This is a genomic window from Brevibacillus panacihumi W25, assembly GCF_000503775.1.
Lineage (GTDB): Bacteria > Bacillota > Bacilli > Brevibacillales > Brevibacillaceae > Brevibacillus > Brevibacillus panacihumi_A.
Genome location: NZ_KI629786.1, coordinates 762,947 through 816,633 on the forward strand (window position 1 = coordinate 762,947; position 53,687 = coordinate 816,633).

A 53,687-nucleotide genomic window follows, 5' to 3' on the forward strand; every position below is an offset into this window, starting at 1 on the left:
CCATCGGGATCTCGATGCTGAAGGCGGCAGAGGGAGGCAAGCAGTGGAATGTGATCATGGCGGGCAACATGATCCTTGTCTTCCCGATCCTGATCGTATTCTTCTTCGCCCAACGGCATATTATCAACGCGTTTGTATACCAGTCCAAGTAAGGACGTGAGCCGTTCCTTGACTCACGATGACATAGAGATGGTGAATTGAAGGAGGAGATGGATTATGAAAAAGGTAAAGGCTTCCCTATTGGCATGTGTATTCGGTTTGACCGCAGTTCTGGCAGGTTGCAGCGGGGGGAATCAGCAGACAGGCGGAAATAATCAGAGTCCCGCAAATACACCGGCGCCAGCGCCGACTGAAGCGAGTGCCCCGGCAGGCAACAAGCCTGTCGAGATTGACTTCTGGTACGCGCTTGGCGGACGCAATGGCGAGATTATCCAGGAAATGACAAAAAAGTTCAACGAGTCACAAAAGGATATTGTGGTAAAGGCGTCTTATCAAGGCAGCTATTACGAGAACCACTCCAAAGTGCTGGCAGCGGTATCCGCAGGCAATCAACCTGACGTGACCATGGTAGAGGTAGCATCGATCGGTGCATTTGCTGACGCGAAGGTACTGGAGGACCTCGGTCCATACGCCAACGGAGCAGAGAAAAAGTATATTCCGGGATTGCTTGGCAACTCGTACTGGAAGGATAAATTGTACGCGATCCCGTTCAACCGCTCTACCCCGCTGCTTTACCTGAACCGGGATATGCTGAAGGCTGCCGGACTCGACCCGGAAGGCCCGAAAACCTGGGAGGAACTGCGTGAATTCTCCAAGGCTCTGACCAAAAAAGAAGGCGACAAAACAGCGACTTACGGCTTTTCGACCGCAATCGATATCTGGTTCTACGAGGCTCTGGTATTCCAAAGCGGCGGAAGCATTTTGACAGAGGACAACAAGGCTCTGGCGATCAACAGTGAAGCGGGCAAAGCCCCCATCGAATTCTGGACCAGCATGATGAAGGAAGGCATCATGAAGGCACCTCCTGGCGAAAAGTACAATGCATGGGACGTAGCCAAGCAGGATTTCCTGAACGGACAGGTAGGAATGATCTTTACTTCTACGGGTGACTTGCGCGGATTGAAGGAAAATGCGAAATTTGATGTTGGGGCTGCGTTCATGCCTGCAAACAAGAGCTATGGAGCGCCGACTGGCGGAGCCAACCTCGTCATTTTGGCGAAATCTTCGGATGAAGAAAAGAAAGCGGCGTGGGAGTTTGTCAACTGGATGACTGACACCGCCCAAACCGTTCCTTTCTCCCTGGAATCGGGCTACATGCCTGTGACGACGGAAGCTGTCGAGTCCGCCGAGATGAAAGCTGCGTATGAAAAAGAACCAAATTTCCAGGTAGCAGTCAAGCAATTGGAGTATGCTTCCCCGCGCCCAATGGTTCCTGGTTACAAGGAGCTGCAGGAAGTAATCATGACAGAAATTCAACGGGCCGTATTGGGTCAGGCCACGGTCGATGAAGCCCTGCAAAAAGCGGATGAAAAAGGACAAAAGCTGTTGAAAAAATAATCAGGTCACGAAGGAGCGATCCAGATGAATATTTGCATGGCACATCGAGGATGGTCAGGAAAAGCGCCAGAAAATACGATGACGGCGATTCGTCTCGCTTTGGCAGAACCCGCCATTCGCGGGATTGAAATCGACGTGCAGCTCTCGCGTGATGGCGTTCCCGTCTTGATCCACGATTTTACGCTGGAGCGGACGACGACAGGGCGAGGTCTCGTCATGGATCATACGCTGGAGGAATTGCGTGAGCTGGATGCAGGCAGTTGGTTCAATGAAAGGTTCGCTGGCGAGCGGATTCCGACGTTGGAGGAGGTCCTGCAAGCCGTCAAGGGACGCTGCACACTGAATATCGAGCTGAAGGCGACCAGTGACATGTACCCGGGCATTGCCGAGAAAGTATTGGAGCTTTTGGAGCGGCATGAAATGAAGCAAGAGGTGTGCATCACGTCGTTTGACCATGACTTGATTCGCCAGGTGCGTGAGCTGGATGCGACTGTGGAGACCGGATTGATCGTCATGGGACGTCCTGTGCTGATGCTGGAGCAGTTGGAAGCGGCGGGTGCCAATATTTTATCGATGGGTTATCCGTACCTGACGCGGGAGCTGGCTTGCGAAGCCTTGGAAAAAGGCTACAAGGTGATCGCCTGGACCCTTGACGAACCGAGCCATATTCGCACGGTCATGTCGTGGCATCCCGATGTGCAGATTTGTACGAACCATCCGGATCGCATGCTGGAGTTTGTGTAGGAAATACAGCGGAGAGCCGTCGAACCGAGTTTTGGTCCGGCGGCTCTTTTGTTTGGGTTCGATCAGGATAGTTGCTGCAGACGAACCAAATGCTGCAGATTGGCGGTGTACTGATCGGGCAGTGACCAGGTTTCAAACTGCTTCGGCATCGGAAGCGACTCCAGGCTGTCAGCTGCTTCCCTTTCCGTTGTTTCGGTTTGCTTTGCTGTATGTAAAAGATGAGTGAAGTAGTCGTGCAAATCTAGAATCGCCTGCTGATCTGAGACGGGACCATGACCGGGAATGATGACTTGTGCAGGGTAAGAATCCATTTTGCCCAGGATGCGGAGCCACTCCGGGACGTTCCCATCCTTGATGCTGGGGTGATTGTGGGCAAAAAGAAGGTCTGCTGCAAACAAAACCTGATCGTCGGGGAGATAGAGCACAGTATCGCATGCGCTATGGCCATTTCCCATCGGGATCAAAGCTGCTGTACGCTGGCTGCCATGGAAAGTAAACAGGCCGCCAAACGTCATGGAAGCAGGCACAGGCACCAATTCGGCAAGAGCAGCATCCATAGCGAGGATATCGCCCAATTGAAGGGTAAGCTCTTCTCGCTTGCTCTCATCGCTCTCCTCTTCGATGGCCTTTTGCAAAATGGCTGGATAGCCCGGATTTGCCTTGGCAAAGGAGAGGAACTGCTGGGTGCGCTCGAGCATCAGGTTGCGTGTCGTTACCGTAGAGAGGATGGGAAGATCGGCGAATACCTGATTTCCACCGACATGATCCAGATGGAAATGGGAATTGATGACCAGGGAGATCGGCCGGCCAAAAAGATGAAGCGCTGCATCCCGCAACGATCGAGCGGCTTGGGGGGGGTACATGGTGTCGAAGAGGAGGATTTGTTCGCCCAGATCAACGAGGCCTGCGTTGGCCATCGAGCCTGTGCCGCCCTTTGCGATCGCCAATTTTCAGCCAATCAATATCAGACCATGACAGCATTTTGACAATCATTCGATTTTAATTCGCAGTATTTACCTCGATATACTCAACTTTTACACACCACTTGATGGCATTCTGCTTATCATGATAAAAAGCACAGGGCAAAGTGCCAGGGAGTGACAAAAGATCATGATGCATCCCGATACAGAGCTGCGGTACATCAATGATGTGATCGGCTACGGTGTGTTTGCGACCAGGTTCATTCCCAAAGGAACCATTGTGTGGGCGCTTGATGATCTGGACCAGGTATTGGATCCTTCCTTCGTGGAAAGACTGGACCCATTGCGCAAGCAGGATGTTCTCAAGTACTCCTTCAAAAATCAGCATGGGCAATACATTCTCTGCTGGGACAAAGCCAGATATGTGAATCACAGTTTTCATGCAACCTGTGTGGGAACGATGTACGATCTGGAGCTGGCGGCACGTGACATCCATCCGGGCGAAGAATTGACTGATGATTATGGGACACTGAATCTGGATGAGCCGTTTGCGTGTATGCCGGAGGAGGGAACGACCCGGTCATGGGTCATGCCGGATGATTTGCTTCATTATCATCAGCAGTGGGACGACAGCGCGAAGGAGGCATTTCGGCACTTTGATCGAGTCGAGCAGCCGCTTAAGCATCTGATTCGTCCCGAGCATCGGGGAAAAATCCGGGCCATTGTCGAGCAGCGGGCAGAGTTGGACTCTATTCGCCATCTCTATTGCGAGAAAGAGTGGCAAAAGTAGGAAAATCATAAAGGAGTCGGGCCCGATCAGGGTCCGATTCTGTTGAACTTATGGGACAGAATCAGTATTATGGAGTGTAAAGGTGAAGGGAAAGGTTGAGTTCATTTGGAAAACAAGGCAGCAGCATCCTCTTTTATCCGAAATATTGTGATCGATGACCTGAAAAATGGGAAGGTCAAGGAAATTATTACCCGGTTCCCGCCAGAGCCGAATGGATACCTTCATATTGGGCATGCCAAAGCGATCTGTGTGAACTTTGAATTGGCGGACGAGTTCTCGGGGAAAACCAATCTGCGTTTTGACGATACCAATCCGGCGAAGGAAGATGTCGAATTCGTAGAGGCGATCAAAGAAGATGTGAAGTGGCTCGGCTTTGAATGGGACGGGCTGTTTTTTGCTTCCAACTACTTCGAGGAGATGTACAATCGAGCGGTTCTCCTGATCAAGAAAGGAAAAGCCTACGTAGATGATCTTTCCGCAGAAGAGATGCGCAAGCTGCGCGGCACGCCAATGGAGCCGGGCGTGGACAGCCCGTATCGCAACCGTTCTGTGGAAGAGAATCTGGATCTGTTCGAGCGGATGCGCAAAGGCGAGTTCAAGGACGGGGAAAAGGTGCTTCGCGCCAAGATCGACATGACTTCCCCCAACTTCAACATGCGCGATCCAGTTCTCTACCGGATTTCGCATACCCACCACCACAATACCGGTGACAAATGGTGCATCTATCCGATGTACGATTATGCCCACCCGCTGGAGGATGCGATCGAAGGCGTCACACACTCCCTCTGTTCTCTCGAATTCGAGGATCATCGTCCGCTCTATGACTGGGTCATCCGGGAATGCGAGATGGAGAGCCAGCCCAGACAGTATGAATTCGCCAGATTGAACCTGAACAACACCGTGATGAGCAAGCGGAAGCTGAAGCTTTTGGTAGAAGAAAAAGTGGTGGACGGCTGGGATGATCCGCGCATGCCTACCATCGCTGGACTGCGCAGACGCGGATATACGCCGGAAGCCATTCGCACATTTGCCCGCGAAGTCGGGGTAGCCCGCAGCAACAGTGTCGTGGATTCGAAAATGCTGGAGCACTTCATTCGCGAGGATCTCAAGCTGAAAGCTCCGCGAACCATGGCTGTCTTGAATCCGCTGAAAGTAGTCATCACCAACTATCCGGAAGGTCAAGTCGAAATGCTCGATGCCGAGATCAACCCGGAAAACGAAGAAATGGGCATGCGCCAAATTCCGTTTTCCCGCGAAATCTATATCGAACAGGACGACTTCATGGAAGATCCGCCGAAAAAATACTTCCGTCTCTTCCCGGGCAACGAGGTTCGTCTGAAGCATGCTTACTTTATTACCTGCCAGGAAGTAATCAAGGATGAAGCTGGCAACGTCGTGGAGATTCACTGCACCTATGACCCCGAGACCAAGAGCGGCAGCGGGTTTACTGGTCGCAAGGTAAAAGGGACCATCCACTGGGTAGAAGCCTCACAGGCTGTCCCGGCAGAATTCCGTCTGTACGAGCCGTTGATTCTGGATGAGGAAGAGGATCAAGAGGGGACATTCCTGGACAACATCAATCCGAATTCATTGGAAGTCCTGCATGGATTTGTCGAGCCCAACATGAAGGATGCGCAGCCGCAGGACAAGTTCCAGTTTTTCCGTCACGGATACTTCAACGTAGATCCGAAGCATACGACGAAGGAAAAATTGGTTTTCAACCGGATTGTATCGCTGAAAAGCTCTTTTGAACTTCCGAAGGCGTAATGGCCAAAAAATTGCGCTGCTGATGCAGGAACACTTCTGCACTGCGGCGCTTTTTTCATATCGATGAGCACCGTATCGTGGGGTGGCGCATCAGAAAAAAGCCGTTTCTCGAGAGCAGAGAAACAGGCTTTTTTTACTGTCGATGGAAGCTCTTTATGGGTTCTCGTAGTTTTTTAACGGCATTCCTACATATTCTCGGAAGGAGCGAATTCGATCCTTCTCGAACTCGAAGACGACTGTAAGCTCGTTGCGGAAAGGTTTGCCGTTCAACAATCCTTCGGCGCTGAATACTACCATCCCGTAGCTCTCATTCTCCAACTCGATCAGCGGAGTGAGGCGCATCTGAAAAACGGAACGCTCAAACCTGATTAATTCCTCGAACCGCTCTCTGCCTTGCTGCTTCTGATTCCACCCTTCCAGCGGGAGCGGAACGAAGAAGTGAAAATCATCCGTAACTTTATTAAGGAAATCGGCTGTATGCCCTGTTTCTAAAGCACGCTTAAAAGCATCAAACGCTTCATGGTTTGTGATCACAATAAGCCTCCTACTATCAATGTGTCATTCATCTCGCTGTATGCTCCTGAGTGCAGAGTCTTCATTTGATGAGCTTAAGCTGACTTGATATAACTCCAAGGTGAAGCGCTTCATGAATCAATGCAAAATTAAATAATTCGCCGGCTGTAGCAAATTGGAACGGACCCATTTCAAACGGTGCTTGCAGCCTCTGTTCGAGCATTTCGGGGGCCAGATCGGAAAGACTGGAAAGCTGATCACTTAACATCGCCAACAGTTCAGCCTTCGACGGAGGCGTTACCGTCCAATCCGAAGGTTTCGTTCCGGAATTGAACAACGTCTCGTATTGAGCCGGGATGGCAGATGGGGAGCCGAAGCTAAGCGAAGAGTATTTATCCAGCCAATACACCATATGACCGATGTTCCAACGAATCGTATTATGGAAGCCCTCCGGCTGGATGTCCATCTGTGACTCCGACACGTCCTGAAGTTGGCCGATCATGATCTGACGTAGCACTTTCCCTGTATGGATAATCGATTGTGACATTTTTGAATCCTCCTTCGAATTAGGTTGTTCTTTGTATACCGAAAGCTTACCTTTAAGCACCCCAACGCAACAATCACGAGATTCCGATACAATTGATCGGTTTAAGTAATGATTAAAATAGAAATTGTTGGAATCAGAGGCAGATGTCATAATGATTGAAGGAGATCGATAATCGAAAGGGGCATCGAGCGTTGGAACTTCGACAGCTTGAATACTTTACTGCAATTTGTAAGGAGATGCATTTCTCCAGGGCAGCCGAAAATCTCTGTACAACACAGTCGAATCTGAGTCAGCAGATCAAGTTTTTGGAGAACGAACTTGGGCTCCCTCTATTCGATCGTATCGGCAAGCGGATTATGTTGACAGAAGCAGGGAAAATCCTGCTCGAGCAAAGCCAAAGCATTTTTGAACACGTTGACTATGCAAAAAGGGCAATATCGGATCTAAAAAGGTTGGAAGGAGGTAAGCTGGATATCGGCATTTTGCCGGGAGACGGGGATTTGCTGTTTGACGCTTTACTTATCGATTTTCACAAGACCTATCCCAAGCTTTCGATAAGCGTTACGGAGACCATGGATGTCTACGAACAGGTCCTTAACGGCATGAGAGATCTCGGTGTTACTACGGTGCCTGTTAATCCTGATGACCGCATTTCGATTATTCCCTTGTTTCATGAGGAGTTTGCTTTGGCCATCCGACCGGATCACCCTCTTGCGAAGGCAAAGGCGGTTCCGTTCGATCAGCTTCAGCAGCTAAAGATGGTCATGTTCGGTTCTGGACATCAAATTACAAAGGTCATTGAAGCGTACTGTCATGAAAAAGGAATTGCACTTGATACTCCGATTGTAACTTCAACCTTATCAACGCTTCTGTCCTTGGTCGATCAAGGAATAGGAGCTTCTATTCTTCCTCGAATGCTGTTGGATTATATAAATCACGATAATATCGTTGCTGTAAAACTACTTAATCCCACACCTAGTCAAGACATCTGTATCATGTATCGTAGGGATAAATTTATGGGGCAGGCGGCGAAGTTATTTATTAAAGAACTGCAGTCTTTTCTTCAGAGCGTTATGAATCATTCCGGCCGCTCGTCTCGTGCAGATGGTGACGCATCCCTGTGAGAACGGCGGAGCAAATCGTGATCTTTATACAAAAATAACAGGGACAGGCGCTTATGGCCTATCCCTGTTTTTTATTAAGGCTGGCGATTTGCTTCTCGCAGAAGGTTGCTGATCTGACTGATGGTGTGGTCATCCCGCTTGTTTTCCCGCATTTGTTTTTTGACGTGTTCAAAGGCCTTGAGACCATTGCTGGAAGTAACCGTCATGACTTGTACGTCAGAGCCGTACATTCTTTCGATCTGTTTGCGGGCTTGCATCAGGTTATGATGCTCGTTGCTTGTCCCCATTGTGCCTGCTGTATTATTTTCATACTCGCCGTTGTAATCCCCGCCGCGTGAAGAACTTCCTGCGTAGCTAGAGAGAAGGTGGGACTGCGTGGCGTCCATGTGATTGACGGACGTCGTATTGGCCGTTGTAGGTGCGACAAGGATCACATCATTGACGATCAAGGTCTGCACGCCATGGATGCCTGCCGCGTTCAGCCGAGAGTCCAGATTGGTGGAAGGCCCCCCGCCATGCAGATTGGAGCTGCCGATATTGCTGTACACTGAAGTTCCCATACCGCTAAACGTAGTCCCGTGATTGTTGGTCGTCAGCTTTTTGTCGCGGTCCACGCTCGGAATCACGGTCTCCCCGTTTTGTCCCAGATGCCCGGGATGATTCATGGATTGCGTATGAGTCTGCTGTTGCGGTGTCGCCTGATTGTTGTTGTTGCACGCAGTCATCAGCAGAAGTAATCCGATACTGCCGACTGCCATGCTTTTGGACAAGTGCTTCATGATAATCCCTCCAGTGCTTTCACCTGATGTCGTCCCAAGGCCCAAGACAGGATCCAAGCTGTTTTTAAGGTCGTTGGAAATTTTTTCTCAGTATCTGTTTATCCTGAGGAAAATATGCACAGAAAGAAGATAGAGACAACTGGAGGTGGTAGTGTTGGAACAGCATGAAAAACAAGATCAGCCTGTATCACGCAGAAATTTCCTGAAGAACTCTGGATTGGTTCTGGGAGGTCTGGTGGTAGGGGGAGTAGCAGGTAGTCTGCTGCGAACCCAGCAGGGACCACAACAGCCCGGTGCAGCTACTGCTCCGGCTGCCGATTTCAACCAGGCACTCATGTACTTCACTGGTGAGCAATTCAGGGTCATCGAGGCTGCTTGCGAACGCATCTTTCCAGAGGATGAGCTTGGACCTGGTGCCAAGGCTTTAGGTGCCGCTTATTTCATCGATCACCAATTGGCAGGCGAGTGGGGCTTCAATGCCCGCGATTACATGCAGGGCCCATTCTATCCAGGGGAAGCCACTCAGGGATATCAGGGGCGATTGAAGCGGCGGGAGATTTTCGATATTGGCATTCAAGAAATGAATAACTACAGCAACAGCTTGGAAGGCAAGAAGTTCTACGAGCTTACGCCGGAGCAGCAGGATACGGTGCTCAAGGCTTTTGAAACGGACGAGGTAAAGCTCACCACGATCTCGGCCAGTGCATTTTTTGCGATGTTGCGCGCGACTACGCTGGAAGGCGTATATTCAGATCCGCTCTACGGAGGCAACAAGAATATGGATGGCTGGAGAATGAAGAGTTTTCCGGGTAACCAGATGGCGTATACCCAAATCATTGAGCAGGAGGGTCTGGCCAAAATGGAACCCTTAAGCCTGCGAGATCATCAACATGGATAAGGGGGAGCATGTATGGCAAAAAAATTGCCCAAGGTAGACGTGGTGGTCGTAGGAGTAGGCTGGGGCGGAGGGATCATCGCCTCGGAGTTGACCAAGCAAGGATTGACAGTCGTAGGGCTGGAGCGCGGCAAAGAGCGGAAAACCGAAGATTACTTCATGGTCCACGATGAGCTGCGCTACGCTTTGCGTTATGAATTGATGCAGGATTTATCCAAGGAAACCATTACGTTCCGCAGCAAGCCTAGTGTCCGTGCCCTGCCGATGCGTTCGTACGGGTCTTTTTTGCTGGGTACAGGTCTGGGAGGCTCGGGAGTACACTGGAACGGTCAGACGTTTCGCTTCCTGCCGTATGATTTCGAGATTCGCAGCAAAACGATTGAGAGGTACGGCGAGAAAAAGTTCCCGGATGGCATGACGATTCAGGATTGGGGCATTACCTACGATGAGCTGGAGCCGTATTTTGACAGGTTTGAGCAGATGGCCGGGATATCCGGGGAGGAGAATCCCCTGGGCGGCAAGCGGTCGAAGCCGTATCCCACTCCGCCGATGAAGATGCCGCCAGCGCTGAAAATGTTTGCTGAAGCGACGAAAAAAATGAATCTGCATCCGTACATGATGCCATCCGCCAATCTATCCGAGGCGTATACCAACCCGGATGGCGTTTCGCGAGCTGCTTGTCAGTACTGCGGCTTTTGCGAGCGTTTTGGATGCGAGTACGGAGCCAAGGCTGATCCCGTCGTAACGGTCATTCCCGTCGCGAAAAAGACAGGCAAGTTCGAGATCCGCACCCATTCGCATGTGCGCCGCATTTTGCATGATGGGAAGAAGGCGACAGGAGTCATGTACACCGATGTGACCACCGGCGAGGATATTGAGCAGCCTGCCGATATCGTTGTGCTGACCAGCTATGTGTTTAATAATACCCGGCTTTTGCTGATGTCCAATTTGGGGCGTCCTTACGACCCGAATACCGGTAAAGGGGTCATCGGGAAAAATTACGCCTATCAGGTCATCCGGGGCGGAGCTATCGGCTTTTATGAAGACAGGGAGTTCAATGTGTTTGCCGGAGCAGGGGCGTTGGGGATGACGATCGACGACTACAACGGCGACAATTTTGACCACTCCGATTTGAACTTTATTCACGGTGCCAATATCTCCATCTCGCAGACCGGTCAGCGGCCTATCGGCAACAACAAGGTTCCTGCCGGGGTGCCAGGTTGGGGGAAAGAATTCAAGGCGGCGTCGATCAAGTACTACACCCGCACGTTGTCCGTAGGGGCTCAAGGGGCCTGCATGCCGTTTCGACATCATTTCCTCGATCTCGATCCTACATACAAGGACGTGTTCGGGGACCCGCTGATGCGGATTACCTTCGATTTCGAGGAACAGGACAGGCAGTTGGCAGCTTATTGTGCAGATCGCTGTGGAGAGATCATCAAGGAGATGGGTGCGGCGGACAAGATCGAGGTGAACAGGAAGCTCGGACCTTACGATATCACGCCGTACCAGTCTACGCACAACACCGGAGGCGTCATTATGGGCTCCTCGCCTGATACGTCGGCGGTCAATAATTATCTGCAAATGTGGGATGCCGAGAATGTCTTCGTGGTAGGAGCATCTGCTTTTCCACATAATAGCGGCTACAACCCTACCGGAACGATGGGAGCGCTGTCGTACCGGGCTGCGGAAGGCATTTTGAAGTACAGCAAGAGCGGCGGAGGTTTGTTGGTGTAGAAAAGAAAAGCCCCTTTCGAGAGAGCCCTGCAAAATCCCCTTGTTGGAGCTTGCAACTCGAGTAACCCCATTGAATTGTGTAAAAAAGAGGGCAATAACGAAAAAATGCAGTTCAATCTCCCTCAGGAGGCGGACTGCATTTTCTCTGTTAATTTTATCATCCGTTTTACATTTACGACGAAAGTCGTAAGTATTGCCTGTATTCGCATGCGAAAGAGACCACGGTACTTAGCCTTGGTCATCCCATGATACCTTTTTAGTTCCGCATTTTTATGTTCAATAATCGGTCTGCGACAAATACGTTCCTTGAACGTATCGCTTTTCTCAAACTCGATTTGCTCTTGGTAATGTTCCGCCACAATCCGAATGGAATAGGTTTTGCTCTTCGCTCCTGGCTTGAAGCATCCTTCCTTAAGCGGGCACGCCTTGCATTTCTCGGTATCGAAATAGAAAACAAGAGAACGACTATTGCCACTTTGCTTGCTTCCTTGGACAGCTTTTCGAATACTGTGTTGTCCTGCCGGACAAATAACAAAGTCTGCACCCTTGTTGTATTCTTGTCTAAGCCCTCCGTTATGTACGATCGGGTTAAGTGGTACGACGGGTTGAATCTGCTTACTTTTCATCTCTTCCAAATTATCTTTACCCGAATATGCAGTGTCAGCAATCACTTCATGTACTTCTATACCTGCGTCCAAGGTTTGATTCAAAAGTTCTTTGAATTGTTTGCCGTCATCCGAACTTCCTTCAGTAACTTCCACAGCCGTAATGATCTCTTCTTCTGTCATGGCGATATGTTCTTTGTAGCCAAAAAAGGATTTTGTATTGCTCTTCCATCCAAAGCGTGCATCCGGATCAATGGCCGACATAATGCCTTTATTGGCAAGGAGACGCTCGTCTTCCACGATGGCCTTGGCGATTCGAACTTTCTCCGAGATGGAACCTTCATGATCCGGCAACAACAACTCAACAGTTTCCCCAAGATTAGCCAGGTACTGAAGCATGATCTTCTCGGCATCCTCTTGATCTTCTTTCCTCAACCCCGGTAACTTCGGGAGTTTCTTCTCAAGCTTGGGATGCTTTTTCACCACAACACGGAACAGGCGCTTCGCCGCATCTCGAAGTACTTCAAGTGGCTTTTGTTTTTGCGAAGCTGCCAGTGTATGGGTGGAGTCCATGATGATCGTCTTTGACTTCACAAGACCTTTTTCAATGCACTGACGCACAACTGATATGAGCACCTCATCCACGGCTCCTGCTCCTAATCGATGATTACGAAAGCGAGACAGTTGGGAGGGGTCAGGAAGGTTATCCTCCGGATTTACACCTAAAAACCACTTGTAAGCGAGGTTTACCTGCGTTTCCTGAATGATGCGTTCATCCGAAAGATTGTAGAGAACTTGTAAAAACAGCAAACGAAACAGGAGTTCTGGTTCGTTAGCAGGTCTTCCGTAATGCTCACAATAAGAGGAACGAACTAAGTCATGAATAAACGTGAAATCTACGATTTCATTGATTTTTCGTAATGGGTGATCCTCGGGAATCAGTTTGTATAATTCGGCATGGAAAGATGCCGTCATTTGTTTAGAGGGCTGTAGCAATGGTTCCAACTCTTTCGTTTTCTTTTCATTGTACAACAAAACCCAGTGCCAAAGGGGGTACTGGTTGAAAACTCTACGGTTGGGGAGGAGAAGCATGTTTCCAGGCGGAGCGATTGGCGGAGTCCAGCCTAGCGGAACAGCGAAGCCCGGGGAAACGAAAGCGCAACCTATGAATAAACTCCGGAGCTGCGCGCCGTTTTGCGCTTCCCCCGGGATCGCTGTGGAGCGGACAGTTTAACTCCCTTGCGGGACGTAGACCGTAGCGCAGATCGGAAACATGCTTCTCCCCACTACAGCTACATTCACGACACATGAATCCCCAGTACCTAAAAGCACTGGGGATTCAGTTTACAGATAGTAGGTGGACTTTTGCAGGGCTCTCTTTCGAGGGGCTTTTTTTGCATTTCAGTATGGTTGAATTGCTAGATCAACCGTGCATGGCCAAATGGCGTTTGAAGTGATCCTCCAGAACCAGACAAGTCATCGCTTCGACTACAGGAACGATTCGTGGACAAATACAAGGGTCATGCCGGCCTGTGGTGACGATTTCTTTCTCGTTTCCATGAATATCGATGGTTTTTTGGGCTACCGATATGGATGAAGTGGGTTTGACAGCAATTCTGAACACAATCTCTTGTCCGGTGCTGATGCCGCCAATGATCCCTCCTGAATGATTGCTCAGGAAACCATTTTTATCCATGCCGTCATTATGCTCGCTTCCCAATATCCTTGTGCCATCGAAACCAGTCCCGAACTCAATTCCCTTTACGGCACCAATCGACAGCATGGCTTTTGCCAGATCTGCGTCCAATTTATCAAATACAGGCTCCCCGAGACCGGGAATGGCCCCTCTAACCCTGCATTCTACGATTCCCCCACAGCTATCCCCAAGCCTTGCGAGCTCTTCTATCATTTCTACCATGGCGGGGGCTGCATCGGGATCACAAGTCCTTACCGGATTTTCCTCAATCGCACTTTCCACAAATTGATTGCTTTTGATTCCGCCCACTTCTGTCGTGTAGGCTAATACGCTTACCCCTCTATTCTCGAGCAGCTTGCGTGCCAATGCTCCTGCAGCAACTCTTCCGGCGGTCTCTCTTCCTGACGCCCGTCCACTTCCTCTGTAATCCCTGATTCCATACTTTTGCAAATAAGTGAAATCGGCGTGGCCGGGTCTAAAGGAATGTTTAATATCGTCATAGGCTTCCGGCCGCATATCCGTGTTATACAAAATCATAAAGACAGGGGTACCGGTTGTTTTGCCTTCGAAGGTGCCGGATAGGATATTTACGATGTCGTACTCTTTTCTGCTGGTCGTAATGGATGATTGACCTGGCTTTCTTCGATCCATTTGCTTTTGAATGTAATCCCGGTCGATTTCGATTCCGGGTGTTACTCCGTCTACGATGACGCCTACAGCTTCTCCGTGAGATTCCCCGAACGTAGTGATTCTAAATACTTCTCCGAATGAATTTCCCGCCATTTGCAAACTCTCCCATTTCTGCGTAGTCAATTGTTATGTTTGATTATAAGAAGTAAGCTATAATAAATGAAATCACAAATAACGAAGTGTGTCATAGAGAGGGTCTATATCAAAATGAACATCCATATGGAATGGTATCGAATTTTTTTGCGTACAGCCGAGCTGGGCAATTTGACCAAAGCGGCACAACAGCTGCATATCACCCAACCTTCCGTCAGCTACGCAATCAAGCAATTGGAGGAGATGATGGGTGTCAAATTATTTCACCGCCATTCAAAGGGTGTCAGTCTGACCTCAGAAGGATCGGCGTTATTGGAATATGTCAAGCAAGCCTTTTCGCTTCTGGAAGCTGGAGAAAAGCGAATTCAATCATTTGTGCAATTGGCTTCCGGGGAGCTGCGGATTGGAGCGAGCGGACCTGTGATCAAACATCTCCTGCTCCATCCATTGGACCGTTTCCATAGCGCGTATCCGGGGGTGCGCATCCGACTTGTGCAAGGCAGAACGTATGAAATCGCAAAACGTCTGAAAGAAGGCAAAATCGATATTGGCCTCGTTCATCTTCCGGTGTCCGATCAGGAACTCGATGTCACTCATGTCATCACCAATCATGACTGCTTTGTAGTCGGTCCTGCATACCGTGCGCTGTCAGAGAACCCGATTTCCATCCAAGCGTTAACGAAAATTCCATTGCTTCTCCTCTCTTCGGGGAGCAATACCAGGCAATTCGTCGAGCAATGGTTCGAAGCACAGGGAGTAAAGGCAGAGGTTGATATTGAACTGAACAGCTCAGACATGCTCATAGAGTTTGCCCAGCGTGGTTATGGCGCTGCGTTTGTAAACCGTTCCTTTATCCAACAGGAGCTGGAGGAGGAGCGCCTTTTTGAGCTGAAGCTGATCGAACCGATCCCTTCCCGCCATATCGGAATCGCAACACGCAGGGACATTTCTTTATCACTGGCAGCTGCCCGGTTTAACGAATTGCTGGTTTCGTCCATAGAGCACTCCAAGTAACCGCGATCTGGTATAACAAAAAACAGCAACCCTGTTAAAAAGGATTGCTGTTTTCTGCGGTTACTGCAACAAGGATCGGATATCTCCGGTATTTGGATTCACTACGAACCAGCCATAGGTGCTGGTGTAGCTGTCTCCGGACTGGAAGTTGTTCACATAGGTTTGATAGACATGGATGACGTAGTGCCCTTTCTCATCGTCGTGGGAATACTCAACGACGTGAGAGGGAGAGAGATTCCCCGCGAACTTGGCCTTCACCAGTTCGATTGCTTCCATCTTGGAGTACATCTTGCTAGTCGGCAGCTTGCCGATGTAGATGGATCGCGAACGCGCATCGTAGATCACCGGCTTGTTCAGGTTTTCGGCGACGAAGCGAATCGGGACATAGACAGTGTTCTTGTACATGATTCCTTGTACATCGCTCGCAGGCGATTTTGGCACCCCTTCAAAATAATAGGTAAAGGGCGTTTGTTTGGTCTCTGGATCGGGATAGTTAGAAGCCGCTGCGGCTATCCCGGAAAAGAGCACCGACCCGATCACGATGCCCCCCAATAAAGATTTAAAATCCCATTTCATTCTTGCAAACCTCTCCCCGTATCGAATGAGACCAGCCTGTGCTGTATTCGACTTTTCTAGCATTAGTATGACAAATTTTGCAAAATTCAGCTATCAACCGAGGGTACTAGGAAACAAAGACTAGAAAAAATAGGAAATCGCCAATCGCCGTGGGAAAAGTCCTAGAAAACGCGGGGCGCAAAGATACTTTTTTCCTGAGCGCACTATGAGTATGATGGAGAATAGGGAGAATACAAGACTAGGAGAGCAAAAGATGTCGATTTTAAAAAATGACTGGGCCCACATATTGGCCGAAGAGTTTGACAAGCCATACTATCTCAAACTGAGGGAAACATTGAAAGAAGAGTATCAGCGCTACACGGTATACCCGGATATGTACGATATTTTCAATGCCCTTCACCTGACGAGTTACGAGCAGGCAAGGGTGGTTATTCTGGGACAAGATCCCTATCACGGGCCAGGGCAGGCGCATGGCCTGAGCTTTTCCGTCAAGCCGGGGATCAAGCCGCCGCCTTCCCTGCAGAACATCTACAAGGAGCTGCAAACTGATCTGAATTGCAGCATTCCTCAGCACGGTTACCTCGTTCACTGGGCCAAACAAGGCGTGCTGCTGCTCAACACCGTCCTGACTGTGCGGGAGAGCAGCCCCAATTCGCATAAAGGTCTGGGCTGGGAAACCTTTACGGATCAGGTGATTCATCAGCTCAATGCGCGCATGACGCCACTGGTCTTTATCCTCTGGGGTAAACACGCCCAAGAGAAAGCGGCTCTGCTGGACAGAAGCAGACACCATATTATTGCCTCACCGCACCCCAGCCCATTTTCTGCGCATCGCGGCTTTTTGGGCAGCAGACCTTTTTCGCGAGCCAATCAATTCCTTCTTGCACAAGGTTTGGAGCCGATCGACTGGCAGCTTCCGGAAGACCCCAACAGCTAGGGCGACCGGTTAGTCTTTGCTCCGAATCACGAGAAGCTTCCCTGTCGCCAGCGAGATATGCCCCCTGGGCTCAATCAGGACATTGCTGATGCCCAGGGTGTCGCCGATGCGCAGGGTGGCATTCTCCAGCGGGTATTGAAAGCCCTGCAGGGTAATTCCCGTCACTTCCTGACTGAAAGGAAGCAGCGAGAGATGATCATAAGGGCCGGACTCGATCGTGACGCCATCCGTGATCAGGCGAATTTCGTTGTATGCGTCGATGATGCGGCAAGGGATATGAGCTTGCAGCCCCTTTTCCAGCAGGTGGACATTGGCGAGTGTGTGGTCAAATCGCGTCCCCAGCACGCCGATCAGCAGGATTTCCTCTGGGTGCTGCCGGATCGCCCACTGCAAGGCCATTTCGGTATCCGTCAGATCCTTGTAGACAGGGTCGCAGTCTGTCACCTGCAAACTTTTGCTTGCAATCTGTTTTTTCTCTTCTTCCGTAACGGAGTCAAAATCTCCGATGGACAGATGGGGGGAGTGTCCGTTTTCGATGAGAAACCACGCTCCCCGGTCCACACCGACCAGCACGTCATGCTCCTGGATGAGCCGGAGCGCCCATTCCCCCAGATTACCGCCTGCGAATAGTAGAATACGTCTTGATTTCATACCGAAGCCATCCTTCACTTTGATCGCTGTAAGAACGAATTTTTTTCATCTTATCATGCAAATGGTTTGCGGGACAGCGCGATAAGCACATCGTATAATGATTGAATTTTTAGATTTTATCGATTAAAATACTTTTATCAAATAGATGGGAAGGTGGTACCTTGATTACCATCAAACGGATGAGCGATTGTACGATTGCAGAAATCACCAAAGCATGGAACAGGGGCTTCGAGGGCTACTTTATTCCGGTCGAAATGACGGAGGAAAGCATCGTCCAGCGGCTCGGCGCGGAAGGCTATCACATTTCCCTCTCTGTCGTCGCCTTTGACGGTGACGAGCCGATTGGCCTGGTCGCGAGCGGCCTGCGCAGCATTGCAGGGAAAAAAATAGCCTGGAACGGCGGCACAGGAGTAGCGACGGAGTACCGACGCCAGGGAGTCGGACGCCAACTGATGGAAGCCACTCTGCAGCTCTACGAGGAAGCAGGAGCGGAGGTAGCCACTCTGGAAGCGATCAGTAAAAATGACAAGGCGATTCGCTTGTACGAGCAGCTTGGGTACGAAGTGGTGGATCGTCTGCTCTTTTGGCAGCAATCGGGCGCCATGCCCGCAGATGCATTTGGGGCGCAGCATGCAGATCAATACCGCGTGCGAACGGGTATTTCTCAAGAGGCGGCACGCCTTCCGTTTTACCAACGCGATGTCCCCTGGCAGAATCAATGGCTCAGCCTGCGCGATGCGGAAGTGATTCTCATCGACGACCAGCGAGGAGAGACTGTCGGCTACGCCATGTACAAACGGGTGTTGAACGAAGAGGGCCAGCTTGCAGCTGTTACGCTTCGACAATGTGCCGCCATGCCGGACCGTCCGGATGCGGAAAATATCTTGCGCGTGGCGCTGCAGCATTTGTATCAGCCTGAGAAAGATTGCAAACGCACTACGTTCAACCTGCCCGCTTCGGATAAGCTCTTGTTGTCTGTGCTGGAGAGCGCAGGCTTCGGTCCCTCTGAGACGGAGCAAGTCTATATGGTGAAAAAGCTAAGCCCAAAAGAAACCCACATGTAATAATGCTGCTAGGTCTGGCAATTCGTACAGGCGAATACTTTTCGGGAGGAGAGCATGCTTTTCGCGATTCTGTGTCCGCATCGCAGGCAAGGCTCTCCTTCTCTGTCGTACACCCGACAGCGCTCGTTATACCCTCCAGTTAGCCGGTCGCCGTGATAGAACGGGACCTCCATGTATCCCCCTGCTTGCATCGCCTCCCGCAAAATCGCTTGGAGGGCATGATACAGCCGAGTAGTCTCCTCCGGGGTCAGTGAGGGAATCTGTCTGGTGGGCAAAATACCTGCATGAAAACAGATTTCGTCGGCATAGCAATTGCCGATCCCGGCCAGCCAATGCTGATCGACGAGGGCCGTTTTGAGCGCGCCTCTTTTTTTGCCTAAAAGTTGAGCAAGCTGCGCAAGGGTAAAAGCAGGCGACAGCGGCTCAGGCCCCAGGTCAGCCAAACGCTCGACTGCCTGGTCACGCGTCAAAAGATGCAGGTAGCCCAGCCGCAATCCGTGGAAATAGAGGATGTTCGACCCGAAGCTGAGCGTCACCTGTGCGCTGCGCTCCAGCTTGTCAGTCTGGCTTCCCCAGTATAAAAATCCGCCAAGCATGAGATGAAGCAAGAGTACATGACCAGAATTCAACTCGAACAGCAGATGCTTTCCTCGTCTGCTGACATGCTGCAGGCGATTCCCCGTCACTGTTTGGATGAACATCTGGGGCGGGACGTTGATCGTTTTTTCCCGCTCTACCCGTGCTTCCGTGATGACCATCCCCCCGACTCTTTCCTCCAGCAATTTGCGGTACGTCTCCATTTCAGGCAGCTCCGGCATACATTTTCCTCCCGCACATGTTTGTCTGTAGGCTCCCCACGCACAGCAGGGCTCATGCCATTTTTGCGTCTTTTTTGATAGGATTACCAACCCCATAGGCAAATCGGGTAATATAGTATAAGGGTATGACCCACAGGAATTCGTACGGACAGGAGACATGGCATGCAAAAAGTAGAATTGATCGCTACGGCGACGTTTGGCTTAGAATCCGTAGTCGCCGAAGAGGTAAAAGCGCTCGGATACAATCAGGTTCAGGTAGAAAACGGAAGAGTGAACTTTACCGCAGATATTTCTGCCATCGCACGCGCCAATTTGTGGTTACGAACTGCGGATCGTGTGCGTCTAAAGATAGGGGAGTTCAAAGCGACCACTTTTGACGAGCTGTTCGAGAAGACCAAAGCGCTGCCTTGGTCGGATTGGATTACCGAGGATGCGACATTTCCGGTCGAGGGCAAGTCTGTGAAGTCGACGCTTTACAGTGTGCCGGACTGTCAGGCCATCGTTAAAAAGGCAGTGGTCGAAAGCCTGAAAAAGACGTACAAGACGGATTGGTTTGAAGAGAAGGGACCGTTGTACAAAATCGAAGTCGCCCTGCACAAGGATATGGCGACGCTGACCATCGATACCTCCGGGCCCGGCCTGCATAAGCGCGGGTATCGCGGCTTGATCGGTACGGCTCCGTTGAAGGAGACGATGGCAGCGGCAATGATCATCCTGTCTCGCTGGAAACCGGATCGGGTATTTATGGACCCGTTCTGCGGCTCGGGAACCTTGCCAATCGAAGCGGCCCTCATCGGTCAAAATATCGCACCGGGGATGAATCGCGAATTCGTCTGTGAGAGCTGGCCGGCGATTCCGAAAACGGTTTGGCGGGAAGCCCGCGCAGAAACCCATGACCTGGCGCGTTATGACCAGAAGCTGGAGATCATCGGAACGGACGTAGATGATGAGATCTTGAAGATCGCTCGCCGCAATGCGGAAGAAGCAGGGGTGGATGATCAGATCCACTTCCAGCGCATGGATGTCCGCGACATTCGCACCAAGCGCAAATACGGCTATTTGATCTGCAATCCGCCCTATGGGGAGCGTCTTGGCGAATGGAAGCAGGTGAGCAGACTGTACGGCGAGATGGGCAAAACCTTTGCGGCGATGGATACCTGGTCCTTTTACATCATCACCTCGGACGAGCAGTTCGAGGAGCATTTTGGACGTCAGGCAAGTAAAAAAAGAAAGCTGTACAACGGCAATATCAAAGTAGATTACTATCAATTTTTTGGACCAAAACCCCCTCGTCCTTCAGTGGTTGCCCCAACCGAATAAGCGAGAGAAGGGGGAAGGGGAGGAGAAAGGAAAGTGAGCAACTTGTATCGTGCAACCCGCAGCCGGATCGTGGCTGCTTGCTTGGCCGCACTGATGCTGCTGACCGTAGCAGCGCCAATCTCGGCTGAAGAGACGACAGCACCTGCACCTGCCGGGACCGAGGAGGCGCAGAATGAAACGGCTGAGACAGCGGCTGCATCGGGTGAACAGCCGATCGTCTTCAAGGATGTGGAGGACAGCTTTGCCAAAGACGCGATCACCCGGCTGGCCTCGCTTCATCTGATCAGCGGAGTGGAAGAAGAGCGATTTGAACCGCAGAAACCGATAACGCGTCAGGATGTAGCGGTCCTGCTCAGCAAGGTAATCGGTCTGCAGCCAGTCGGCGTAGAAGAAGCAAAATACGAAGACGTGGGGCTGGACAGCCCGTATGCCCCTTACGTGTATTCACTGGCGGAGCTTGAGGTGTTGAAAGGCAGACCGGACAATCAGCTCGGTGCAGCCGATCCCTTGACCCGCCAGGAGTTGGCCGTTCTTTTGACGCGCCTGATGAAAGCAGGCCAAATCCAGCCTGCTTCGGCATCCGGTTCCGCCAGCTATGAGGATATTGAGGAAGCGGCGGACTATGCCCGCGATGCGATCGTGGCCGTGACCAATCAGCGCTGGATGACGGGGGCAAGCGGTTCGTTTCGTCCTTTAGGCATCGTCACCCGTGCGGAAGCAGCCGTCATCGCGGAGCGCGTCCTGGATGCCCGCTATTTGCAGGCGGAACAAGTGAAGTTCGAAGTGAACACGGAGCGGTTGAACGTCATGGCTGGCAGCAGCGAGCGTGTGACCGTAAAAAGCCCGGACGGCAAAAAGCTTCCGTTCACGCCGATTTATGGATTTGATCGGCCGGAGCTGGGTTCAATCCAGCCGGATGGCACTTTTGTGGCTGGACCCGCGACGGGAACAGGGAATGTCACCGTGACGGTCGGACACCGCACTGTGACGATTCCGGTACAGATTACAGCCGCTGTCGTCGCGCCAAAGCCAGAAGAAGAAGAATCGAAGCCGTCCAAGAAGCCTGAGCCGTCGGCGTCGGAGCCGCAGGAATCCACCGAATCCACGCCAGTCGAAGAGACATCTCCGGTTCAGGAAGACCAGCTGCAAAACATTGCCCCTGACAGCTTTACGTCAGTGAAAACAGTGGGACCGGCGGATAACTATTTCCGTGAGGTCGAGAAGGCTTATCCGGGTCCAGTCGGTGGCTTGACTGCTGTATCTGAAGAGTGGACAGGCTACAATCGCCAGTACGGTCGCAAGGTGACCGTAGCGCTGCCAGAAGGCAAGGCGGTAGAGCGCGTCAATCTCACCTTCCAGCAACGCAAAACGTCAGGGATTACCCTGCCGAACTCGCTGGAGGTAGAGGTATCTCAGGATGGAAAGGCTTGGTCGTATGCGGGGAAAGCCGTGCACGATGTCCCGGCTTCCGAAGAAAAAATGGTGACTCGCACATTGGGAGTGTCCCTCCCACAGCTGGAAGTGCGTTATGTTCGCGTCACTTTTCCGGTGAAGGTGTTCGTCTTCGCACGCCAACTGGAGGTATGGGCCAAGGATGCAGAAGCAGGGCCTAGCGATATCGCATTGCTTCCGCCTCCCAAACAGTTCCAACCAATCGATAATCGGCAGACCAGACGGCCAGTCGAAAATATGCTGCTTGTCTACACGGGAATGCATGACGAACTGGGCACTTGGACCAAGGAAGATTTCCTGCCGATGGTGGGGTATTTGACGCAAGATGGGTATATGCGGGATCAGATGTTTGACACGGTGCTGTTATTGCCTTACCAGACCATGCCTGCTACCCGTGACAGCTGGAATGCCTATCTGAACGATTTGTTCCGCATGGACAGGCAGTTGGATGCGCTCAACAGTGCGATGCGCGAGTACAATCGCCTGCGAGGCACCCTGTACACCACTCCGACGAAGGAAAACGTGGTGCTGGCGATCCCGTATCCGAATGCTGCTCAGAAGGATTTCGGCAAGCTGCCAGGCGAGGAGACATCGCTGTCCTTCAACGCTGCGGGCATCGGGGAAGAGATGGCCTATCAGAACCGCAAAAAAGCGGTCGAGTGGTACTTCCAGGAGCTGCTCAAGCGTTGGAACAAGGAAGGCTACAGCTACTTGAATCTGGATGGCATCTACTGGTTCCATGAGCTGATCGAGGACAGTGCCCCGAAGGAGCGGGAACTGATCCGCAGCACAGCCGGCATGGTCCATGATGAGGCGCTCCGCTTCTACTGGATTCCGTACTACGGCTCCCCTGGCGTAGAAGAGTGGAAAAGCTTGTATTTCGACAGAGCGTTCCTCCAGCCTAATTACTACAGTGACAAGCCCGTAACAATCGAACGGATCCAAGGGGTGCTGGACGCCGTACAGAAGTACGGAATGGACATCGAGATCGAGGGCGATCACAAGATGTACAACGATCCGAAATTTTACCAGCTTTACTACAATCAACTGGCTGCCACCCATAAGCTGGGGATGGACAAAAACAATGTGCACGCGTATTATTTCGGCTCCAAAGCCTTCCTGCCAGCTGCCCGTAGCAAGGATGAAGCGATCCGGGCCATCTACGACGACACCTACAAGTGGATGCGCGGGCGCTTTGATCGGGATGAGTTTTTGGATACGGATGTCATGCCGTAGCAGACAAAATGAAAATGGACGCCTGAATTTTCGAGGCGTCCGTTTTTTTGTTTGACCTACATCGGCAATTTTCCTTTTCGTTCCAGCAGTCCCTTATAGTGATCTCTGTATATCCAAAGCAGATATCCTTCCAGCCCAGATACCACAATGGCCAGGGGGAGCAAGGCTGGATCCTCAAAAATGTGAAAAAGGAAGATGTTGACCACAATGGGGGCAAAGATCGCTAAAATAGCCGGCGTAAAGATATTGACGAGCAATAAAAGTCCACCTAAAAGCTCCGTAGATTTTTCCAAAACCAGCAAATACCCGGTTAACAATTCCATGGCCTTGGGGCTGGTCGGAAAAACGGGATCATACCCGAGAATGACGACCCAACCATTAAATCCGGCCAAGATAAAAATCAAAGCCAGCAGAATACGAGGCAAATGGATACGCAGCACGCCATCACACACCTCCAGGATAAGGTACGTTCAAGTGCATCGTATTCCAGTTATTCCCTTACGTCAACAGGGGTGGTAAACTCTTGCTAGGAATGGACAAAAGTAATGTACTTCCTGCCAGCTACTCGCAGCAAGGATGAAGCGATCCAGGCCATCTACGCCGACACCTACATGTGGATGCGTGGGCGCTTTGATCGGGATGAGTTTTTGGAAACGGATGACATGCCGTAGCGTAATTATGAACAATGACAACGGACGCCTGAATGTTACAGGCGTCCGTTCGTATATTTTGAAGAACTTTTTAATTACTTCCTTTTCCAGACTGAATCGAGATGTTTTCCCCACAAGTCGTTTGTTCCAATAGTTAGTCATACTTGATGTGTATTTTCTAGGAACAAAAAATGTAGAAACTCATCCATCCTATATGTTGGTAATAAAGTTCCTTTTATATACAACATGAGTTGCATTTCCAATAGATAATTCATAGATAAAGTCGTTCCATAGCTCTCCCCTATCTCAGGTATATCATCGATGCAAAAAGTCAACAACAAAATAGTTACAAAATAATTGACTTAATGTTAAAAAAAGCAATATAATGGATAATATTTACAGATGCTGATATAAAAATTTCTGGGAGGTGAAGTTATCTAAATTTAACGAAGCAAAGAAATTAGTTTTTTTCCATATTCAATATTGGAGGGATTAGATGATAATTCATCAAGGCATCTAATAAGTTCTTCTAACTCTTGCTTATTCTCATCTATAGACGAATTTTGGGAATCTTGGAAATAACTTTGTAACATATAACTATAACTTAATATGATTCGAGATTTTTCATTATTTTCTGACGTGTATGAAGTATTGTCAGAAAGAACTTGAATTTTACTTGCATGTGATAGTGCTAAATCAAATTTTGTACCCCAATCTGTATCTTTTTTTAAAGATCTGCTCAGTAACCGTAGACCCTCTTTGAAATTACTGTCGATTTCTCTTTGAAGTTTTTCGAATCGGTTTTCGATTCCATTCATTTTTATAAAAATAAATCCGTTGCTAAACACCAACAAAGTTAATAGTACAATTAAAAACTTGTTATTTGTATTCAACTCTATCACCCTATCCTTTTTACTCAATTATATACTAGGGAGTGTAAAAAATGACAAAAAAATCAAGCGTTTTTCTTTCTTTGCTTTTTGGTACCTCTTTGTTATTTAGTAATACTAGTCTTGTTACGGCATCGGAAGAAAAATTGAGTAAAGCAGAGATAAAAAAACTAAAAGAGGTTTTCAAATTTTCTGATGAACATATTGCCGATCTGATTGAGGATGGTAAAGTACAGGAGTATTTATCCATAAAAAAGCCAATAGTGAGTAAGAAAGAAGACTACTATGAAATTATAAAAAATGGTAATGAAAAAAGGGTGGAGAAGGTCACAAAAAAGGAATTTAAAGAGAAACTAGAAAAGGAAATAAAGAAAAATAAAAAGAAGATTGATGATGAAAATAATGATCCAATTTCTACTTTTGATTATGATATAGAAGACGATCATGACTATATAACGTTAGAAACATGGTTTATTTATGATGAGGTTGAAGGTGATGCACAAGCCTCAGCTCGTTTTGAGTTTGCAGATGATAGCAGTACATATGGTTTTCTTGGTGACCTATATGAGGATGTTCTTGCGATAGGTATCAGTGATAATGCTTCATTAGTATCAGGCACTGAAGAGTTTTATTTAAAATTTCGAAAGTATGGCTTTAATGGGGAATATGACTCTTATGGGCATCCAATCTATGAATGGACCTCAATGACTCGAGATGATAGTAGAGCAGATACGCGAGATTCAGGCGGCTACGCGTTTGATGTAAACTTCCCATCAATGAATTCCGAGAGGTATCAGTATATTAAGAATATAAGGGGCTATATGAAAGTTGAAGTGACTCATCGAGATTCTTCTTGGGGTGGAGAAATGTACGATGTATGGAGTCATTATCTTCATTCATGGGAAGACGTACATTTGTCTTATGGACTTTCTATTCCTCCTGGAGGTAGTATTTCGTGGGAATACGAGGATGTTTCCGAGAAAATTACAGGGCATACGCAAGAGCGTATATACGACTAGTAAAGAATCGTTAGTCTAATGTAAGGAAGCATTAGGGTAGTAGTAGAAGCAAAAGAGAGACCACCGTGTAAAGGGTAGTCTCTCTTGATTTTTTAACAATTAATTATGAAAGCATAAGAAAGGAACCACGCGTTCCAACATAATATAAGGGTCAGGAGCAAAAAACACGGGACTATAACATTTAACTAAACAATAGAAGGTTAGTAATCTTCAAGGGTCCGTTTTTTTATACTTCCGAGGGATCCTCCATAAACCACGATATATAGGAGCAGCGCTTGCAGATCAGAATCGCGGCCTCTTTATTCGCCCAATCCAGCCCGAAGAAAGTAGCCCCTCGCGAATTCAATTGGCGATAGTCTTTATTGAACGTATCATTTTGGCAACAGGGACAAGTAAGTCGAACGCCTCCCATTTGGTAGCGCATCAGGAACCACTCCTTCCTTTTGTTACCTTTTTATACGAATCACTGGCAGATAAGTTCCAGTCAGGGCTGAATCACCCCTCCTGATTCGCTGGAATCTTGCGGAACAAAACAACATACAAATACGCGCTCAACAGGGAGACACCCAGTATCAGCCCAAACACCCCGACAGGCGGCAGCCAGGCGGAAATCCCGATGGTCAGGGGAGCAATAAACCGCCCGATGGAAAATTGCAGCGAGGAAGCACCCATGTACTGCCCGCGCGCGTCCTCCGGGGAGTACTTGCTGATAAAGCTTTGTGCGACAGGGGTACGGATCAACTCGCCAAGGGTCAGGACGAACATACAGCCGAACAGAAACCAGATGTTCGTGGAAAAGGCCATCATAAACATGCCAGCGCCGTACAAGACGGATGAAATGACGAGACTGTTGCGGTCGCTCCAGTGCTGGAACCAATTGGTCACCGGGAGGGTAAACAGCACGACCAAGAGACCGTTTAGCCCCATCAGCCAGCCAAATGCACTCGTCCCTCCGACGTTAAAGGACCAGTCTCCCCAGGATACGAGAGGCTGGGACTGTACATGTTCATTGACGTACAAGGCCATGTACAGATCGAGCTGCATGAAAGCGATGGCGATGAACACGCCAGCCAGAATATAGAGGGCAAATACTTTATCGCGGAAGATGACCGCATAGCTTTTAAACTGCTCTTTGATCGAAAAGCGTTCTTTTGCTTTTTCCTCCCGCACATGGGCCGGCAAGCTTTCCTTGATCAGGAAAAAGACCGTGATCGCAAACAAGATCTCGATGATCATACAAACGAGCAGCAGCTCGAAGCGGTAATGAATGAAAAAGAAGGAGCCAAGCACAGGTCCGGCAACAACCCCGATATTCATCGCTGTGTAAAAGGTAGCAAACACGACACGCCGGTCCTCTTCTGTCGTCAAATCAGCTACCATCGCTGAGCTGGCAGGCCAGTACAGGGAGCCAGCAATTCCGATCCCGATGAAAGCGAGATAATCCACCCACGGGGACCAGGAAAAGGCAAACAGGCCAAACATGCTTGACGAGAGGATCAGCGAGGTGAGCATGGTCGGCCTGCGCCCGATCCGGTCAGACAGATAGCCGCCGAAGAGATTGGAGAACATCCCCAATAGAGGAGGAACCATGAGCAGCAGACCTGCCATGTCCTTCCCGAACGAATCGCTAAACAAGAGAGCCATAAACGGAAAATACATCCAAAAAAATGTATGAGTAATCAGTTCGCCAAATAGCCGAACCTTCAGATTCAAGTCCCAAGAACGCCAACTCATGACACCATTTCCTCCATCCTGTTTTCAAAATCTGCAGAAAGCCCGAACCTGAACCCACCAAAAAAAGCGCAAAACGGGAGAGGACGATACTCTCTTCGCTTGCGCTTTTTAACGATATCAGGTAAAAGTGGGCCTTAAAGAAAACCAGATGGAGAAGGCAAAATACAGCTACTCCCCCCTGGGTGGCGCCACAACTGATCGGAAAAAAAGACAGAAGCGGTTCAGGCATCCTGCAGTGTACAGCTATAGGTATTCGGGTTTTCGATGAGAGGGAGAGCCCCTCGATCGAGGCCCTACCTAAGCCGTGTATACTGCAGTGATCACCATAAGAACAACGCTCCTGTCTTTAAAAATTTTTATACAGTCAACTCTTGTTGATTAGAATACTCCACAAATAGGAAAATATGCAAGAAAAATTTTTTATTACTGGATACTCAGATTGCATGCACAAAGTCTTTCGATTGAAAAATGCGCGTCTATTCAGTAAAATATTTTTTAATAATCACAAATCAGGAACGTGGAGGGTGATCGTATGTTGGACCCGCGTATTGTCAAGCTTGCGGAGAATTTGCTGAGCCATTCGGTACGTCTGCAGGAAAAGGAAAGCTTGTTGATTGAGGTGCGAGGAGAGGGGCACGCCTTGGCAAAAGAGCTGGTGAAACAGGCCTACGCCAAGGGGGCTTACCCGTTCGTCCGGATCCTGGATCCGAGCATCCAAAGGGAACTGATGATGGGCACGGGCAAGGAGCGCGCAGAACATCTGGTGAGATGGGAGGAGCCGATGTTCAAGGATCTGGATACCTATATCGTCATTAACGGTCCCGTCAATGACAGCGAGATGGCAGATGTGCCTGTCGAACGTCGGCGCGAACATCAGAAAGTGATGCAGGAGCTGAATGACTACCTGATCAACAACTGTCGCTGGACTCTGCTCAACTACCCGACTGCGGCCATGGCTCAGAGCGCCAACATGTCTTCGGAAGCGTTTGAAGACTTTTATTTTGACGTTTGCTCGGTTGACTACAAGAATATGCATGAAGCCTTTTTGCCGCTGAAAGCCCTGATGGATCGAACAGACAGAGTGCGATTGGTCGGACAGGGTACCGATCTGAGCTTTTCGATCAAAGATATTCCGAATGTCATCTGCTCAGGGCTGCGCAATATTCCGGACGGCGAAATTTTCACGGCGCCTGTGCGTGATTCCGTCAACGGTACGATTACATTCAACACGGCTACCAGCTACCTCGGAACGAAGTTTGAAAATGTTCGGCTCACCTTTGCAGATGGCAAGATTATTGAAGCGACTGCCAACAACACAACGAAGCTCAACGAGATTCTGGACAGCGACGAAGGAGCGCGCTATATCGGCGAGTTTGCGATTGGCGTCCATCCGTACATTCTGCACCCGATGAATGATATTTTATTCGACGAGAAGATTGCTGGCAGCTTCCACTTCACGCCTGGCCGCGCCTATGACAACGCCGACAACGGCAACCGCAGCCAAATCCACTGGGACATGGTCAATATTCAGCGTCCCGAGTACGGCGGCGGGGAAATCTGGTTCGACGACGTTCTGATTCGCAAAGACGGTCTGTTCGTGCTGCCGGAGCTGCAAGGGCTTAATCCTGAAAACCTGAAGAAATAGGTTGTTCACCTCGAAATAAATAGGGCCTCGAGTAACCTCCGACGCGGATCGGGGGTTATTTTATTTTTTAAACAAAAATGTTTACAAATTACCAATCATCATTATATACTTAATATACAAATAAGTTTATAAAATTGTTTCGGGGGGTTATCCTATGATCCGCTTGGGATGGAAAAATAAATTGCATGCATTTGTTGCTGGCCGTTTGTTGGGAAGTGAATTCTTGGCAGAGGAAGGCCATGTCACACAATGGCTGGAGATGGGCAAAAGCGAAATTGCGCCGAACTTTGAACACGCGATTCAAGACGTCTTTTTTCTGTGAAAAACGTCTCGACGTTTTTCATAAAAGTGGATGAGACCGGTCTGGCATGTGGCTCGATCCTTTTGCTACAATGGAGTCCGAAGCATGACCGTGGTCAGCAAGTCGAGCGGTCGCATCGTACATAGCATGGAAACTGAGGGATGAGATGTGAGTCGCAAAGACTGGTTGGAATACGTCGTGACAGATGATGATGCGGGCATGAGTGTAGAGCAGATTGTCCGTCAAAAACTGAATGTGTCTGGCCGCATGCTGCAGCGGCTGACGAGAAGCAAGGGAATTCTGCTGAATCGCAAAACGCCTTTTCTGAAAAGAGAGGTCAAAGCCGGAGACAAGGTCTCGGTTCGCGTCGCAGAATACAGGACGGATACCACCCTTGCGGTAACGGAGACCAGTGTCAGCCTCCCAGTCGATATTTTATACGAAGACGACCATCTGCTCATCGCCAATAAACCGGCTGGGATGATGGTGCATCCGTTAAGACCTGGACAAAAGGATACGCTCGTTCATGCCCTGACAGCTTTGTTTCAGCAAAGACGAGAGCCAGCGGGAGTCCACCCCGTGCATCGCTTGGACAAGGACACGTCAGGTGCGATTCTGATCGCCAAAAGCAGCTATGGGCATCAACTGGCAGACCGATTGCTGCGGGAAGGCGGCATTCACCGCGAGTATCTGGCTGTCATCGAAGGCCATCTCGCATCCGACAAGGGAACGATCCAGGCGCTGATCGGCAGGGACCCTCATCATCCCACCAGACGACGGGTGAGTCGCAATGGTGACGATGCCATTACCCATTACGAAGTAGAGCAGCGTTCAAAGGAGCACACGCAGGTTCGCGTGTGGCTGGAGACGGGACGAACCCATCAAATTCGCGTCCATTTCCACCATCTGGGGCACCCGTTGGTCGGCGATACCATGTACGAGGGAAGCCGTGCCGGAATGAGACGACAAGCCTTGCATGCCTCCAGGCTGAGCTTCTCCCATCCGTTGACGGGCGAAGAAGTGCAGGTGTCAGCCCCATTGCCGAGTGACTTGAAACGCTTGGTTGAAGCTATTTTTACTTTAGAGAAAAGCCAGGATTGATCCCCTTCAATCCCGGCTTTTTGTTTTTTACCTCCATGAATAACCTATAAACAGTAGGGATTCCACAACAAGCTGGTCGAGGAAAAAGGGAGAAAAGCGAAGGCATTTGGGATCTTAACCAAGCTGGAACGGAAAAGGCGGAACACGCTCTCAGCGGCCAACCCTGATTCACTTCCATGAGACGGCTGCTTTTGGCCGCGGTTCCGCCTTTGGAGTGGAAGCGGTCAGAGATGCCCCCAGCAAAGATCCCAACCGGCCTAGAGCGTTCTCCCTTTTTCCTCCCCCGGCAGTAAAGCTGGAGGACAACCTAACAAATACAAATAAATCCCCGATTTACTCAAATAAAAAACTTTACTTAAGTTAACTTATATACTAAGATAAACACAAATACACGATGCAAGAAAAGGAGCAATCATGGCGCAAACGATTACCCTGCGGGACAAAAAGAAGGCAAGGACAAAGCTGACGCTGCTGCAGGCTGGCCTGGAACTGATCGGAGAAGGTACCTTTCGTACTGTCTTGGTAGAGGATATCTGCCAGCGAGCAGAAGTCTCCAAGGTGACCTTTTTCAAGTTTTTCCCGCAAAAAGAAGATATGCTGGTCTACTTCATGAGCGTCTGGCAAGCGGAGCGCTTCGTTGAACTGGCGGATTCCCCCAAGCGCGGATGGGCTGCCGTACGATACATTTTTTCCAAAGTAGCGGAGCAATCCCAGAAGCAGCCTGGCATCATGCTCAGCCTGATCAGCTTTTTGGCAGAACAGAGCATGCATCCCTGGATTCCCGAGCTGTCGCCTGCTGAAATGCAGCTGTTGTTTCCAGAGAGGGAGGACACGGAGGAAATCGTGCAATATTCGCTGCACGATCTTTTCAGCCGAGCGATGAAAGAAGCCCAAGAGGATGGCGAGCTGGCAGAGTGCCTTTCCGTAGAGGAAGGGGTCGTTCTGGTGTTCACCACGTTTTACGGTTCCTATTTGTCAGCACATCTCTGTCAGTCACCCGATTACATGGCTTTTTATGACATGCATATCAAACCTTTGCAGAGGTAGGTGTTTTGAATGGCAAAAGTAATTCCCGGCCGTTTTACGGCAAAAATGGATGGACCATTCGTCGTTTTTATCATCGGAATGAGAATCAACAAGCGATGGGCGGTACACAAATGGCTGCCCGTAGCCAAAGCAATGGGCGGAATGCTCAAGGAATTGTACCAGCATCCGGAGCTGGGTTTCCTCGGTACGACCTCTCACATGAATTCACGGGAAATCACACAAATCCAATATTGGCGTTCCTACGAGCATTTGGAAAATTACGCGCGAAAAGGGCAAAAACATCTGACCGCATGGAGAAATTTCAATAAAGCTGTAGGGACGGACGGTACCGTCGGAATTTTCCACGAGACGTATCTGGTGGAGCCGGGAAAATACGAGTGCCTGTACGGAAATATGCCTGTCTGGGGGCTGGCCCAAGCGGGAGAGCATGTGCCGGCATTGGGCAGAAATGAAACAGCAAGGCGCAGACTGGGCGGAGAGAATGAACCTGCAGTGCCAAGCCCGCCGCAAATGTAAAGAATGGTAAAGTTTTGCATGCAAGTATTTACATGCATGCGGATAGTGGATATACTAAATTTGGCAATCAATATGCAAGCAAGTGCTTGCATAGAGAGGGTGGGATGATTGGAGGATTCGAAAAAAAACGAGTCTACGGGTGATAAAGGGACACGACAATGCATTTTGGCAGCGGCAAGGCAGCTGATGGCGAAGAAAGGCTTCAAGGGAGCGACGACACGCAAGATTTCTGAGCTTGCCGGGGTTAACGAAGTAACGATTTTTCGCCATTTTACCAATAAGAAAGGAATCGTCGTCGAGCTTTTGTCAGAAATGCTGGATGTTCGCCAGCCTCTGCAAAACAGCCTCCAGGGTGACTTTACCCAAATCCGGGAGATGCTGATCGACTACGGTCGGACTTACTACAACCTGATGATTGATCGAAAAGAAGTGATTTTGATCTGTGTGATCGAGTCAGAAAATCACCCGGAGGTAGGCAAGTTGTTCAGCAATCTTCCGCTGTCAGCAATCGAACTGCTTAGCAACAAGCTGAAGAGTTTTCAGGAGCAAGGGCATCTGCCGCAGCAACTGAATGTCTGGTCCGCTGCGGCGATGTTTATCTCTACCTTTTTCCATGCGTTTTTGGCCGTGCATCGCATGCATATCGATCTCGGGGCGCGAATGACGGAGGAGCAGTTGTTTGAGGAGACCACAGATATTCTGCTGAATGGCATCACCAAAGGTACATAAATCAGAAGATGGGTTAGAAAAAGGAGCGGAAAGTGCCATGACGAAACGTTGGTTGGTTCCGATTGCCATGATTGGGCTTGCGGTCACGACAGCTTGCAGCAGCAACTCCGAGGAGATGATTCCGATTGCACAGGAGACGAAGCAGGTTGTCGTCGAAGCGGTGAAAACGGAACAGCTTCAGCAGGTATCGGAACTCTCAGCAACGCTGCAGCCTTGGGAGGAAGCACTGGTTTCCTTTGAAGTATCGGGACGGATCGTGGAGCTGGACCGCAGCGAAGGAGATAATGTGAAGGCGGGAGATCTGTTGGCGCGGGTCAACGATACGGATTACGAGCTGCAGGTGGCCTCGACCCATGCAGCGGTTCAGCAGAGCGCCGCGACATTGAGCAAGGTGCAGAATGGAGCGCGGGAGCAGGAGATCGCACAGGCGAAGCTTTTGGTGGACAAAGCGAACATCGCGCAGCAGCAGGCGCAGGAGGATTTTCAACGGATCGAAAAGCTGTATCAGGAGAACGCCATTTCCAAAAGCGACTTTGAAAGCATGCAAAACCGCCTGCAGCTGGCACAAAAGGATCTGGAAAACGCGCAGCATGCCTACTCGTTGATCACACAGGGAGCGAGGACAGAGGACAAAACGCTGAGTCAGGCAACCTATCAGCAAGCCGTCATCTCCCAGGAAGCAGCATCCACGACGTTGGCGAAGACCCAGCTGCACTCCTCCATCAACGGGACCATTCTCTCCAAGCTTTCCTCTGCGGGCAATCTGGTCAGCGCGGGAACACCCGTCTACCATATCGGCAATATCGATCAGTTGAAAGTCGTTCTGCCCGTACCGGACCGGGAGATCTCCGCCTGGAAGGTCGGCGAGACTGTTGCCATCGAACTGTATGGCGAGAAAAGGGACGGGAAAGTAGTCAACATCTACCCGACGACCAACAAAAGCACAGGGACGATCGGCGTGGAGGTGCAGATTGAGAACCCAAAACACGACTGGTATGCAGGCCAAGTGGTGAAAGCGACCAAATCCATCGAAGGCCAGGAAGGTATTTTCGTTCCCGTCGAGGCAGTTATCAGCAGGGGAAAAGGGGATGCACACGTGTTCGTCGACAAAGACGGCAAAGCGGTGAAAACCCAGGTGGAAATTGGCCGCATGATTCAAAATAAACTGGAGATTCGCAGCGGATTGACAGCAGGAGAGCAAGTGATCGTCAAGGGTGTCGACCGCTTGTTCGATGGGGATGCCATCGAGGTGATGGGAGGTACCAACCCGTGATCGCATACATCGTCCGCAAGCGCAAAATTACGCTGCTGTTTTTTGTCATGCTCGTGCTTGTCGGTTTCTTGAGCTTTTTTCAGCTTCCCAAGCAGGAATCGCCAGACATTATCGTCAATCTGGCAACTGTAACGACGATCTATCCAGGAGCTTCGCCGGAAAAGGTAGAACAGGCCGTAACGAAGAAGCTGGAGGAGAAAATCAATGAGATCCAAGGCCTCAACTATATTTCCTCGTCTTCTTCGTTAGGAGTCTCGTTCATTCTCGTCGAAACCAAAAGCGATGTCGATCCCAAGCAAAAATGGGATGAATTGCGGAAAAAAGTAAAGGATGCCGAAGCGGATCTGCCTGCGGACGCCAAGCAGCCTATCATCAATGACGATCTAAACCGTACCTTTGTCCAGAGCCTGGCAGTGACGGCTGAGACGACTGAGCAGTTGTACAGCCTGCGACCGTTGATGGATTCGTGGAAGAGCCAACTGCGTACCATCCCGAATGTAGCGGATGTGACCGTCACGGGGCTTCCCGATCAGGAAGTGCGGATCGAAGTGGATACGCAAAAGCTGAGCCAGTACGGGATCAACTGGAGTCAGGTAATGATGGCGATCAAGGCGGAGAACGAACGAGTGCCGCTCGGGGACTTGACTAGCGCAAACCGCACCTACCAGCTCAAATTGGCTGAGTTTACGGATATTGCGCAGTTGAATCGCATCTTGATCGCCCGTTCTCCGGTCGATGGCTCTCCCATCTATCTCGAGGATATCGGACGAGTGGAACTGACGACCGAAACAGTCCAATCCATGTCGTATTACAACGGCAAGCCCTCGCTTACGATCAGCTTGAATGCAGAGACGGGCAGCGACGTCCCTTCCCTGCAAAAACGCGTCGATGATTTGATGGCTATTTTGAAAAAATCGCTGCCGGACTACGCGCAAACACATTCGATATATAGCCAGAAAGAACGCGTCGACGAGCTGTTTGGCGATTTGACGAAAGAAATGATGATCGCGGTCGCTGCGGTGCTTGTGGTTTGCACCCTGGGTCTGAATCTGGTCACTTCCTTTGTCGTAGCGCTGGCCATCCCGATTTCGCTTGCAGTCGGCATGATGTTTTTGCCGGGAATGGGGATTACGCTCAACATGATTTCGATCGTTTCCCTGATCATCGTGCTGGGGATTCTCGTCGATGATGCGGTCGTAGTGAATGACAATATCGAACGGCGACTCTTTGTGCTCAAGGAAAAACCGCTGACAGCAGCTGTCAAAGGTGCCAATGAGGTTTCGATCTCCATTGTGACGGCTACGTTGGCTACGATTGCCTCGTTTGCTCCTCTGATGTTTTTGAATGGGAATGTCGGGCAATTCATTCGCCCCGTTCCGGCTATCATTTCCTTGACGATGCTGGCCTCGATGATCATGTCGCTAACGATCATTCCGATCTTTCGCCATTGGCGGGAGCTGCGTCGCCAAAGCCAGAGCAACAATGACCACAGCAAGCCGCCGGGACTGCTCGGCAAGCAAATTGTCATGCTGACCCGCTGGTACGCGGATCGAGTGATGCCGAGAATTTTAAAACGTCCGTTGCTCTCAGGGATGGTTGGAGTATTGATTGGAACCGCTGCATACGGCTTGATTCCTTTTACGCCCATTGAGTTGTTTCCGAAGGATGACCGCCCGCAGTTTTTGGTCAACATTCGCGTGCCGGTCGGCAGCAGCGTGGAAGAGACGGATCGTGTCGTGCGCGGTGTCTCGGACTGGATTTTGCAGCAGCCAGCCACAGAATCGGTCGCCTCCTATGCAGGGGGAAGCGCTCCGAAAATGTTTAGCGGCGATACAGATGCCGGAAGAGGAGTGACAATCGGCCAGCTTGTCGTACGCTATGACAAAAGCCAGGCGAACATCGATGAGCTGCTGAACAGTTGGACGGAAACGTTTAAAACGATGTACCCAGAAGCCAGCATTTTGCCGGAGCAATTGGAGGCTGGACCTCCTGTGGGCAAACCGGTGGTGATCCGCGTGTACGGCGAGGACATCGAGACGCTTCGCTCGATCTCCGGACAAATCAAGGATCAGGTCGCCAAGCTGAACGGCACCTATGATGTGCAGGATGACTTCGGCATCGAACGCTATTCTCTGGAATTTGTTGTCAATCAAGACTTGATGGAGCAAAAGCTGGTGAACTACAACACGCTGTCCCAGACCTTGCGTCTGGTGAGTGAGGGCTTGACTGTCAGTCAGTTTGACGATGGCACCGAGCTGATTGATATGAAGCTCTTTTTGCAAAAGGACGAAGAAGATCCGTCCCTGTTGTTCCAGCGCCTGAGCGTGGCCAATGCACGCGGCGAACTGATTCCGCTATCCCAGTTGGCAGAAGTAAAGCCAACCTTTAGCACCCAGACGATCCCGCATCGCAATCTGTCTCGCAGCGTGACGATTACAAGCGAACTGAAAGGGCGGACCGCAACAGAGGTGATGGCAGAGATTTCACCGATGCTGAAAGCAATGGAGCTGCCTGAGGGATACCGTTATGAGATTGGCGGGGAAACCTCCGAGCAGACCGACATCTTTATTGATATGGGCAAATTGTCCGTGCTGGTCGTATTCCTGATTCTGATCTTGATCGCCATGCAGTTTTACTCCCTATCTATTCCCATGCTGGTGATGAGTACCGTTTATCTAGCGGTATCCGGCAGCTTGATCGGGTTGTTTGTCACCCAGACGCCGCTTGGGTTCATGACGATGATGGGTGTGATTTCGCTCGCGGGAATCGTGGTGCGCAACGGTATCGTGTTCATCGAGTTTATTGAAGAAGCGCGTCATACGGGAGTCGAACTGAAGCAGGCTGTGATTCAGGCAGGGGAGGCTCGTCTGCGTCCGATCTTGCTCACGTCGCTCACCGCAGTGGCTGGTCTGACACCGCTGGCCATTTCCGGGGATGTTTTGTTCCAGCCTTTGGCTGTCACGATTATATCGGGTCTGTTGTTCTCGACGCTGCTGACTTTGATTGTCGTACCTTCCTTTTATACGGTACTGACCCAGCGCAAGCTCAAAAGGCTGGCGAGGAAAGTAGCGAAACGACCAGAGTTGTATGAACAGGAAGCAGAACTGCATTAACCAATGACGGAAAAGCGACAGGCGTCAAAGCATGCCTGTCGCTTGTTTTTTTGTGGATTTTCACCTGTATCTTCCTACTGAGTCGGCATTTGGTCTATACTGAAAGGACATTCTTCGGATTTTTTTGCTATGATAAAAACCAATAGAGCTAGAACAGAGAGAATGCGAGACAGGAAAGGAGTGTCCAGATGCTACAGCCCCAGCTTCTTGAAGAAGAAAAAGTGTTTAAAGACCCTGTGCACCGCTATGTGCATGTACGGGATCGGTTTATCTGGGATTTGATCAACTCCGCCGAGTTTCAACGGCTTCGCAGGATCAAGCAACTGGGCACCAGCTTTTTCACCTTTCACGGCGGCGAACACAGTCGCTTCAACCACTCGCTTGGCGTCTATGAACTCATGCGCCGAATTCTGGAGACGTTTGAAGGACGCATTCAATTGACGTATGAAGAAAAGCTGTTGTGCCTGTGCGCTGGTTTGCTGCACGATGTCGGACACGGCCCGTTTTCTCATTCCTTTGAAAAAGTATTTCGCTATCATCACGAGGATTGGACGCGTGCGATTTTGCTCGGCGATACCCAAATCAACACCATTTTGCGCCGCATCGATGAAGGATTTCCGCAAAAGCTGGCAGAGGTCATTGCGAAAACCTATGACAACAAGCTGATTGTCAGCCTGATCTCCAGCCAACTCGATGCGGACCGGATGGACTATTTGCTGAGGGACGCCTACTATACCGGGGTCAATTACGGGAATTTTGAGATTGAACGGATCTTGCGAGTCATGCGCCCGCAAGAGGATGGGATCGTGTTCAAGTTCAGCGGCATGCACGCAGTCGAGGACTACATCATGTCTCGCTACCAGATGTATTGGCAGGTCTATTTCCATCCGGTGACACGCAGTGGCGAGGTTGTGCTGCGCAAGATTTTTCAGCGCGCCAAGGAATTGTTCAGGCAAGGCTACTCGTTCCGCCAGGAGCCATTGATGCTCTTGCCTTTTTTGCAGGACAAGGTAGAGTTGGCGGATTATCTGGCGCTCGACGAGTCGGTGATCCTGTTCTACATGCAGATGTGGCGCAAGGAGAAGGATGAAATTTTAAAAGATTTATGCGCCCGTTTTTTGGACAGGAATCTGTATAAATACGTCGAATTTCATTCTAAAGGGTTTCAACTGCTGCCGGAATTAAAAGAGTTGTTCGAGCAAGCCGGGATTGATCCTGCCTATTATTTGGAAGTGGACACGACTTCGGATCTGCCCTATGATTTTTACCGTGCTGGAGAAGAAGAGGAGCGCATTCCGATCATGCTCCAGATGCCGTCTGGCGAGCTAGTTGAGCTTTCCCAGAAGTCGGAGATCGTACAGGCCATCAGTGGGAAGCGGCGCTTTGACTACAAATTATACTTTCCGATGGATAAAGTAATGGCTTTATCGGGGGACATCTCCCAAAAGATTCGAGAACGCCTGGGAGTGATGGAAAATGTTGAGGCGTCACGCCAAGATCATTCGCCTGATTGAGATCGCGGGCGAGGTGAGTGGACGAAAAAAATTGCAGAAGATGGTCTACATAGGAAAGCATCTCAACATGGATTTTGATGAACGATACGAGTTTCATATGTACGGTCCGTATTCGGAAGAGCTGACGCTGCGTGTGGATGAGCTTTGCAATATGGGCTTTTTGGACGAGCAGGTGGAGAGCAAAGGTGCAATCCACATGTATCGCTATACCCTGAATCCGTCAGGGCGTGATTTTTTGCGTTTCCAGGATGTCCAATTCGGCCGCGGAGAGCAAGTGATCAGACGAATGAACGAGGAGAATTCCCGTTTTCTCGAATTGGTATCGACGATTCTTTACTTCAATCATCTTCCTTATGAAGAGATGGTCAGGAAGATATTTACCTTTAAAAGCAAGCAGCGGTACACCGAGGAAGAAATCCAAAAGGGACAAGCCTTTGTGGAAGAGCTGAAGCTTTTGATGCAAGGAGAAATAGACACCGCTCCTTTGATGTAGCCAGGGAGTGCAGGAAAATCAAATATCTGACCACACATGACGCACAAACTCCATTGGTTTGCGGCGTCTTTTTTTGTCCCAAGCCAATCAGTGAGAATGGAGCTAGGGGATAAGGGCTTTTTTCTGGGGAAACGGTCATGACCGTTTTTATGATCTTCTGGAGGTGGAGGGTGTGGTCGGATTCAGGTGGAAATGGGTGTACGGAATTGCCATCTTCTTGGTTTGCCTCGTGGCAGGTTTGCTGCTGGTAGCCGGGGCAGCCAGTCAGGAGAAAAAAGACAGGATTGTTTACGTGTACAGCGATAGCTGCGGGTACTGCAACAGTTTCAAGCCTGTTTTTGAAAAAGTGACGGCAGACTTTCTTCAGCAGCACGATGGGTGGCAAGTGGAGAAGTTGGATATTTTCAAAGAAGACCAGCTGGCAAAAGCGCAGGAACTGGGGGCGGAAGTGACCCCTACGGTGTTTCTCGTCCGGAATGGCGAAGTCGTGGATAAATTGGAGGGTGACGTTCCGGAGAGGTCCTTGCAAAGATTTTTTTCCAGGAACATAGATGATGAGAATGAGTGAAAGGGAAGGTGCTTGCTGTGAAAAACATTCTATCGACTCTGTTGGTTGCAGCTTTCATGATGGGGGCACTCGCTGGTCCTGCACCGGTGGCAGCGGCTGATCCGTTAACAGCGAATTATTCCGCTACTCCGGAAAAAGGAGCGATTGAGTTTGCTCTTTTGAAGGGCTTTATGTGGAAGTATCCTGACAGTCAATTTCATGGAGAAGATCAAATTTCCCAGGGACAATTTGTATCCAGTCTCGTGGCGATTCGTGAAGTCAAGGAAGGGGAGCCTGTTCCGCAGTTGCCGGAAGGGCATTGGGCGAAAGCGACATATGAGCGAGCGCAGAAAGCAGGGATTTTGGCAGGCGTAGAGATCAACCCGAACAAGCTGTTGAACAAGGAAGAGACGGCTTTGCTGGTGTTTAATGCGTGGAAGCCTTATCGGTGTGTGAAGGATAAAGGATTTACCAATACGGGAGCCTTGGTTACGTGGGGATGGATGGAGCCCGCGCCCCCTGGGAACCCAAAGTTTCGGGAAGATTTACCCGTGACGAGATCACAGGCCGCAGTGATTTTGCGGAAGATGTGGCAGGATAAGTATCAGATTGAGCTAGGGGAGAAGTATGCGTTAGAGTTTCATAATAGCCTAAAAATCAAAGATGGTTATTTGATGGGGACAATTCCAAAAGGAGATAACTTGCTTTACTTACGTGTACAACTATTCAAGAAAAATTCTAGTGATATTGTAAGTTATTCAAAAGGGCAGTCATTCAAAGTAAAGATTGATGATTTTAGTCTAATGGGCTTTTTTGCAACAAATGAAGTAGATATTTCGATTGCGTCTGTATACCGTTATTCGAATCTTTATACTCTTGAACGGGTGAAAAATACACAGAAATTTTCTAGTCAAGATTAAGGTGAGCTTCCTATGGCGCTATTAAAGTCTATACAAAAATATACCCATTTTTTTACATGTGGTTTGATAATTTGCAGCATGCTGTTTTTAGATGTACCTTACTTTTCTTACGACGCCCAAGCAGCAAATCCTCACGGTATAATAGTGGCTACAGTGGGGCCACATAAAGAATTAATACCAAGAGATGGATATACTATGATTAAGATTGAAACTATTCCAGGAGAATTGGGAGCGCATATCTCTGAGGTTGAAGTGGATGGTGTGAAAGACACTGAAACAGTGTTAGGTTTTTCCGATTATTACGGAAAAACTGACCGTGGTTGGTATTTTGTCGATTTGAATGAAGCGAGACATTGGGTTAATAGATTTGGTGGAAACCCTAACTATATTTTGGGCGGGGGAGCTGCAAATGTTTACAGTAGGGAAGTATCCCCAACCCTTGGGGTTGGATTTCAAAAATATAACGCCTACAACCTAGCCGAACTAGCAGCAGCCTCCGGAGGAGCAGGCTACGAAATGGGCGACAACCTTGACCCGCGAGGTAGCGGTTTCGTTTCCGTCGGACACTTCCGCACCACCCAACGCCCCACCGGTGGCGTAAAAATCAAAGACGACCAAACAAAATTCAAAATCAACGACACGGTGAAAATCATTCCCCATGGCAAGGATTACTCCTACTACGATCGCGGCATCATCATCACCCATCTGTCCGTCATAAACAAAACAACGGGTAGGGGATACAAGTCATTGGATTCCAATCAAGAGATCCGAGATAACAGCGGCTACTTGGAAAAACCAAGCGCGACGAGCAATCCGAAGGCGTTTGAGTGGACTGGCGAATACACCTATACGCCTACCGAAGAAGGCTTGTACGAAGTCACGTTTATCATGACAGACCGCCACATGCGTTCCCGTCAAGGATCACCTACGATCAATGAATCTACCCCCTACACCGTTCAATTTATGGTTGGCGAAGAAACTCCTCCCCCACCCCCCGACCCTCCAGAAGAACCCGAACCCCCTGCAGTTTGTACGATCAATCAAAGCTCTACCAAAATGGACTTTCAAATTGTCGGCGACGATGTAAAGGACTATAACGCTGTACCAAGTGGCGGAAGCTCCATCATGGTCGAAAAAAATGCTGACATCAGCTTGTTTGCTTCCAAAAATGGAACGTTTACGATGAATGGCATCGAGATGGAGACCGGATCGGGCAACAATCGAAAACGAGGCATTGGCTATTTTGGCAGCTCCGGCTCTTACAGAATCGTGTTTCAAAGTGACGATGGAAAGGATTGTTGGGAAAAAACCTTCCAGGTCAAAGCGGAGTCAAAGGAAGAATCCTGCCCCATCATCACCATCTCGGGTACCACCTATCGCAATGGCGATACCGTGGAAGTGCTGCCGGAACGTACCGTCTATTTCCAGGCAAACTTTCGCAATAGCAAGGGCGACACGGAAACCGCCTATGTCTTATGGGACGTGACCAAACCTGATGGTAAAACCGTAACGCTGCCAGCCTATGAAGAGGAAATAGGCGGTAGAACGAAAATCGTAGAATACCCGTACTACAAATTGGAATTACCATTCCGTGGCCCACGTGAAGTTACTTTAGAAAGAGGCAAACAGTATAAAATCAAACTGAATTTCCAGGGAACCAACTGGAAGGATCGGCCCGAATGTGCGTGGGAGATTACGCTAGTCGTGAAGGATACAGCATGCACAATCACAGAGCAACATAAATTGAAGTTGAAAATCTATGGCAGTCCTCCTCATCCGTTTTCACCAGGTGGAGAAGATGCAGATGGGACTGTTTACGAACCTATTTATCTGAAACACTTTACATCGAAACCAGATGGAAGCTATGAAACAAATCTTTCTTTCTCTGCAAATGCTCCCGGCACATGGTTCTTGATCAAAAACAAGAAACGAGTGCCAGTATCAAAAGCCCTGGCAGCGAATGAAAAATTCGACTTAACCTTGCCAGACGATATTGATGTAGGGGATTGGGTTACGCTGGAGTTTGAATCGGATATTGGGTGCGTGACTCAATTCAGGTTTGAAATCATGTCAGATCGAAAATGCTTCAATTTAGAAGTGGCCATGATTCGATATGGCACTTTCGACGATTATTTGTGGAAGAAGGAAGTCTCGCGGGGAGAAACGCTCCATCTAACGCAAGAGGATTTTGACTCCAAATACCGGCCGCAATTCCTTTCACGAGGAGAAAAAACAGAGTTTACCATGCATTGGTTGGACCCAGATACCCAACAGTGGACGGCAAGACGAAACGGAAAATGGTTGTCAACGAGCAATACCTACAATTACAGCCACTTCTTCCAGTTTCCGACCGACCCGGACTCAGGTGAAGTCCTCGAAGGATTGTATAAAATCCTTTTTTGGACAGACAACGGAAGCGATGCGAATGGCCCCGTACTGGATTGTGAGGGGAGCATTTTTCTGCAAATTGGAGCAAGCCAGGGAGAAAATCTTTTGGTCGTAAAAAACAGTTTTACCATCACGCCCAAGGATCCACAGCTGCCTGGTACGGAAGCGACTATTACATTCCAAGTCAGAAATGCAGGAAAAACCATGCATGATACGAAGCTGGCTGTCCGTTGGGAAAGCTCTGACAAAGAAACGGTTTTAGATGTGAGCCAATTTAAGCCTGGGGAGACGAGAAAAATAACAGTCCCTACGCAATATCCCCAGCAGTCTGAAGATTTTATCGCCCATATCAATCCGTCCCGAAACAAGCCGGAGAATGAAAGCATCTGGACAGACAACCGTGCCACATGGCCTGTGAAGGTGCTTCGGGTAATCGAGCCGCCTGGTCCACCGGGGGGTGGGGAAGATTTTGATGGGGGCGAGATTGGACTGGAGCTCTATGACAGCGAAGGTCGCAGGCTGGAGAAACTTGGATTGCATGTGGATGGCGTGTGGGAACGGGAGCCTGCCAAAATTGAGGTCGTGATTGATCAGACGAAGATCAATGAAGGCTTCCAGCGAACACAGCAGTCCATTAACGCAAAAATCACCGAATACAAAGAGCAGCTCGAACAGTTTGCTTCCGAAGAAGGAGCAAAAAACATCGTCGTGACCGCTCAGCCGGGCTGGATTTCGGATGCGAAGAGCATGGCCGTCTATACCCCTGCGATGCTGGATCTGAAAGTAAGCGGACCAGGAGTTCCTCAGCAATGGCAGGTGAGCAGTGCCTCGCGTGGAGGGGAATACGTCTACACCGGGACAAGCATGCCGACACAGACGACGTGGAGGCAGACGCTGCAAAACCAGAAATACCTGGCGGAGATCAACGGGTTCCAGATCGTGATGGATTATGAGATTGTGTTTGACCTGAGCTTTGATCGCTGCATGCCAAATGACGAGGAAGAAGGAGAGGGAGAGGAAATCTGCGAAGCCAGCAGTCTGAGCCGAAGCATGTCGGGGCGCTACACCATAACGGTAACGGGGGGAAAACGCACATTTGAGGTGTTTGAACCCAATGCGACAGGATCGATTCATCACACGGCGGAATGGCTGGAGTATCATGCTCGGGACCGGTACCGACAAAGCCAACCAGATGATTTCTATGCGGGCGAACGAATTTTGACGCAGGTAGAACTGCAAGACAGACATCGCCACCCCGTCAGCGGAAAATATCCAGTCGTGGAGTCGGCGACCAGCTGGATCTACGAGACGGGCAAGAGACAAACATTGCTGCAATCTCGGCTTTCCCTGCTTCCCATCTCGGAAAATCAATGGCGGGGGCCTAATTACCAAGCGTCCAAGCTGGGTGCGCGCGAGGCGGGGGTCGATACGCCATTGATGGGCGACAAACAACGCGGCTTCCAAAAGGATGCGAGCTATGCAGTCTACTTCAACATTCAATTCCGTTTTGGCGTGAACAAGGGGTATCCGTACGCCAATAAACAGCAATTCTCCGGCCATGATCAGGCGGATTACCGCCTTCCGTTCCGCATTATCGCCAATGCGTGGGAGAGGCAAGGCATCCGCAATCACACGACACAGTAAATCTATTTGCACCCCCCTTCTGTCTTTTCCTACGATGACAGGGAAGAACGGTTAAGGGGGGATTTTTATGAGAAAAGCCTTCGCACGTCTATTCCAATTGCTGATGGTGCTGACCTTGGTGATCAGCGGCCTGGCTCCGACGGCATGGGCGCGGGAGGATCAGGCGGCAATCAAGGAGGCCGTGGCATGGCTAGAGGATGGCGAGGTCCGCATACAGGTTGAGTATTCCTCTGCACCGGATGAAGCGATGCTTACCATCACCCAGGGAGAATGGGAAAAAACGCGAATATTCCGGAAAACAGCCCGCCTGTCTGTGGCAGCGTCCCCAGAATCGCACGAGGCGATCCATGTGATGCTCGTCACTTCCTCGAAAAGAGGGGAGCAGCAGCATCAATGGGAAATCGAGCTGCCCAAAAAAGTAGAGACAGTAGAAAAAGGAGAAGTGCGCAAGGCTGATTGGGACAAAAAGGCTTCACGGAAGAAGAATCAACTTGAAATGATCATTGTGGAAGACAGCATTCCTCCCGAGAAGGAAGAGCCTGCCGAACAGGAACCCGATGACGAGGCAAAAGAAGATACTTCCCAATTGGAAGACTTGGCAAAGGAATTTTACGAAAAATACGCCGATGGCGAAAAGCCCACGGAAGCAGATCTGCGCAGCAGTCGAGTCGTCTTTGAGATAGAGCCGAATGACACGATGAAAAAAGCCGACTGGCTGTTTGACAAGCAAGATGCATTTGGCAAGATTGGCAAAAGCGGGGACGTAGACTATTGGAAGATCAGGGCGACTGAAAACGGGACTATGAATGTATCGCTCCGGGACATCCCGATCAAGCAGAACTATCAATTGTACGTGTTCGATGCTGACGGACGGGAGCTGGGACGATCGGAGCTTGCCGGAAATGCCGACGAAACGATAGAGGGCATCGGTGTTGAGCGAAGAGAATGGTATTACGTGATGGTAAAAGGGGAAGGAAACTCCCATAATCCACATCTATACTACCGCTTGCGAACCGATTTTCAGTCCGCGCAAGGCGATGTCAAGCCAGACGAATACGAGCCGAATAATTCCCTAGCAGATGCTTATGACATGGGAGACGAGCAGTCGCTGACAGCCAATTTGCACAGCTTGAAGGATGTGGATTTCTATCGGTTTTCGCTCAAGCGGACTTCGACTGTGATCGTCCGCTTGGGGGAAATACCAAACGGCATGGATATGGATTTGTATTTGCTGGATGAAAAGGGGAGAACCATCGGCAGATCGGAAAAATCCAAAAACGCCAATGAAGAGATCACGAGCAACATCGACGCGGGTACCTATGTGATCAAGGTAATGGCTGCCAGGAGCTCCGGTTTTACAGCCAACTCGTACAAGCTTTCCCTGGAGACTCATACCATCCCTGTCATTCTAATCCCTGGGATCGGCGGTTCCCGTCTGGAGGTAGAGGAGAATGGGATCATCTCTGAGGCATGGCTGGCTATAGGAAGAACTGTTTTGCCACCCTATAACGATCCTCAACATCGCAGAGTTCTCTCACTCATGCCAGTGGACGGGAAGAGTATCGAGGTAAAGCCACGCACAAAAGGCATTCGCGTTTTCCCGGAACGGGCCAACGAAGGTTTTTCCGCTATTGAATATTTAACGTACAACGATGCTGTCCCTACTGCACATGAGAAGTCCGAACAGTATGCCAGCATGGTAAAAGAATTGAAAAAACAAGGATATGCGCAGCATCGGACCTTGTTTGCCATGCCGTATGACTGGCGATATAGCAGTGCAGACAATGCGAAATTTTTAAAAGAAAAAATCGATGTAGCCCTGCGAAATTCAAAAGCGCAGCAAGTCCATCTGGTGGCGCACAGCATGGGAGGCCTGCTGGTGCGGGAAACCCTCTTGTCCAACCCGTCCTACCAGTCTAAAGTAAATCGGGTCATCTATATGGGAACACCGTTTTTGGGCTCTCCAAGGGCGTACCAAGCGATCCAATTCGGCTATGATTTTGGCATTGTCACCTTCCTTTCGCAGACAGGCAAGATTATCGCCGAGTACGCACCGGCTGTGTACGAATTGCTGCCCTCCAAAAAATACGTAAGCAACACACCGTTTCTCTGGAAAAACCAGAAAGAACCATACAGCTACCAGGACCTCACCAGCGTGAAACATTTGCAATTGATATATGAGCCATTGGTGCATCAAGCCAGCAAACTGCATGAAAAATGGGACAACAGACAGATCAAGGTGCCGCAGTACAGTATTGTCGGTCAGGGACATTCGACATTGCTTGGTTATTTCGTTCATCCTCAGACCAAGAATTTTGTTCCGTACTATGACAATCAAGCTGGAGATGGAACTGTTCCTTACGAAAGCGCCAACTACTCTTCAGGGGACATCAAGAAAAAATTCTACGTCAACGGAGAGCATGCCGCACTTCCTCGTATTCCACAAGTGATTCATCAAGTTATCAACCTGTTGAATGGAAATGACAAAGCCAGTGATGGGGTCCGCAGCTCTGCGGCCAAGAATTTTGACTACTTGTATTACATCATCAGCAGCGAAGACGGTTCCTTTCCCAATGTGACGATCCAGAAGGACGGCAGGGAAATGACCATCGAGCCAGAACCAAAAGAATGGTGGGATGACCTTTCGGTTGAATACCACGGCAACGTCCTCGCTATCCATGTATTGGATAAACAGCCCCTTTCTTTTCAATTGCCGGAAGGTTCGAACCAGGAGCGTCCGCCCCGCATCACGGTACGAAGATTTTCATCTGAAGACCCCAAACGCTACCGTGAGGAAGGAAGACCATTTATATTGGGACCCGATGGTTTCATCGAAGAGGAAGAGATGAGCCGTTAAAAGGAGGAACATGGGATGGTCGCAAGTATTGCCAGCGATCTCTATTATGCAGTCGTTGTACCGATTATGTCCTTATGGGGACTGTCCGGATTTTGGATGACGATCGTCATCATGGGTACAGTTTTTCTGTTCATTGGTTATCGGTTATGGGTCTCTCTGCTGTTTACACCGATCATCAGTTATTTGGTCTCTGAAATCGAAGTTCCAGATCATGACTGGGCCGCAGTCATTTACTTTCAAAAAGCGGTGATTTCTTTCTATTCGACTTTGGTCATTACCGTTTTGCTCTATTTCATTGACAAGGCGGTTCGAAAACACAACAGAAAAAAATATCGGCAGCGGTTGCGTCAGCGAAGAAGCAACCGGGCACAAGGGTAAATTGCCTCCACGTTCTTTTCCGAGTAGAATAAGGTAAGCAGATCTATTCGGGAGGGTAATGCAATGGACATTTTTGACAGCAAGAAGGGCGGTTTTACCATCATGAGTGGCAAAACCGATGTACATGGCGGCTTTGGTCAAGGCGTATTGGATCTTAACGCAGTCTCTTCTGTCATTATTGACGGAGATGAAGCTTATATCGATATGGGTGCTCTGCACGCGAAAAGCTCCGTGGAAAAAGGCATCAAATGGACGACCAACAAAGATGAGGTCCCGAACGGAAAGCCGTATTGGCTGGTATGGGTGACGGTAGACCGAAATGAATCGGGGCCTTATTACGCCGGTGCTACGGCATGCTACATGGAGATTGACCGTGAGGCGCGCAGAGGCTATAAGATTTTGGCAGACCATGTGAACCGGATGGATTATTCGATGAAACGCCGAATCATGGTATCGGAGCTGGGTGAGAAGGAAAAAGCGGCTCTGAAAAAGCTTTTAATCGATAACAACGCCGCCATGTGGGAAAATTCCTCGGAAGAATTAAAGCAAGGATTGTCCTGATCTTGGAAATCGTGAACGGTCTGTGAACAAATCGTGAAATCAATTGTTACCAGTATTGAAGTCAGGTAAACTTATGTTCATATCTGTGTACATGTACACTAGGTCAACAAGCAGGGGAAGAGCCGTCACTCTTTCCCTGTTTGTCTTTTTCAAAAGTAAACGCTTTCCTGTGCAGAGAGGTTTTTTTTTCAGGTCATGGAATGGCGCTATTGCGGAAAAATAGATATGCACAACCAAACTGTCTGACGGAAGGGGCGCTATCCAGTGAACCAGGATCCTCGCGAGCAAAATGCGAACGAGCACTTCGCCAGATTTGGAGGAGTCCATTTTCGCAGCCATGTTCCCCCTCAACAGATCAATCGATTTATTGGCAGATTGCCTGCTGGCAAGCGGGACAGCATGTTTGAGGTATTGGATCAATTGGAGCAAGCCGGTCTGATTACAGTTTGTAATGACCAAGTATTCGCAGACGGCAACGGCGTTGTCGGCGGCGGTGAAGAAAATGGTCAAAATATCACGTAAGGCAAATAAGAAGAAAAGAAGGGACACGGATTGGTCCCTTCTTTTCGCATGTTACTCTCCTGGTTTCCACCAACTGCCCATTCGCTGCCAGAACGTAGAAGAATCTGGAGGCTCCAGCGGTGTCGGAGTTTCATTGGCTGGTAGATGATCCGTGCAATATTCCTGCGGTTCTGTCCCGCTGGCAAAGTAAAACAGCTCGGGTGCAGGACAATGCTCGGTAGCGAGCTTCCCGGAGGATGGATCGATGTAGACCGAAACGACGCCGGCAGGCATATCGAATAATGCAGGGGGCTGATCCTTCAAGGCGCTTTCCATAAACTGCGCCCAGATTTTTTTCGAGAGATAGCCCTCTTTTACATCATCCACCTTCTGATTTTTATCATAGCCCACCCATACAGTGGTCACGAGCTGCGGTGTAAAGCCGCTCAGCCAGGCATCTACATCGGTCGAGCCTGTTTTTCCAGCTACCGGGCGGTTTAATTCATTGGCTACACGATAGCCGGTGCCGCTTCGTTCAAATACGCTTTGCATCAGATTGACCAGCAGGGAGGAAGCCACGGGATCTGCTACGAGGGTTTTCTCCGTTTTTTCTTCCACCAGGACATTTCCCTTGTTATCCTCGATCCTTGTGATCGCGATTGGGGTGACGGCCTCTCCTTTGTTGACAATAGCGGCATATGCCGCATTCAATTCCAGAGGAGAGACGGGTGAAGTGCCCAAGGCCAGGGATGGTACAGCCAGAAGCGGACTTTTGATCCCGAGCTTTTGCGCCTGCTCGACGACTTTTTGCGGACCCAGGAAGTCAATGGTTTTGACTGCGTAGATATTGTCTGAGGTCTTGATTGCCTCCCGCATATTGATCATGGCGTTTGCGTAGCGTCCACCGAAGTTTCGCGGAATGTACTGCTTGTTTCGGTCGTAGGTGAAGACGGTCGGTTCGCTTTTCATCATGGTCAGCGGCGTGAAGCCGTTTTGCAAAGCCGCCAGATACATGATCGGCTTGAAGGCTGAACCGGGCTGTCTTTTTGCCAAAACACGATTGTATTGGCTCTCCTGATAGTTCCTGCCGCCCACCATCGCCTTGATCTGCCCTGTAAGCGGGTCCATCGCGACCAGAGCTACTTGCAAGTTCGGATTATCTGCTGGCATGACAGAAGACACGATTTCCTCTGCCTTCTTTTGCATGACCGGGTCCAAGGTCGTGTAGATTTTCAAGCCACCGTGAATGAACTGCTCTTCTTCGATGCCGTACTTGTTTTTCACGAGATTCGCGATGTAGTCGCGGAAATAAGGAGCAGGATCAACCGCAGCTTGCGTAGAGCGCTCCCGAAAAACGAGCTTTTCGGCGTAGGCTTGCTCTGCCTGCTGTGGAGTAATCATTTCATCGCGAGCCATAGCGTTCAGGATCAGCTTTTGCCTGCTTTTTGCACGCTCAAAATCAGCGAACGGAGAATAATAAGTCGGACCTTTCGGGATTCCGGCCAGCATGGCGCTTTCTGCCAGCGACAGGTTTTTGGCATCCTTCCCAAAATAGGTTTGGGCTGCTGCCTGCGCCCCATATGCAGAGTGACCGTAATAGATCTGGTTCATATACATCTCCAGAATCTCATCCTTGCTGTAATTCAGCTCCAACTGAATCGCCAGAAAAGCTTCCCTGATTTTTCGGTCCCATGTTTTTTCCATGGTGAGGTACAGGTTCCGAGCTAATTGCTGGGTGATGGTGCTTGCTCCTTGCTGCATGTCCATATGAATCGCATTGACGTAGACGGCCATTCCAAGCCGTTTGAAGTCAAAGCCGTAATGCTCGCGAAATGTGCGGTCCTCGATGGCGATCGTGGCATTGATCAGATCGGGAGCAATATCCTGTAACGGGACCAGAATCCGATTTTCCCCGCGATGCATGGTATCGAGCACGTCACCGTTTGCGGAATAGATCGTCGTTGTCTGCTTGATAAAGGCTTCGGGCAAGGGCTGTGAACGCAAATACAGAAGCAGCAGCAACGCAGCGCATGATGCGAACAAAATGCTGAGTATGAAAAATTTTAAGAATTGCTTGGCCCAACGCAGATAGCGAATTAGTGGAGCCTCGCGGATGACCTCCATCGTTTCGCCTCCCTTCTATCGGTAAATCGTTCAGATCGGGGTATACTAAGACCCGTAATACTTCTAGTATGGGTCAATGTCCAATTGGATAAACTTGGCTGGCTTTTCGAAAGGGAAATTGCAGAAAAAAACCTTGCATTTTGGGGGGCAACTACTATAATTTTCTTGTATTGTCAGCCGACGAAGCCTAGCCCGTGCCAGGAGTGCCGAGGCCGGGTTTTCTGCTATGTTTTGGGGCTGTTATCATGCGGTTATTTGAAGGAGGGTACATAACAATGAATATGGAATTGTGGTACACCGAGAAACAGACAGAAAATCACGGAATTACAACAAAAATTACCGATACGTTATACAGTGAAAAGACGGAGTTCCAACAAATCGATGTCATTACGACCAAGCAGTTCGGTCGCATGCTGGTCCTCGATGGCATGGTCATGACCACAGATGTGGATGAGTTTGTCTACCACGAAATGATTACCCACATCGCGATGAACACGCATCCAAATCCGAAAAAGGTTTTGGTTGTAGGCGGCGGAGACGGCGGCGCCATCCGCGAAATCGTAAAGCATCCATCCGTCGAGAAAGCAGTTCTGGCTGAGATTGACGGCGGAGTTATTGAATCCTGCAAAAAATACTTCCCTGAAATCGCAAGCGCGTTGACCGGAAATTCCCGCGTCGATGTGCAAGTAATCGACGGGATCAAACACATTCACGATCACAAAGGCGAGTACGATGTGATCATGGTTGACTCCACCGAACCGGTAGGACCTGCAGTAGGCTTGTTTGAAAAAGGCTTTTACCAAGGAATCTTCGATGCTCTGAAACCAGACGGCATCATGGTGGCGCAGACAGAATCTCCTTGGTTCAACCGCGAGCTGATCAAGCGCGTCTTCAAAGACCTGAAATCGATCTTCCCGGTTACACGTCTGTATACATGCAGCATCCCGACGTATCCATCGGGTCTGTGGAGCTTTACGATTGCATCCAAAAAACACGATCCATTGGAAGTAGATGCGAGCCAAATCAAGCCAATGGACACCAAATACTACAATGCGGATCTTCACCACGCGGTATTCAAGCTGCCGAACTTCGTGGCGGAGCTGACCCGCGACTAACCGGAGAGGAGCTGCTACCTGATGCGTTTTGACGAAGCATACTCCGGCAATGTCTTTATCCGCAGCCATGCTGACTACGCGGAAAGCCAAGCCGTTATTTACGGCATGCCGATGGACTGGACGGTAAGCTTCCGTCCGGGCTCTCGTTTTGGTCCTACCCGCATCCGCGAGGTTTCGATCGGGCTGGAAGAGTACAGCCCTTATTTGGACAGGCTGTTGGAAGAAATCAAGTACTTCGACGCGGGCGATATTCCCCTGCCATTCGGCAACGTAGAAGGCAGCCTGGAAGCCATCCAGTCGTTTGTCTCGAAAGTGTTGGCAGACGGCAAATTCCCGCTTGGTCTCGGCGGCGAGCATCTCGTCTCCTGGCCAGTTTTCCAAGCGGTGTATGAAAAATACAAGGACATGGTCATCTTCCACTTCGATGCGCACACCGACTTGCGTGACCATTACGAGGGGTATCCATACTCCCATTCCACTCCGATCAAAAAGGCTTGCGACCTGATTGGCGGCAAAAACGTTTATTCCTTCGGGATTCGCAGCGGCATGAAGGAAGAGTTCGAGTGGGCGAAGGAAAACATGCATCTGTACAAATACGATGTGCTGGAACCGGTAAAACAGGTACTGCCTACCATTGGCAATCGCCCGATTTACCTGACCATCGACATCGATGTATTGGATCCGGCACATGCTCCCGGCACAGGCACAACCGAGGGAGGTGGCATTACCTCCCGTGAGTTGCTGGATACCATCCACTTCATGGCGAAAAATGGCGCAAACGTCATTGGTTGCGACCTCGTCGAAGTGGCGCCGGTATACGACCACAGCGAGATGACGCAGATCGTGGCTTCCAAGATCGTGCGCGAATTGCTGTTAGCTTTTGTAAAATAAGAGGTTTCCGCATAGCGTCTTCGGCGAAAAGTCGAAGGCGCTTTTGTTTTGTTTTGTATTATTCAAAAGAACGATGAAGGACAGCAGCTGGTTGAGGAAAAAAGGGAAAAAAGCGCAAGGCATTTGGGATCTCGACCCAGGCGCAACGGAAAAGGCGGAACCCGCCCTTAGCGGCCAGCGCGCCCAGCAAGCCGTTAATTGCTAGTTGGTG

48 protein-coding genes (1 of these 48 cut by a window edge) are annotated in these 53,687 nt (G+C 49.7%); 34 read left to right on the plus strand and 14 right to left on the minus strand.

The window, feature by feature from the left end:
* From T458_RS53240 to T458_RS53250, 3 genes are all read left to right on the plus strand, one after another.
* Nucleotides 1-152, plus strand: partial view of a carbohydrate ABC transporter permease gene (locus T458_RS53240; protein WP_023559295.1) — the 3' end only. It extends 676 nt beyond the left edge of the window; the window shows 152 of its 828 coding nt (coding positions 677-828); its start codon lies off the left edge, out of view; its stop codon occupies nt 150-152.
* A 64-nt stretch (nt 153-216) separates the two neighbouring features.
* Entirely contained in the window at nt 217-1,557 is a 1,341-nt protein-coding gene (locus tag T458_RS53245; protein ID WP_023559296.1) for an ABC transporter substrate-binding protein, read from the plus strand.
* 24 nt (nt 1,558-1,581) lie between these two features.
* The gene (locus tag T458_RS53250) at nt 1,582-2,301 is read left to right on the plus strand and encodes a glycerophosphodiester phosphodiesterase (RefSeq protein ID WP_023559297.1); all 720 of its coding nucleotides are present in this window, start codon (nt 1,582-1,584) and stop codon (nt 2,299-2,301) included.
* Between the two features lie 62 nt (nt 2,302-2,363).
* Here the strand turns inward: T458_RS53250 and T458_RS53255 are convergent, their stop codons facing one another.
* Entirely contained in the window at nt 2,364-3,248 is an 885-nt protein-coding gene (locus T458_RS53255) for an MBL fold metallo-hydrolase (RefSeq protein WP_144083908.1), read from the minus strand.
* 163 nt (nt 3,249-3,411) lie between these two features.
* On the opposite strand from T458_RS53255, the gene T458_RS53260 reads away from it, so the two are divergent.
* Both T458_RS53260 and T458_RS53265 read left to right on the plus strand, forming a co-directional pair.
* Nucleotides 3,412-4,011: an SET domain-containing protein gene (locus tag T458_RS53260; protein WP_023559299.1), complete on the plus strand. Its 600-nt coding sequence runs from the start codon at nt 3,412-3,414 to the stop codon at nt 4,009-4,011.
* 105 nt (nt 4,012-4,116) lie between these two features.
* Nucleotides 4,117-5,778, plus strand: a complete 1,662-nt coding sequence (locus tag T458_RS53265; protein WP_023559300.1) for a glutamine--tRNA ligase/YqeY domain fusion protein — start codon at nt 4,117-4,119, stop codon at nt 5,776-5,778.
* Between the two features lie 153 nt (nt 5,779-5,931).
* Here T458_RS53265 and T458_RS53270 read toward each other — a convergent pair whose 3' ends face one another.
* Both T458_RS53270 and T458_RS53275 read right to left on the minus strand, forming a co-directional pair.
* Complete coding sequence (locus T458_RS53270) at nt 5,932-6,309, minus strand: nuclear transport factor 2 family protein (protein WP_171819424.1); 378 nt, start codon at nt 6,307-6,309, stop codon at nt 5,932-5,934.
* Between the two features lie 64 nt (nt 6,310-6,373).
* The gene (locus tag T458_RS53275) at nt 6,374-6,838 is read right to left on the minus strand and encodes a DinB family protein (RefSeq protein WP_023559302.1); all 465 of its coding nucleotides are present in this window, start codon (nt 6,836-6,838) and stop codon (nt 6,374-6,376) included.
* A gap of 191 nt (nt 6,839-7,029) precedes the next feature.
* Here T458_RS53275 and T458_RS53280 point away from each other — a divergent pair, with 191 nt between their 5' ends.
* Nucleotides 7,030-7,962, plus strand: coding sequence for a LysR family transcriptional regulator (locus T458_RS53280; RefSeq protein WP_023559303.1), 933 nt, complete (start codon nt 7,030-7,032; stop codon nt 7,960-7,962).
* 74 nt (nt 7,963-8,036) lie between these two features.
* Here T458_RS53280 and T458_RS53285 read toward each other — a convergent pair whose 3' ends face one another.
* Complete coding sequence (locus T458_RS53285) at nt 8,037-8,741, minus strand: hypothetical protein (protein ID WP_023559304.1); 705 nt, start codon at nt 8,739-8,741, stop codon at nt 8,037-8,039.
* A 151-nt stretch (nt 8,742-8,892) separates the two neighbouring features.
* Between T458_RS53285 and T458_RS53290 the strand changes: the two genes are divergently transcribed.
* Both T458_RS53290 and T458_RS53295 read left to right on the plus strand, forming a co-directional pair.
* The gene (locus T458_RS53290; RefSeq protein WP_023559305.1) at nt 8,893-9,639 is read left to right on the plus strand and encodes a gluconate 2-dehydrogenase subunit 3 family protein; all 747 of its coding nucleotides are present in this window, start codon (nt 8,893-8,895) and stop codon (nt 9,637-9,639) included.
* 12 nt (nt 9,640-9,651) lie between these two features.
* Nucleotides 9,652-11,373, plus strand: coding sequence for a GMC family oxidoreductase (locus T458_RS53295; RefSeq protein ID WP_023559306.1), 1,722 nt, complete (start codon nt 9,652-9,654; stop codon nt 11,371-11,373).
* Between the two features lie 122 nt (nt 11,374-11,495).
* On the opposite strand, the gene T458_RS53300 is transcribed toward T458_RS53295, so the two are convergent.
* Together T458_RS53300 and aroC are read right to left on the minus strand one after the other, a co-directional pair.
* Nucleotides 11,496-12,974 (minus strand): IS1182 family transposase, encoded by a 1,479-nt coding sequence (locus tag T458_RS53300; protein WP_031306252.1) that lies wholly within the window; start codon nt 12,972-12,974, stop codon nt 11,496-11,498.
* A 427-nt stretch (nt 12,975-13,401) separates the two neighbouring features.
* Complete coding sequence (gene aroC / locus T458_RS53305; protein ID WP_023559308.1) at nt 13,402-14,457, minus strand: chorismate synthase; 1,056 nt, start codon at nt 14,455-14,457, stop codon at nt 13,402-13,404.
* A 114-nt stretch (nt 14,458-14,571) separates the two neighbouring features.
* Here aroC and T458_RS53310 point away from each other — a divergent pair, with 114 nt between their 5' ends.
* Nucleotides 14,572-15,471: a LysR family transcriptional regulator gene (locus tag T458_RS53310; protein WP_023559309.1), complete on the plus strand. Its 900-nt coding sequence runs from the start codon at nt 14,572-14,574 to the stop codon at nt 15,469-15,471.
* Nucleotides 15,472-15,531: 60 nt separating this feature from the next.
* Here T458_RS53310 and T458_RS53315 read toward each other — a convergent pair whose 3' ends face one another.
* Entirely contained in the window at nt 15,532-16,047 is a 516-nt protein-coding gene (locus tag T458_RS53315; protein WP_023559310.1) for a stalk domain-containing protein, read from the minus strand.
* Between the two features lie 253 nt (nt 16,048-16,300).
* Here T458_RS53315 and T458_RS53320 point away from each other — a divergent pair, with 253 nt between their 5' ends.
* Nucleotides 16,301-16,984, plus strand: coding sequence for a uracil-DNA glycosylase (locus T458_RS53320; protein ID WP_023559311.1), 684 nt, complete (start codon nt 16,301-16,303; stop codon nt 16,982-16,984).
* A gap of 9 nt (nt 16,985-16,993) precedes the next feature.
* On the opposite strand, the gene T458_RS53325 is transcribed toward T458_RS53320, so the two are convergent.
* Nucleotides 16,994-17,635: a thiamine diphosphokinase gene (locus T458_RS53325; protein WP_023559312.1), complete on the minus strand. Its 642-nt coding sequence runs from the start codon at nt 17,633-17,635 to the stop codon at nt 16,994-16,996.
* A gap of 161 nt (nt 17,636-17,796) precedes the next feature.
* Between T458_RS53325 and T458_RS53330 the strand changes: the two genes are divergently transcribed.
* Entirely contained in the window at nt 17,797-18,699 is a 903-nt protein-coding gene (locus T458_RS53330) for a GNAT family N-acetyltransferase (RefSeq protein WP_023559313.1), read from the plus strand.
* Between the two features lie 8 nt (nt 18,700-18,707).
* On the opposite strand, the gene mutM is transcribed toward T458_RS53330, so the two are convergent.
* Nucleotides 18,708-19,517, minus strand: coding sequence for a bifunctional DNA-formamidopyrimidine glycosylase/DNA-(apurinic or apyrimidinic site) lyase (gene mutM / locus T458_RS53335; RefSeq protein ID WP_023559314.1), 810 nt, complete (start codon nt 19,515-19,517; stop codon nt 18,708-18,710).
* Between the two features lie 162 nt (nt 19,518-19,679).
* Between mutM and T458_RS53340 the strand changes: the two genes are divergently transcribed.
* Complete coding sequence (locus T458_RS53340) at nt 19,680-20,837, plus strand: THUMP domain-containing class I SAM-dependent RNA methyltransferase (RefSeq protein WP_023559315.1); 1,158 nt, start codon at nt 19,680-19,682, stop codon at nt 20,835-20,837.
* Between the two features lie 93 nt (nt 20,838-20,930).
* Nucleotides 20,931-23,525, plus strand: coding sequence for a DUF4855 domain-containing protein (locus T458_RS53345; RefSeq protein WP_051410146.1), 2,595 nt, complete (start codon nt 20,931-20,933; stop codon nt 23,523-23,525).
* 56 nt (nt 23,526-23,581) lie between these two features.
* On the opposite strand, the gene T458_RS53350 is transcribed toward T458_RS53345, so the two are convergent.
* On the minus strand, nt 23,582-23,965 hold the full coding sequence (locus T458_RS53350) for a hypothetical protein (protein WP_023559317.1): 384 nt from the start codon (nt 23,963-23,965) through the stop codon (nt 23,582-23,584).
* A gap of 105 nt (nt 23,966-24,070) precedes the next feature.
* Between T458_RS53350 and T458_RS57840 the strand changes: the two genes are divergently transcribed.
* The gene (locus T458_RS57840; protein WP_023559318.1) at nt 24,071-24,196 is read left to right on the plus strand and encodes a hypothetical protein; all 126 of its coding nucleotides are present in this window, start codon (nt 24,071-24,073) and stop codon (nt 24,194-24,196) included.
* Between the two features lie 422 nt (nt 24,197-24,618).
* On the opposite strand, the gene T458_RS53355 is transcribed toward T458_RS57840, so the two are convergent.
* Nucleotides 24,619-25,068 (minus strand): hypothetical protein, encoded by a 450-nt coding sequence (locus tag T458_RS53355; protein ID WP_023559319.1) that lies wholly within the window; start codon nt 25,066-25,068, stop codon nt 24,619-24,621.
* Between the two features lie 50 nt (nt 25,069-25,118).
* On the opposite strand from T458_RS53355, the gene T458_RS53360 reads away from it, so the two are divergent.
* Nucleotides 25,119-26,084, plus strand: a complete 966-nt coding sequence (locus tag T458_RS53360; RefSeq protein ID WP_023559320.1) for a hypothetical protein — start codon at nt 25,119-25,121, stop codon at nt 26,082-26,084.
* 226 nt (nt 26,085-26,310) lie between these two features.
* Here the strand turns inward: T458_RS53360 and T458_RS53365 are convergent, their stop codons facing one another.
* Both T458_RS53365 and T458_RS53370 read right to left on the minus strand, forming a co-directional pair.
* Nucleotides 26,311-26,508 (minus strand): hypothetical protein, encoded by a 198-nt coding sequence (locus T458_RS53365; RefSeq protein WP_023559321.1) that lies wholly within the window; start codon nt 26,506-26,508, stop codon nt 26,311-26,313.
* A 71-nt stretch (nt 26,509-26,579) separates the two neighbouring features.
* Nucleotides 26,580-27,818 carry an MDR family MFS transporter gene (locus T458_RS53370; RefSeq protein ID WP_023559322.1) on the minus strand — a complete coding sequence of 413 codons (1,239 nt, stop codon included), beginning with the start codon at nt 27,816-27,818 and terminating at the stop codon, nt 26,580-26,582.
* A gap of 532 nt (nt 27,819-28,350) precedes the next feature.
* Here T458_RS53370 and T458_RS53375 point away from each other — a divergent pair.
* The 17 genes from T458_RS53375 (at nt 28,351) to T458_RS56745 (ending at nt 49,367) form a co-directional block, all read left to right on the plus strand.
* On the plus strand, nt 28,351-29,463 hold the full coding sequence (locus T458_RS53375) for an aminopeptidase (protein ID WP_023559323.1): 1,113 nt from the start codon (nt 28,351-28,353) through the stop codon (nt 29,461-29,463).
* 154 nt (nt 29,464-29,617) lie between these two features.
* Entirely contained in the window at nt 29,618-29,785 is a 168-nt protein-coding gene (locus T458_RS57380) for a hypothetical protein (protein ID WP_023559324.1), read from the plus strand.
* Nucleotides 29,786-29,932: 147 nt separating this feature from the next.
* Complete coding sequence (locus tag T458_RS53380) at nt 29,933-30,865, plus strand: RluA family pseudouridine synthase (RefSeq protein ID WP_023559325.1); 933 nt, start codon at nt 29,933-29,935, stop codon at nt 30,863-30,865.
* 414 nt (nt 30,866-31,279) lie between these two features.
* Nucleotides 31,280-31,912: a TetR/AcrR family transcriptional regulator gene (locus T458_RS53385; RefSeq protein WP_023559326.1), complete on the plus strand. Its 633-nt coding sequence runs from the start codon at nt 31,280-31,282 to the stop codon at nt 31,910-31,912.
* A 9-nt stretch (nt 31,913-31,921) separates the two neighbouring features.
* Nucleotides 31,922-32,428 carry a DUF4188 domain-containing protein gene (locus T458_RS53390; RefSeq protein ID WP_023559327.1) on the plus strand — a complete coding sequence of 169 codons (507 nt, stop codon included), beginning with the start codon at nt 31,922-31,924 and terminating at the stop codon, nt 32,426-32,428.
* Nucleotides 32,429-32,536: 108 nt separating this feature from the next.
* Complete coding sequence (locus T458_RS53395; protein WP_023559328.1) at nt 32,537-33,157, plus strand: TetR/AcrR family transcriptional regulator; 621 nt, start codon at nt 32,537-32,539, stop codon at nt 33,155-33,157.
* A gap of 37 nt (nt 33,158-33,194) precedes the next feature.
* Nucleotides 33,195-34,430, plus strand: a complete 1,236-nt coding sequence (locus T458_RS53400; protein ID WP_031306255.1) for an efflux RND transporter periplasmic adaptor subunit — start codon at nt 33,195-33,197, stop codon at nt 34,428-34,430.
* The gene (locus T458_RS53405; RefSeq protein ID WP_023559330.1) at nt 34,427-37,543 is read left to right on the plus strand and encodes an efflux RND transporter permease subunit; all 3,117 of its coding nucleotides are present in this window, start codon (nt 34,427-34,429) and stop codon (nt 37,541-37,543) included. Before T458_RS53400 ends, T458_RS53405 begins: the two co-directional genes overlap by 4 nt.
* A 188-nt stretch (nt 37,544-37,731) precedes the next feature.
* Nucleotides 37,732-39,057, plus strand: a complete 1,326-nt coding sequence (locus T458_RS53410; RefSeq protein ID WP_023559331.1) for an HD domain-containing protein — start codon at nt 37,732-37,734, stop codon at nt 39,055-39,057.
* Nucleotides 39,020-39,550: a YwgA family protein gene (locus T458_RS53415; RefSeq protein ID WP_023559332.1), complete on the plus strand. Its 531-nt coding sequence runs from the start codon at nt 39,020-39,022 to the stop codon at nt 39,548-39,550. The genes T458_RS53410 and T458_RS53415 overlap by 38 nt, the downstream gene beginning before the upstream one ends.
* 172 nt (nt 39,551-39,722) lie before the next feature.
* On the plus strand, nt 39,723-40,118 hold the full coding sequence (locus tag T458_RS53420; RefSeq protein WP_023559333.1) for a thioredoxin family protein: 396 nt from the start codon (nt 39,723-39,725) through the stop codon (nt 40,116-40,118).
* Nucleotides 40,119-40,135: 17 nt separating this feature from the next.
* On the plus strand, nt 40,136-41,017 hold the full coding sequence (locus T458_RS53425) for an S-layer homology domain-containing protein (RefSeq protein WP_144083909.1): 882 nt from the start codon (nt 40,136-40,138) through the stop codon (nt 41,015-41,017).
* A gap of 195 nt (nt 41,018-41,212) precedes the next feature.
* Complete coding sequence (locus T458_RS53430) at nt 41,213-45,049, plus strand: ABC transporter permease (RefSeq protein ID WP_144083910.1); 3,837 nt, start codon at nt 41,213-41,215, stop codon at nt 45,047-45,049.
* A 67-nt stretch (nt 45,050-45,116) separates the two neighbouring features.
* Nucleotides 45,117-47,906 carry a lipase/acyltransferase domain-containing protein gene (locus T458_RS53435; protein ID WP_023559336.1) on the plus strand — a complete coding sequence of 930 codons (2,790 nt, stop codon included), beginning with the start codon at nt 45,117-45,119 and terminating at the stop codon, nt 47,904-47,906.
* A gap of 15 nt (nt 47,907-47,921) precedes the next feature.
* Nucleotides 47,922-48,284 (plus strand): hypothetical protein, encoded by a 363-nt coding sequence (locus T458_RS53440; RefSeq protein ID WP_023559337.1) that lies wholly within the window; start codon nt 47,922-47,924, stop codon nt 48,282-48,284.
* Nucleotides 48,285-48,347: 63 nt separating this feature from the next.
* Nucleotides 48,348-48,845, plus strand: a complete 498-nt coding sequence (locus tag T458_RS53445; protein ID WP_023559338.1) for a YwhD family protein — start codon at nt 48,348-48,350, stop codon at nt 48,843-48,845.
* Nucleotides 48,846-49,109: 264 nt separating this feature from the next.
* Nucleotides 49,110-49,367 carry a hypothetical protein gene (locus T458_RS56745; protein WP_023559339.1) on the plus strand — a complete coding sequence of 86 codons (258 nt, stop codon included), beginning with the start codon at nt 49,110-49,112 and terminating at the stop codon, nt 49,365-49,367.
* A 51-nt stretch (nt 49,368-49,418) separates the two neighbouring features.
* Here the strand turns inward: T458_RS56745 and T458_RS53450 are convergent, their stop codons facing one another.
* Nucleotides 49,419-51,470: a transglycosylase domain-containing protein gene (locus T458_RS53450; RefSeq protein WP_023559340.1), complete on the minus strand. Its 2,052-nt coding sequence runs from the start codon at nt 51,468-51,470 to the stop codon at nt 49,419-49,421.
* Between the two features lie 281 nt (nt 51,471-51,751).
* Here T458_RS53450 and speE point away from each other — a divergent pair, with 281 nt between their 5' ends.
* Both speE and speB read left to right on the plus strand, forming a co-directional pair.
* A complete protein-coding gene (gene speE, locus T458_RS53455) occupies nt 51,752-52,585 on the plus strand; it encodes a polyamine aminopropyltransferase (RefSeq protein WP_031306258.1) in 834 nt (277 codons plus the stop codon).
* 21 nt (nt 52,586-52,606) lie between these two features.
* Nucleotides 52,607-53,476 carry an agmatinase gene (gene speB, locus T458_RS53460; protein ID WP_023559342.1) on the plus strand — a complete coding sequence of 290 codons (870 nt, stop codon included), beginning with the start codon at nt 52,607-52,609 and terminating at the stop codon, nt 53,474-53,476.
* Nucleotides 53,477-53,687 lie beyond the last annotated feature (211 nt).

Excerpts from the sequence above, each read along its gene's own strand:
- T458_RS53245 (WP_023559296.1), top strand. The coding sequence starts at position 217 with ATGAAAAAGGTAAAGGCTTCCCTATTGGCATGTGTATTCGGTTTGACC.
- T458_RS53250 (WP_023559297.1), top strand. The coding sequence starts at position 1,582 with ATGAATATTTGCATGGCACATCGAGGATGGTCAGGAAAAGCGCCAGAA.
- T458_RS53260 (WP_023559299.1), top strand. The coding sequence starts at position 3,412 with ATGATGCATCCCGATACAGAGCTGCGGTACATCAATGATGTGATCGGC.
- T458_RS53275 (WP_023559302.1), bottom strand. The coding sequence starts at position 6,838 with ATGTCACAATCGATTATCCATACAGGGAAAGTGCTACGTCAGATCATG.
- T458_RS53285 (WP_023559304.1), bottom strand. The coding sequence starts at position 8,741 with ATGAAGCACTTGTCCAAAAGCATGGCAGTCGGCAGTATCGGATTACTT.
- T458_RS53295 (WP_023559306.1), top strand. The coding sequence starts at position 9,652 with ATGGCAAAAAAATTGCCCAAGGTAGACGTGGTGGTCGTAGGAGTAGGC.
- aroC (WP_023559308.1), bottom strand. The coding sequence starts at position 14,457 with ATGGCGGGAAATTCATTCGGAGAAGTATTTAGAATCACTACGTTCGGG.
- T458_RS53310 (WP_023559309.1), top strand. The coding sequence starts at position 14,572 with ATGAACATCCATATGGAATGGTATCGAATTTTTTTGCGTACAGCCGAG.
- T458_RS53315 (WP_023559310.1), bottom strand. The coding sequence starts at position 16,047 with ATGAAATGGGATTTTAAATCTTTATTGGGGGGCATCGTGATCGGGTCG.
- T458_RS53320 (WP_023559311.1), top strand. The coding sequence starts at position 16,301 with ATGTCGATTTTAAAAAATGACTGGGCCCACATATTGGCCGAAGAGTTT.
- T458_RS53325 (WP_023559312.1), bottom strand. The coding sequence starts at position 17,635 with ATGAAATCAAGACGTATTCTACTATTCGCAGGCGGTAATCTGGGGGAA.
- mutM (WP_023559314.1), bottom strand. The coding sequence starts at position 19,517 with ATGCCGGAGCTGCCTGAAATGGAGACGTACCGCAAATTGCTGGAGGAA.
- T458_RS53340 (WP_023559315.1), top strand. The coding sequence starts at position 19,680 with ATGCAAAAAGTAGAATTGATCGCTACGGCGACGTTTGGCTTAGAATCC.
- T458_RS53345 (WP_051410146.1), top strand. The coding sequence starts at position 20,931 with ATGCTGCTGACCGTAGCAGCGCCAATCTCGGCTGAAGAGACGACAGCA.
- T458_RS57840 (WP_023559318.1), top strand. The coding sequence starts at position 24,071 with ATGTACTTCCTGCCAGCTACTCGCAGCAAGGATGAAGCGATCCAGGCC.
- T458_RS53360 (WP_023559320.1), top strand. The coding sequence starts at position 25,119 with ATGACAAAAAAATCAAGCGTTTTTCTTTCTTTGCTTTTTGGTACCTCT.
- T458_RS53365 (WP_023559321.1), bottom strand. The coding sequence starts at position 26,508 with ATGCGCTACCAAATGGGAGGCGTTCGACTTACTTGTCCCTGTTGCCAA.
- T458_RS53370 (WP_023559322.1), bottom strand. The coding sequence starts at position 27,818 with ATGAGTTGGCGTTCTTGGGACTTGAATCTGAAGGTTCGGCTATTTGGC.
- T458_RS53375 (WP_023559323.1), top strand. The coding sequence starts at position 28,351 with ATGTTGGACCCGCGTATTGTCAAGCTTGCGGAGAATTTGCTGAGCCAT.
- T458_RS57380 (WP_023559324.1), top strand. The coding sequence starts at position 29,618 with ATGATCCGCTTGGGATGGAAAAATAAATTGCATGCATTTGTTGCTGGC.
- T458_RS53385 (WP_023559326.1), top strand. The coding sequence starts at position 31,280 with ATGGCGCAAACGATTACCCTGCGGGACAAAAAGAAGGCAAGGACAAAG.
- T458_RS53390 (WP_023559327.1), top strand. The coding sequence starts at position 31,922 with ATGGCAAAAGTAATTCCCGGCCGTTTTACGGCAAAAATGGATGGACCA.
- T458_RS53400 (WP_031306255.1), top strand. The coding sequence starts at position 33,195 with ATGACGAAACGTTGGTTGGTTCCGATTGCCATGATTGGGCTTGCGGTC.
- T458_RS53410 (WP_023559331.1), top strand. The coding sequence starts at position 37,732 with ATGCTACAGCCCCAGCTTCTTGAAGAAGAAAAAGTGTTTAAAGACCCT.
- T458_RS53415 (WP_023559332.1), top strand. The coding sequence starts at position 39,020 with ATGTTGAGGCGTCACGCCAAGATCATTCGCCTGATTGAGATCGCGGGC.
- T458_RS53430 (WP_144083910.1), top strand. The coding sequence starts at position 41,213 with ATGATTAAGATTGAAACTATTCCAGGAGAATTGGGAGCGCATATCTCT.
- T458_RS53435 (WP_023559336.1), top strand. The coding sequence starts at position 45,117 with ATGAGAAAAGCCTTCGCACGTCTATTCCAATTGCTGATGGTGCTGACC.
- T458_RS53440 (WP_023559337.1), top strand. The coding sequence starts at position 47,922 with ATGGTCGCAAGTATTGCCAGCGATCTCTATTATGCAGTCGTTGTACCG.
- T458_RS53445 (WP_023559338.1), top strand. The coding sequence starts at position 48,348 with ATGGACATTTTTGACAGCAAGAAGGGCGGTTTTACCATCATGAGTGGC.
- T458_RS53450 (WP_023559340.1), bottom strand. The coding sequence starts at position 51,470 with ATGGAGGTCATCCGCGAGGCTCCACTAATTCGCTATCTGCGTTGGGCC.
- speE (WP_031306258.1), top strand. The coding sequence starts at position 51,752 with ATGGAATTGTGGTACACCGAGAAACAGACAGAAAATCACGGAATTACA.
- speB (WP_023559342.1), top strand. The coding sequence starts at position 52,607 with ATGCGTTTTGACGAAGCATACTCCGGCAATGTCTTTATCCGCAGCCAT.